Below are 55,484 nucleotides of genomic sequence, written 5' to 3'. Positions count from 1 at the left end.
AGGACGGTGTCGTAGGTGCCGTCGGTGGATCCGTTCGCGTAGACGTCGGGGATGCGCAGCAGGCGTTCCTGGAGGTCGGACACCTCGGGGCCGCTGTCGCCCTGCCGGAGGGTGCCGGCGCCGTCGGGGTCGGGGTCCGGGGCGGGAGCGGCCGGTGCGGTCGACGGGGTCGAGGGCGTGGGGGAAGGCGCGGGCGCGGCGGTGCCGTCGGCCCGGCCCGGGAGCAGCAGCGCGCAGCCGAAGCCGACCAGGGCCGCCGCGCCCACGGCGACCACGACGGCGGCACGACGCAGACCGGAGCCGGGGCCGGGGCGGGCCGCGCCGACCGGTGGCAGCTCCTGGGTCGCGTCCTCGACGCCGAAGTCCTCGTGACCGGACAGCCGTTGCGGCATCACCACGGACTCGAAGCCCGTGGTGCGTCGGGGCATGTCCTTCATCAGTTCGGCGAGGGCGTCGGTGCGGCGCGGGCGCAGGACGCGGATCGGTTCGAGGACCGGGCGGTCGTCCGGTTGCCCGGGCTCGGGCGATGTCGACACGTCGTTCTCCTTCCGTCCCGTGCTTCGGGTAGGGATACGGGGCGGACGGCCAGAGAGTTCATCCTCACCTCCTTGACTGAAACGATCGATACGTTCAAAATGGCGTGATCTATTGAGCGTTTGAGCGATACCGTGCTAGAAACCGCCGTCATGACGACTCGTTGGTCACGTCGCGGCCTGCTGGCCGCAGCCGCAAGCACCGGCACCGCCCTCGCGCTGGGCGTCCCCACGCGGGCGAACGCCGCTTCCACGTCGGACGAGTTCACGACCCTGCGGGCGAAGTGGCGCACGCTGATCCTCGGCGAGGGCTTCAGCCCCACCGCCGAGCCCTTCAAGAGCCGGCTCACCGAACTGGGCACCACCGCGTCCCAGTGGCAGTCCTCCCTGGCGCCGGCGTCCGGCTCGCTGTGGCCTGACCTGGTGTACGCCGACCCGGAACCCGACACCGACCAGGAGTCGTACGGCTACTCCGGCAACCTCAACACCAGTTACAACCGGCTCAGCACGCTCGCCCAGGCCTACTGCCAGCAGGGCACGGGTCTGACCGGCGACGCGGCCCTCAGGACCGCGATCCTCACCGGCCTCGACCATCTGCACACCGAGGTCTACAACGCCGGGCAGACCCGGTACGGCAACTGGTACAGCTGGCAGATCGGCGCCCCGCAGGCCCTGCTGGACGTGTGCGTGCTGATGTACGACGCCTTGTCGGCGGCCCAACTCGCGAACCACCTCGCCGCGGTGGACCACTTCGTCCCCGACTCCGCCGTCGCGAGCTACAGCGGCACCAGCACCGGGGCCAACCGGGTCGACCTGTGCCGGGTGCTGGCGCTGCGGGGGATCGTCGGCGCGAGTTCCGCGAAGGTCGCGCTGGCCCGGGACGCCCTGTCCCCCGTCTTCCCGTACGTCACCAGCGGTGACGGTCTCTACGCCGACGGGTCCTTCGTCCAGCACACGACCGTGCCGTACACGGGCTCGTACGGTTCCGTCCTGCTCGGCGGCCTGGGGATGCTGTTCGCGCTGCTCTCCGGGTCGACGTGGCAGGTCACCGACGCGAACCGGCAGATCGTGTTCGACGCCGTGGAGAACGCCTGGGCACCCTTCCTCTACAACGGACTGGTGATGGACGGTGTCTCGGGGCGGGCGGTCAGCCGGGGCCTCTCGGCCGCCGACACCAAGCAGATCCAGCAGAACGACCATCTGCGCGGTCACCCGATCCTCGCGTCGATCGTCCTGCTGGGCCAGAGCGCGAGCGCCGGCGAGAACGCGCGCTGGCGCGGTCTGGTGAAGGGGTGGATCCAGCGTGACTACTACAGCCCGCCGTTGAGCGACCCCTCTCTCGGGCTGACGGGGCTCGCCCGTCTCCAGAGCGTCGCGGACGACACGACGGTCACCGCGATCGCCGAGCCGACCGGCCACCGGCTGTTCACCGGCATGGCGCGGGCCACCCACCGCCGACCCGGCTGGGCCGCGTCGCTCAGCATGGCCGACCGCAGGATCACCTACTACGAGACCGGCAACGGCGAGAATCTGCGCGGCTGGCACACCGGCTCCGGAATGCTCTACTGGTGGGGCGACACCTACGCCAACGGCCAGTACAGCGACGCCTTCTGGCCCACCGTCGACCCCTACCGCCTGCCCGGCACCACGGCCTCCCGCACGGTCCTGGCGGACGCGGCCGGCGGCGACTGGGGCGCCTCGCTGCCGGACGTGAACTGGGTGGGCGGGGCCACGGACGGACAGCGGGCCGCGATCGGCCAGTACCTCAAGGGACTCCAGTCCACGCTCCTGGCGAAGAAGTCGTGGTTCTGCCTGGACGACTCGATCATCTGCCTGGGCGCCGGCATCAGGTGCACCGACGGCACGACGGTCGAGTCGACGATCGAGAACCGCAACCTCGGCCCCACCGGAAGCCACGCGTTCACCGTCGACGGCACCACCCAGTCCACCGCCTACCCGTGGTCGCAGACGTTCACCGGGGCCGGCTGGGCACACATCGGCGGCATGGGTGGCTATGTCTTCCCCGGTGGCGCGAGCTTCACCGCGCTCAGGGACGCGCGTGACGGGAGGTGGAGCGACATCAACAAGGGCGGCTCCACGACGGTCCTCAACCGCAGGTACCTGACCCTGTACGTCGACCACGGCACGAACCCGACCGACGGAACCTACGCCTATGTGCTCATGCCGGGTGCAACCGCCGCCCAGACCCAGGCGCGTGCCGCCGCCACCGGCTGGCTGAGCGTCCTCGCCAACACCGACGACCAGCAGGGCGTGACCGTGCCCTCGTCGGGGTTCACCGGTGTCAACTTCTGGTTCGGCGGCACGGTCGGTGCCCTCGTCGCGAGCGACCCGTGCTGCGTGACGGTCAGCGAGAAGGGCGACGGCACGGCGGTGATCTGCGTCAGCGATCCGAAGCGGATGAACACGAGCCTCACGCTCACCTGGAACCGGGCGGTGGCCTCGGTGGTGTCCAAGCCGTCCACGGTCACCTCGGCCACGACGGGATCCGCGCTGCGGCTGACCTTCGGGGACATGACCGGCCTGGCCGGAGCCACCCAGAAGATCACCGTCACCCTCGGCTGAGGAAAGCGCGCAGGGACGTCTTCAGCGCCGCCACGAAGGCGTCCCGCGCCGCGTCGTCGAGCACGTCGAGCGACAGATAGGGGTTCAGGTCCTCCAGCTCGACCAGCAGCAGTTCCCCGCCGGGGGCGCGGCAGGCGTCGACGCGCTGGATGCCGTGGTCGAGGGAGTTCCAGTCGATGAACCGGCGCGCGAAGTCCAGGTCGTCCGCGGTGGGTGCGTACGGCTCCAGCCGCCAGCGACGGTCCGGGTGCGGCGCGTACAGGGCGTACTGGAAGTCGTGGTCGACGAAGTAGAAGGACACCTCGTAGGCGAAGTCGACGCAGGGCTGGACCAGGACGTCGCCGCTCGCGTGGGCGCGCACCTCGGCGGCGGGCACGATCTTCAGACCCATGGAGTCGGCGCCCAGCTTGGGCTTGACGACGTACCGGTCCGTGGCCGGCAGGCGGTGCAGGTCGTCGGCGCGGTCGACGGTGGGGATGACCGGGAATCCCGCGGCATGGAGGTCGAGCAGGTACTGCTTGCCGGCCATGTCGGCCCTGCCGGAGAGGGGGTTGTAGACGCGCGTTCCCGTCGCGAGCGCGCGCTCGCGGAAGGCGTCGTAGGCCTCCTGGTGGGTCAGCACGGGACCGCTGTTGCGGATGACCACCGCGTCGAAGGCGTCCATCAGGGCCGCCGCGTCCCTCGGGTTGCACAGGGCGAGGTCGAAGTCCTCGCGCAGCCGTGCGGTCAGGAAGATGTCCTCGTCGCAGTAGCGCCGCCCGCGTGCCTCGTAGGCGAGGTCGGTGACATACAGGATGCGCGGCATGCGGATCTTCTCCTCGACGGCGGCGGGAGGCGATCGTATGCGGCGGAAGCACGTCGAACAAAATGCCGGATCACCAGGTCACAGCCCCGCCGCCCACAGCTCGCGCCGGCCGATCCCCTTCAGGTCGGCCACCACCGTGCGGCGTGGTGCCGGCGCGATGGGGGCGTACGACGGGACGGCGAGGATCCGGCAGCCTGCGGCCTCGGCGGCCGTGACGCCGGTGGGCGAGTCCTCGACGGCGAGACAGGCCGCGGGGTCGACACCGAGGTTCCGGGCGGCGGCGAGATAGGGGTCCGCGGCGGGTTTGGTGCGGGGCGTCTCGCCGTCGGCGACCGTCGTACGGAACCGGTCGGGGCCGAGGAGGCCGAGGACGGTGTCCACGACGGGTCGTGGGGAGGCCGAGACCAGGGCCGCGGGGACGGCCAACTCCCGGAGGAGGTCGAGGAGTTCGAGCGCGCCGGGCAGCGGGGTGGCTTCCTGCCGGACGGCTGTCAGGAAGCGTTCCTCCAGCTCGGCGGCCAGGTCCCGCGGGTCACCGCCGGTGCGGGCGTGCAGGTGGGCGGCGGTGTCGGAGACCGAGCGGCCGAGGACATGGGCCACCTCGACGTCGGGTGCGCTCGCGCGGACCGTGCGCAGCCACAGCGACTCGGTGTCGACGAGGGTGCCGTCCATGTCGAGGAGCACGGCGTGCGGGGCGGCGGCGAAGGGACGGCCGTCCAGCGTCCAGTGCCGGTCGGGGTGGCGGCCGAGGGCCGCGAACGCCTGGGCGGCGACGTCCACCTGCCGCACTGCCGGCGGTGCGGCGCCGATACCGGGGCCCGCCGCGGCCAGCCACGCCGTGCGCTCCTCTGCGCTGCGGCCGCCATGGCCGCCCGCGTCGACGTGGCCGTGGTCGGTGACGACGAGAACGGTCCAGTCCTCGTCGCCGTGGGAGGGGCGGGAGCGCAGGGCGGCGAGCAGGCGGCCGAGGCGGAGGTCGGCCTGTCGTATCGACGCCTCGTACGGCTCGCCGCAGCCGAGGAAGTGCGCTGTCTCGTCGGGGGCACCGAGGTAGACGAACGCCGCCTCGATCTCGTCCTCGGCCAGGACCCGCACGGCCGCGTCGGTGATCCGGTCGTCGCAGCGTTCCCAGGCTTCCGGGGTGTCCGCGGTCGGCTCGATGAAGACGGTCCTGGACGGGGCGCGGAACAGGGGGCCGCCGTCGCGGACCTGCATCAGCGGGCGCCAGCCGGCCGCGACGAAGGTGCGGCGGCCGTCCTGTTCGGCGAGCCGGGTGGCGAAGTCGGGGAAGACGTCGAGGCGGTGCCCGGTGAGGTCGTTGCTCCACACCCCGTGTCGGGCCGCGGTGACGCCGGTGACGATCGTCGCCCAGCACGGACCCGACATGGTGGGGGTGTCCTGGTCCACCTCGACGGGGGTGAGGAAGCCGTCGGCGGCCAGGGCGTCGAGGTGCGGGGTGGGCAGCCGGCGCAGTACGTCGAGACGTACGCCGTCGATACCGACGACGAGGACACGGTTGCGCACGTTCTTCCTTTCGGTGGTGGGGTGTTCAGGCCGACCGGGACAGTTCCTCGGAGCCGACCGGGTGGGCGAAGGGCAGGCCTTGCGCGTACCGGGAGACCTCGTCGATGGCTCCATCGGTCATCCGGTGCAGCTCGTTGCCGAGGGAGCCCGCGATGTGCGGGGTGAGCAGGACGTTGGGCAGCGTGTACAGGGGCGAGTCGGCGGGCGGCACGTCCGGTTCCGTGACGTCGAGGACGGCGTGGAGGCGGCCGGTCACGAGGTGCGCGGTGAGGGCGTTCGTGTCGACGAGGGAGCCGCGCGCGGTGTTGATCAGGGTGGCACCGTCCCTGAGGAGTGCGATGCGGCGGGCGTCGAACATGTGGTGCGTCTCGGGGAGTTGGGGGGCGTGGATGGAGACCACGTCGCTGCGCCGGGCCAGTTCGTCGAGTCCGACCGGCTCCACTCCGAGGTCGCGGGCCTGCCGGTCGTCGACGTACGGGTCGTGCAGGAGCACGTCGAGGTCGTGCGGGCGCAGCAGGTCGAGGAGTCGGCGACCGATGCGGGAGGCGCCGACGACTCCGACCGTGCGGTGGTAGTTGCCGTGGCCGCTGAAGTACGGGAGCAGGTCGGGCCGGGCGCGGAGGGCGGCGTAGTCGCGGGCGACATCGAGCACGCGCTTGTTCGCGAACAGGATGGCGGCCAGGGTGAATTCGGCGACCGGCAGGGCGTTGGCCGCGGCCGCGGAGGAGACCGCGATGCCGCGTCGCCAGACGGCGTCGGTGACATGGTGCTTGACCGAGCCGGCGGCGTGGACGACCGCCCGCAGCCGGGGCAGACGGCGCAGTGTCTCCTCGGTGAGTTCCGGTGCGCCCCAGTGGGTGAAGAGCACCTCGGCCTCGGCGAGTCCACCGGCGTCCGCGGTGGCGAGGTCGGTGACGACCCTGGCGAGGTCGACTCGCGCGACGGAACGGAGTCGGTCCAGGGAGCCTTCCGCCAGGAGCCGTTGGTGGAGGGGGAAGTCCATGGCGAGCAGGACGGTGGGCGGCCGGCTGGTGTTCAGGAGGGTGCCTTCCTGGACGGAGAGGGTCATTTGACGGCGCCCGCGGTCAGGCCGGAGCGCCAGAAGCGCTGGAGGCACACGAAGGCGACGATCAGCGGGACGACGGCGACGAGGGAGCCGGTGATGACGAGCGAGTAGTACTCGGGCTGCTGCTGGGTGACGCTGTTCCACATGAACAGGCCCAGGTTGACCGGGTAGAGAGAGTCGTCGTTGAGCATGACGAGGGCGCCGAAGAAGTTGTTCCAGCTGGCGGTGAACGAGAACAGGAAGATCGTCATGAAACCGGGCGCCAGCATGGGCAGGGAGATCCGGGAGAACACGCGCAGTTCGCCGGCACCGTCCACGCGGGCCGCCTCCAGCACCTCGCCCGGCACATAGCCCTCCGAGAAGACGCGGGCGAGGTAGACACCGAACGGGTTGACCAGGGCCGGCAGCAGCAGCGCCCAGTAGGTGTCGACGATGCCCGCCTTGCTGGCGAGCAGGTACATCGGGAGCTGGATGACGGTGGTGGGGACGAGGACACCGCCCAATACCAGGCCGAACAGCTTCTCCTTGCCGCGGAAGGCGTACTTGTCGAAGGCGTAGCCCGTGGCCACGCACAGCAGGGTGGAAGCGGCGGAGCCGACGACGGAGTAGAGGATGCTGTTGCCGAACCAGCGCAGGTAAATGCCGTCGTCGAAGGTCAGGACCCGTTCGAGGTTCGCGAAGAGGTTGAAGTCGCCGAAGGCGAAGCCCGAGGTCGCGAACAGGTCGCGGTGGTTCTTGGTGGCGGCGAACAGCAGCCAGCTGACCGGCATGAGCGTGTAGAACGCGGCCACGATCAGGATGCCGTTGACGGCTCCCTTGGAGAGCAGGGCACTGGTCGTGGCGCGGCGGCGGGTGCTGGTGGGGGTGTTCATGACGTGGCCGCCTTCCACCGGTTGCCGAGCCGGGTGACGAGGTGGGAGAGGGCGATGCCGAGCAGGGCGAGTATCAGGGACGCGGCGGCGGCCAGACCGTAGTCGTGCTGCACGAACCCGGCCTTCCAGATGAAGAGCGTGGGCGACCACTCGGTGTCGATGGAGGGCGCGCCCCGCTGGTTGAGGAGTTTCGGCTCGGTGAAGATCTGGATCGCGCCGACACAGGTGAACAGAACGGTCATGACGACCGCGGAGGCGATCATCGGGACCTTGATCCGTAGGGCGGTGCGCAGGGCTCCCGCGCCGTCCACGACGGCCGCCTCGATCACTTCGCGCGGGACGGCCTGCAACGCGGCGTAGAAGATGACCATGTTGTAGCCGGTCCACTGCCAGGCGCACAGGTTGACCATCGAGGCGAGCACATGGTCGTCGCGGTAGAAGTCCCAGGACCCGCCGAGCGCGCCGATCCAGTCGAGCACCGGGCTCAGACCGGGTGTGTAGAGGTAGATCCAGATGATCGAGGCGATCAGTCCGGGGATGGCGTGTGGCAGGAACAGGGCGAGCTGGAAGAAGCGTTTGGCGCGGGCCAGCGCGGAGTCGACGAGGAGCGCGAGGGCGAGCGAGCCGCCGATCATGACCGGGATGTAGAGGGCGCAGTACGCGGCGATGTGTGCGAAGGAGGAGCGGAAGCCGTCGTCGGCCAGGGCGTTGGCGTAGTTGTCGAGGCCCGAGAAGACGCGTTCGGCGCCGCCGAAGCCGAGTCCTGAGGAGCGCTCCTGGAAGAGGCTCATCCAGAGTGCGTAGGCGATGGGGGCGACCATGACCACGGCGAACAGGATGAAGAACGGGGCGATGAGGAGGGCGGCGGTGCGGCGTTGGTCGCGCTGGAGTTGTGAGGTGCCCGGTGACGGGTCTGGGGGCCTGTGCTTGACCTGTCGCTTGGTGGGGCGGGTGGAAGTGAGGGCCACGTGGGCTCCTTGGCGGGCGGGGTGAAGGGCGGAGGTGAGGGGTGGGGGGTGGTTCGGCTTGTCGTGTGGCCGCAGGGGTGTGGGGGCTTGTCGCGCAGTTCCCCGCGCCCCTTGGGTGCGTCGGGCGGGCCTGGATCTGAAGTGAGCCGGGCCCGTCCAATCGGGGAAGGGCCACACCTGTGGCCGGCTCGCGGTGCTGCTACTTCGCGAGCTTCAGGCCCCGGTCCGTTATCCCCGACTCCGCCTTCTGCTGGCCCGCTTCGACTCCTGCCGTGAAGCCGGACTTGGCGGTGGTGTCCTGGACGGCGGTGTAGACGTCCATCTGGTTGGGGCCCCACGTCCAGCCGGGCACGATCGTGTCGACCTGCTCGGAGGCGAGGGCGTAGAGGTCCTGACCGTTCAGGTACGCGGTGTCGAACCTGGCGGCGGCCACCTCGCGCATCTCGGGGTTGGCCGGCAGCGCGCTGCTGGGCGACTCCAGGTCGGCGAGGCGGGCCTCGACACCGGCCTTGTTCGTGGTGAGCCAGGTGATGAACTCGGTCGCGGCCTCGGCCTGGTCGCTGCCCTTGAGGACGCCGTAGGAGGTGCCGCCGTAGTTGCCGCTCGCGGCGGTGCCCCAGTTGGGGATGGGGGCCGCGGCCCACTTGCCGGCGAGGTCGGGCATGGACGTCTTCATGCCGCCCGCCGACCAGGAGGCGCCCAGGTAGGAGAGGGTCTTGCCGTCGGCGCGGGCCTTGGTCTCCTCGGGGCTCCAGCCGGCGAAGGACTGCACGAGGCCGTCGTCGACGAGGCCGTCCCAGTAGGCGGCGACCTTCTTGGTGGCGGCGTCGTTCACCGCGGGCTTCCAGGCGTCGCCCTCGGTCGCGAACCACTTGCCGCCGGCCTGCCAGGACAGCGCGGCCAGCAGCGCCGGGTCACTCTTCGGCATCGAGGCGAGACGGACGTTCTTGTCCTGCTTCTTGACCTTCTCCGCGGCGGCCTTGAACTCGTCCCAGGTCTTGGGGACCTCGATGCCGTACTTCTTGAACAGGTCGGTGCGGTAGTAGTACAGCTGCGGGGCCACGTCGTAGGGCACGGTCCAGGTCTTGCCGCCGAAGGTCACCAGGCTCTGCACGGACTCCGGGAACTTCGACTTGACCGTTTCACCGGCGTACTTGGTCGAATCGATCAGGTTTCCCTGGCTCGCGAACTCGGGGACCATCTGGTACTCGATCGTGGCCACGTCGGGCGCGTTGTCCGCCTTCACCGCGTTGGCGAGCTTGCTGTAGCCCTCGGTGCCGCCGGGTATCTCGGTGAAGTTGACCTTGATGTCCTTGTGCGTCCGGTTGAACTCGTCGACGGTCGACTGGGCGCCGAGGGTCCAGGTCCAGTAGGTCAGGGTGACCGGCTTGCCGTCGGACGCGGCGTCCGAGGAGTCGTCGCCGCCGCACGCGGTGGCGGTGGCCAGCAGCCCCAGCGCGGCGACGGCGGCGAGGGAAGCGGTACGGAACGAACGTGAAGTGCGCGTCATTGCACGTCTCCTACGAGACCTCGTACGGGAAGAGGCGGACGCAGGACATCTTTTGTGCGCGGTCGATCAGAGTCAAGAGCATTCGCGCAAGACAATCAAAACGATCGAACAACGCTCAGGGATCGATCACTTCGCTCCGAGTCGGGCTCAGTTGGCGGAACGGCGGCCTCCGCAGGACGCGCGGATCCTCAACTCCGGGAGCAGATCGAGGTGTTGACGCGGCGCCGGGTCCGCCGCCCCGCTCCCCCGCTCCGCGAGCCGCTGGAGCAGCAGCCCGGCGGCCAGCTCACCGACCGCGCGCTTCGGCGGCGCGACGGCGGTGAGGGGCACGTCGGCGAGGCCGGCCACCTCGTCCTCGTACACGATCAGCGCGAGGTCGTCGGGCACCCGGATGCCGCAGGCCTGGAGGCGGGGCACCAGCACGATGGCGTCGGCGTCGCTGTGCACCAGCGCGGCGGTGACACCGCGCTTCTTCACCGCCTCGACCAGGTAGTCGACGCTCGCCTCGTAGTCGCCGTGCTCCCGCACGGTCGGCGCGCCGGTCGCGACGTCGAGGCCCAGGGACTCCACGGCGGCCCGGTAGCCCGCCGTGATCTGCGCGGCGTGCGGGCCTTCCTGCAACACCGCGGTCACCTTGCGGTGGCCGAGCGCGGCGAAGTGGCTCACCGCCACCGCCGCGCCGTGCGCGCGGTCGGTGCGGACCCGGTCCAGTGCCGCCGCCGGGTTGGTGGGCGGGGCGAGCCGCTCGACGAGGACGGCGGGCACACCGTGCTCCAGCAGCCACTTCTCCTGACCGTCCACGGGGACGCCGTCGAACCAGCTCGGGGCGACGATCAGCCCCTGCGCCCCGCCCGCGACCAGGTGCTCGGCCTGCACCGCCTCCTCGGCCTCGACATAGCCGGTCACCCCGAGGACGAGCCGGGCACCCTGCGCGGCCGCGGCCTCCCGCGCGCCGTGCACGATGTCCGCGAACAGGTTCTGGGTGTTCGGCACGATCATTCCGATCACCGCGCCCTCGGCCGTCGCCGGCCGCACCGGGGCCTCGACCGCGGCGTCCCCCGGCCACACCACCGCGCCGTGCAACCGCTGCACCCTCCCCTGCGCGGCCAGGGCCTCCACATCGCGCCGCAGGGTCACCGCGGACACCCCGAGTTCGGCGGCGAGGTCGGCCACCCGGAGGCTGCCGCGCTGCCGGACTAGTTCGAGCACCCGCTCATGACGCTGGTCGACATGCAGTCGCATGGAATCCCCCTGGTGCGAGGCCTGGACGAACGTTCACCGGGCCGACGCGGAGCGTGATCCCGGGCCGCTCACTCTACGCCTCCAAGCGTATCGATCACTTCCGATCAATACGATCGCGCAGACCTGTAGTGCACTGAGTCCCCCAGTTGGAGAGCACTGAGTGCCATACCGGACGTACCGGTGCTACGTTCCCGTCCATGAGCTCCAGCAGCGCGGCGCCCCGGCGCGGCGAGAAGACGGAAACGGCGGCCGCCAAGCCGCCCATGCGCGACGCCCTGGTCGCGGCGGCGTTCCAGCTGTTCCTGGAGAGGGGGTACGAGCAGACCACGGTCGACGACATCGTGGCGCTCGCCGGGGTGGGCCGGCGGTCGTTCTTCCGCTACTTCCCCTCCAAGGAGGACGTGGTCTTCCCCGACCACGAGCGCTCCCTGGCCGACGTGACCGACTACCTCGCCGCCGGCGACGACGCGGACGACCCGGTGCTGCGGGTCTGCGAGGCGGTCCGGCTGGTGCTGCGCATGTACACCGAGAACCCGACCTTCTCCGTGCAGCGCTACCGGCTCACCAAGAAGGTTCCGGGCCTGCGCGCGTACGAGCTGTCCGTGGTGTGGCGCTACGAGCGCGCGTTCGCCGAGTATCTCCGCCGCCGTCTCGCCGGACGGCGCGACGGGTCCCTGCGGGCCGACGTGATCGCGGCGGCCGTCGCCGCGGCGCACAACAACGCGCTGCGGTCCTGGCTGCGCTCGGACGGCAAGGGCGACGTCGGCACGGAGATGGACCACGCGCTCGGCTACGTCCAGTCGGCCTTCGGCCCGTCGCCCACCCCCACCGGCGCCGGGGACGCCGAGGACTCCGAGGACGTGGTGGTGCTGGTGTCCCGCCGCGGGGCGCCGCTGTGGCGGGTCGTCCAGGAGATCGAGGCCACGCTGGAACGGGATCCGGGACAGCGCTGACGCCCACCGGGCGCCGCAAATTCAGGGTACCGAGTACCTTTACGGATGACACTGAGTGCCATACGCTGCGGATGTGCACGGTGGCACAGAGCGCCGCGCACATCCGTGCCCGGGTGACCCGCGCACGTGGGATTCCGGTCGAGCGCAGGGAGTTGACCAGCGTGTACCACTTCTCAGGAAGCGTTGCTCATCAGGCATCCGGTTCCGCGGCGGCGGTCCTCGAACCCGCGGCCCCCGAACAGAACGCCATGGTCTTCCAGCGCTGCAACTGGTGCGGCACCGCCATGTACCACCGGTTGCTGTGTCCGGTCTGCCAGGGCAGCGACCTGCGCACCGAGCGCAGCGAGGGCACGGGGACGGTCCGGCACTCCACGGTCGTGCACCGCAACACGCCCGCCGCACGCAACGTGTCGATGATCGAGATGGCCGAGGGCTTCGTCGTCCGCGGCCGGGTCATGGGCCCGCCCATCGGCATCCACAGCGGTGACCGGGTCCGCCTCTCCACGGCCAAGGACCCCGTGCGCGGTGAGCCCGTCTTCCAACTGCTCGACGAGCCCTACCGCGCCTGGACCTGACAGCGATGGCCGGTGCCTGCAACGGCGGCGCCGTGAAAGGGAGTTCGGCTCATGGGGACGGCCGTCCCCCGGAACTCCTCCAGGAACTCCACCTGCCCTCCCCCTGTCCCCCGTTCAGTCCGTCAGCGTCACCCGGATCCCCACCGTGCCGCTCGTCCCCCGGCGCAGTCGGCTGCCGAGCAGGGTCAGGCGTCCGAGGACGCCGTACTTGCGGGCGATGAGCTTGCGATAGCGGGCGCTCGTCTGCGCGTCGCAGATCTCCGCGGTGCCGGGGACCGACTCACCGGTGGGGTTGCCGCGCAGGTCGCACGGCCCGACGAGGACATCGGCGCGGGCCCTGATCCGCTTCACCTTCCAGGAGTCCGCCGCGGACCACACCCCGAGCGTGTCCCCGTCCCGGACCACCCATACCGGGGTGGGTACCCCGGTGCCGTTCTTTCGGAAGCTGGTGATCAGCAGATAGCTGCCGGCCGCGAGCCGGTCCAGCGTCGTGTCACTCATGCCCGGAGTCTAGGCAGCGGCCCCTCGGCGCGCCCGCCTCGGGTGGGTGCCCGGGAACAATTCGGTTCACCTCGCGGTGCGCACGAGGGATGCTGGGGGTGGCGGACGGACAGGGAGCTTCGTGTGACAGGGAATCCCGAGGAGGGCGTACGAGGAGCGGTCCCGGGGGCGCTCGTCGAGGTGGCCTGCGACGAGTCGGGGTCGGACGGCGAGAACCTCACCGGCGGCAACACGGACGTGTTCGCGCACGGCAGTGTGGAGGTGCCCGTGGAGACCGCCGCCGCGTACCTCCTGGAGCTGCGGGAGCGGATCCGGTCGCCCGCCGAGGAGTACAAGGCGAACCATCTGCTGCGAGAGAAGCACCGGGCGGCACTGGAGTCCCTGCTCGCGGCCTCGGGGCCGCTGTACGGGCACGCTCATGTGCACCTGACCGAGAAGGCGTACTTCGTCGTGGACCGGGCGGCAGCCCTCCTGCTGGACGACAGCCACGACGGCGCCGACGGCCACGACAGCCACGGTGGCGCCGCGCGGGTCCTCGTCCTGTACCGGCAGGGACCGGCGGACTTCGGCCCGGACCGGTGGCGGACCTTCCTGGAGGCGGCGAACCACCTGCTGCGGGTACGCGGCAACGGCGAACCGGACGAGCCCGTGGCCGCCTTCTTCCGTACGATCGCCGCCCTGCGCCGCGCCGCGCCCCGGCCGGAGGTGGCGCACACCCTGGAGCGGCTGGCCGCGACGCGGACACGGGCCGACGCCTACCGGGCCCGGGTCGGGGAGCACTATCCGCTGATCCCCGCGCTCAATCCGCTGCTGCCCGCGATCGTCCACACCGCCACGCACTGGAGCGCGGGAGGCCGCCGTACGGTCCGGCTGGTCCACGACCGGCAGAACATGCTGACCCCGGACCGTATCGCCTGGATCGAGGAGACGGCCGGTCGGGCGGGCGTCGGCTTCGACGGCATGGAGCTGGTCCAGGCGCGGTGGGATCCCCGGATCCAGCTGGCCGACTTCCTCGCGGGAATCGCCCGCAAGATCGCCTCCGACGTGCTCAACGGGCGTGGCGATCCCGCGCTCGTGGCGCTGCTTCGCCCCTATGTAGGGCCGACGTCCGTGTGGGGCGACGAACGCAGCTGGGCCGTGCTCTCGCCGAACGCGCCGAACGGAGTTGTTTCCGCACCCTCGGCAGACGCCGACCTCGCGGTCTAGATTGCGCGTTGTCGTCGTATCCGAGCAGGCACTCCAGGAGAACAGAGCCCCGTGACGGACCACTCGCCGGCCACCGCCGCGTCCCTGCGCGGCCGGATCAACACGCTGCAACCGCACACGGCCCGGATCTGGAACTACTGGCTGGGCGGCGGGGACTACTACGAGGTGGACCGGGTGGCGGGCGACCGGATCCGGGAAATCCACCCGGCCATCGACGAGTACGCCCGCGCCGACCGCCGCTTCCTGGGCCGTGCGGTGCGTCATCTCGTCGGCGAGGCGGGCGTCCGGCAGTTCCTCGACATAGGGACCGGGCTGCCCACCGCGGAGAACACGCACGAGGTCGCCCAGCGCCTCGCCGCCGACGCGCGGGTCGTCTACGTCGACAACGACCCGCTCGTCCTCACCCACGCCCGCGCCCTGCTCACCAGTACGCCCGAGGGCCGCACCGACCATCTCGACGAGGATCTGCGCAATGTGGACGCCATCCTCCAACGAGCCTCCGCCACTCTGGACTTCAGCCGCCCGGTCGCCCTGATGCTGCTCGGCGTGGTCATCTTCATCGGCGACGACGAGGACCCGTACGGCCTCGTGCGCCGGCTCATGGACGCGTTGCCGGCCGGCAGCCATCTCGTGCTGTCGCACACCGTCGTGCACCCGGGCATGCCGGACGTGGACGAGGCCGTCCGGTTCTGGAACGAGCACGGCACACCCCGGCTGACGCAGCGCGCTCCCGAGGCCGTTGCCCGCTTCTTCGACGGTCTGGACGTGCTGGCCCCGGGAGTCGTGTCCTGCTCACGCTGGCGCGCCGAGTGCGTGGACGGGGCTGAGCCGCCCGAGGTGGCCCTCTACTGCGGGGTCGGTCGCAAGAACTGACGCCGCCCGCTTGAACACGACGGCCCCGGCGCGCGTATGAGGGGAGGGCACTCGACTTCCGCGCGGCCCCGCGGTGTTGTCGCCGCACGTTCGGGGTTCGGGAGCCATGCATGAGGCACGCACGACGACGGATGGTCCGGCGAGCGACACGGCTGGCCGCCGTCGGCGGACTCCTGTTGGGCGGAACGATGGTGACCCGTGCCGTCGCGAGCGAACCCGAGGGAACCCCCGCCCTCCCCCGTACGACCGCCGCGTCCGCGGGGCAGACGGGCACCGATCTGGTGGCCCGGCTGGGCACTTCGCGTACGGCGGGCAGCTGGATCGGTACGGACGGGCGGCCGGTCGTCGCCGTCACCGACCAGAAGTCCGCCGCCGAGGTGCGCCGGGCGGGCGCCACGGCGAAGGTCGTCCCGCACAGCATGGACGAGCTCAAGTCGGCGACGGGCACGCTGCGTTCGGCACCCCGGGTGGCCGGGACGGCGTGGGCCGTCGACTACCGGACCAACGAGGTGGTGGTACGGGCCGACAGCACTGTCTCCGCCGGCGACTGGAAGCGGCTCACCGAGGTCGCCGAGGGCATCGGCGGTTTCGTACGCATGGAGCGCGCCGAGGGCACGTTCACACCGCGCGTCAACGGGGCGCAGCCGATCCTGTCGACCGGTGGGCGCTGTTCGGCCGGCTTCAACGTGACGAACGGAACGCAGGACTTCATCCTCACCGCCGGGCACTGCGGCCCGACCGGTTCGGTCTGGTTCGCGGACAACCGGGGCCGCACGCAGCTCGGCAAGACGACCGTGCAGAACTTCCCGGGCGCCGACTTCTCCCTGGTCCAGTACGACAGCGGCAAGGCGGGCGACGGTGCGGCGGTCGTGGCCGTGGGCGGCGGCAAGGGGGTGCAGATCACGGGGGTGGCCGATCCGTCCGTGGGGCAGCGGGTGTTCCGCAGCGGCAGCACGAGCGGTCTGCGCGACGGGCAGGTGACGGCGCTGAACGCGACGGTCAACTATCCCGAGGGCACGGTGACCGGTCTGATCGAGACGAACGTGTGCGCCGAACCCGGGGACAGCGGGGGGCCGTTGTTCTCCGAGGGGATCGCGCTCGGCATCACGTCGGGCGGCAGCGGTGACTGCACGGCGGGCGGTACGACGTTCTTCCAGCCGGTGACGGCGGCACTGAACCAGCTCGGGGTGCAGCTTCTCGTGGCGGCCCCCGCGGGTGGCGCACAGCAGGGCGCCTCGCCGGCTCCCTCCGCCTCCGCCCCGCAGGGCGCGAGCGCTCCCGGTGCGGCCACGCCGGGGTCGTCGGCACCCGCGACGGGCGGGGGCGCCGAGGGTGAGACGCTGCTGGCCCGGCTCACGGACACCCGGAACGTCGGTCCGGGGCTGCTGGTGGTCGGAGGCAGCATGATCGCGCTGGTGGCGACGCGGTACATCCGGGCGGAGCAGGACCGCAAGGCGTATCAGCGGTACTACTCGGCGACCTGGGGCTGAGGCCCGACGTGCGAAAAGGCACCCGTGAGAACGGGTGCCTCCAGTGGCCTTGCGTGCTTGCGCGGTATTCCGAGGAGGGACGTCAGGCCGGCTGCGGGGCCGCGGCGGCCCACTCCAGGACGAGCCGCCGGTATTCCTCGCGCTGCTCGCCGCTCAGTGTCCCGCCCGACCGGAACCACAGGGCCCGGATCTCCTCGTTGACCTCGTCAGCCGACCTATCGGAAGCCGGTTCAACAGTGGTGGACATGATGTGAAGCATACGGGGCCGCAGGTGAAGGCGCCGTGAGTAAGTACGAGCAATGCGGACATTTCGGACCGTGTTGCTGATCACGTCCATCTGGCCCCCATGTCTCGGGAGTTCACCCAGGTCAACAGTGGTGGAACTCACGATTCCGCCGTCCCGAGGACCAGTACCTGGATCGCCAGGACGGCCGCGCCGCGCGCCCAGTCATGGAAGTCGGACACCTTGGTCTCCAGGTCGATCGGCGCGGCCAGCGGATGCCGGTGGAAGCGGATGGTGTCGTCCACCGCCTTGCCCGCGACGTCCATCAGACCGACGCCCTCACCGGCGAGCAGGATCTTCTGCGGCATCGCGAAGTTGGCGATCTGGGCGATGAGGACGCCCAGCGCCCGCGCGGCCTCGTCGATGACCCGGGCCGGCATGGGCTCGCCCGCGGCGGCGAGGGTGAGGATCTCCTCGTAGGTGTGGTCGCGGCCGGTGGCGGCCCGCACCTGATAGCGGATGTTGGGGATGGTCAGCAGGGAGACGGCGCTGCCGCGTTCACCCTCGGGCGTGAGCGGACCGTACGGATTGACGATCCAGTGCCGCCCGAAGCCGCGGTCCTCCTCGGCGTAGGGGACCCGGCGACCGCCCAGCACCAGTCCGTAGCCGAGGCCGGCGCCGATGGTGAGCACGACGAAGCGGTCGAGGCCGCGCCCGGCGCCGAACCAGGTCTCCGCCTCGACGAGCGCGGCGACGTCGTTCTCTATGACGACCGGCAACCCCGTGCGGTCCTCGACGAGTTCGGCGAGCGGGACGTCCCGCCAGTGCAGGAACGGCGACTCCCCGACGACGGAGCGCTCCTGGACCAGACCGCCCACGCCGATGCCGATGCCCGCGACCCGCGAGGGGTGGGCGCGGGCCAGCTCGTCGGTCATCTCCGCGAGCAGGTCGGCGACTTCGGCGGGGTCGTGGGTGGTGAGGGGCCGGTCGTGGCGGGCGACGATCTCGCTGCGCAGCGTGGTGACGACGCCGTAGGCCATGTCGCCCGTGACCTTGAAGCCGATGAAGGAGCGGGAGTCGGCGACCACGTCGAGCGGCTGCGAGGGGCGGCCTTGGCGTACCTCGGCGGACGCGCCCGCTTCGGGCACCTCGATCAGCAGTCCGGACTCGATGAGCGGCTTGGTCAGCCGGGTGAGGCTGCCCGCGGACAGATCGAGGCGGTGCGCGAGCTCGGTGCGCGACAGGGGTCCGTGGACGAGCACCTCGATCGCCACCGAACGCTCACCGGGGCTCAGGGGGTGCCAGCTGGCGGCTACTGCGGTCATGACGGTCAGTATCCCCCGTCCGTTTCTTTCGCGATGGAAGCAATATGACCACTCTAGGCAGTGAGAGGTGGCTTGGAAAAGATGTTTGCACGCCCCTTGACGCGCTTATTCTTTCGCCACAAAAGTAAGTGCCCGAGGACGAGCCGCCGCAGACGAGGGAGTCTCCCGATGACCATCGCCTCCAGCAGCCCTTCGTCGCGCCTCCCCGTAGGGGGCGCCGAGGGCGTACGGACGACACCGAGGACGGGGAGGGCGAAAGCCCGGGAGGGCGGCGGGGACGGCCGGCTCGCCGCGGTGTTCCTCGCCCCGGCGCTGCTGGGCTTCGTGGTCTTCCTGCTCTGGCCGACGCTGCGGGGCATCTACCTGAGCTTCACCCGTTTCAACCTGCTGACGCCGGCGGAGTGGGTGGGCCTCGACAACTACGACCGGATGGTCCACGACCCGATCTTCTGGGACTCGCTGTGGGTCACCGTCGTCTACGTGGTCATCAACATCGGGGTGCAGACGGTGTCGGCGCTCGCCATCGCCGTACTGCTCCAGCGGCTGACCCAGTCGGCGGTGCTGCGCGGCATCGTGCTCACGCCGTATCTGATGTCGAACGTCGTCGCGGGCATCGTCTGGCTCTGGATCCTGGACACCCAGCTCGGCATAGGCAACGAGATCATCGCGGGCCTCGGCTTCGACCGCATCCCGTTCCTCAACGACGAGACCTGGGCGATCCCCACGATCGCGCTGATCAATGTGTGGCGGCACGTCGGCTACACCGCGCTGCTGCTGTTCGCCGGGCTCCAGGCCATCCCCAACGACATGTACGAGGCCGCGAAGGTGGACGGCGCGAGCGAGGGGCGCATGTTCTGGCGGATCACGCTGCCGTTGCTGCGACCGGTCCTGGCGGTCGTGCTGATCATGACGGTGATCGGATCGTTCCAGGTGTTCGACACGGTCGCCGTGACGACCAACGGCGGTCCCGCGAACGCCACCAACGTCCTGCAGTTCTACATCTACGGCTCCGCGTTCGGCCGCTTCCAGTTCGGCTACGCCTCCGCGATGTCGGTCGCGCTCCTGGTGGTGCTCAGCGCGATCACGGTGCTCCAGTACCGGATCACGCGCGCCGGCCAGACGGATCTGGGCTGAGGAGAGGGGAGACACCGACATGGCCGCTGTGACCGCAACGACGAGTCCTGTGTCCGTACGACCGCTCAGGCGCCGCCCTTCCCCGGGCCGGATCGCGGCCTGGGTGGTGATGGCCGCGATCGTGCTCGTGACGCTGCTGCCGTTCTACTGGATCCTGCGCACCGCGCTGTCCTCCAACACCGCGCTCGCCGCCCATCCCGGCGACCCGCTGCCCGTCGACTTCACCACCGGCGGCTTCGAGCGGGCGCTCGGACTCCAGTCCACCGAGGAGGCGATCGCCCAGGGTGGATCGGGCGGCGGGCTGAAGTTCTGGCGCTATCTGATCAACTCGGTCGTCGTCTCGACCCTGATCACGGTCTGCCAGATCTTCTTCTCCGCGATGGCCGCCTACGCGTTCGCCCGGCTGCGCTGGCGCGGCCGGGACAAGATGTTCGGGCTGTTCCTGGCCGGCCTGATGGTCCCCACCATCTTCACGCTGCTGCCGAACTTCGTGCTCATCAAGCAACTCGGCCTGATCGACAACCTGTTGGGCATCGCGCTGCCGACGATGTTCATGACGCCGTTCGCGGTGTTCTTCCTGCGGCAGTTCTTCATGAACGTGCCCCGCGAGGTCGAGGAGGCGGCGCTGCTGGACGGCGCCGGGAAGATCAGGATCTTCTTCCGGGTGATGCTGCCGATGGCGTCCACACCGATCCTCACGCTCGGCGTGCTGACGTACATCACCTCCTGGAACGACTACTTCTGGCCGCTGATGGTGTCGTACAGCGACAGTTCGCGGGTGCTGACCGTGGCGCTAGCCATCTTCCGGGCGCAGACCCCGCAGACCGGTTACGACTGGTCCGGCCTGATGGCCGCCACGCTCATCGCGGCCCTTCCCATGCTGCTGCTGTTCGGCGTCTTCGCGCGCCGCATCGTCAGCACCATCAGCTTCACCGGCGTCAAGTAAGGGGCCAGGCATGCGAATTCGAACCGTGATGGCGCTCACCGGAGCGCTGACGCTGTCCCTGGTCTCCGGGTGCGCGCAGGGCGGCGCCGCCGGCTCGGGCGCGAACTCCGTGACGTACTGGCTGTGGGACGCCAACCAGCTGCCCGCCTACCAGGCCTGCGCCAAGGGCTTCGAGAAGGAGAACCCGGGCCTGAACGTCAAGATCACCCAGATGGGCTGGGCCGACTACTGGACCAAGCTCACCGCGAGCTTCATCGCGGGCACCGAGCCGGACGTCTTCACCGACCACATCCAGAAGTTCGGCCAGTTCGCCGACCTCGACGTGCTCGAACCGCTGGACGACCTGGGCATCGACGACTCCGCCTACCAGACCGGGCTCGGCGCGAACTGGGTCGGCCAGGACGGGCACCGCTACGGCGCTCCCAAGGACTGGGACACGGTCGCGCTCTTCTACAACAAGAAGCTGACCGGGGCCGCCGGTCTCACCGCCGACCAGCTCAACTCCCTGTCCTGGAACCCGAAGGACGGCGGCACCTTCGAGAAGGCGATCGCGCATCTGACCGTCGACCGCGACGGCAAGCGCGGCGACGAACCTGGCTTCGACAAGCACCACGTCAAGGTGTACGGCCTCGCCACGGCCGGCGCGGGCGACGCCGACGGGCAGACCACCTGGAGCCCGTTCACCGGCTCGGCGGGCTGGAACTACACGGACAAGGCCCGCTGGGGCGACGCCTACGAGTACGACAGCAAGACCTTCCAGTCGGTGATCTCCTGGTACTTCGGCCTGGCGAAGAAGGGCTATCTCGCGCCCTTCACCGACTACACCGACGGCGCGAACCCGTCCAACGCCCAGGTGGCCTCAGGCCGGGCGGCGACCGCCTTCGACGGTGCCTGGATGATCTCGACGTACTACGGCACCAAGGGCCTCGACGTCGGCACCGCCGTCACCCCCACCGGCCCGAGCGGCAAGCGGGCCACCATGATGAACGGCCTCGCCGACTCGGTCACCAAGAACGCCCGCAACAAGGAGGGCGCGAAGAAATGGGTGAAGTACCTGGCCTCGAACGAGTGCCAGAAGACCGTCGGCGGCTACGGCATCGTCTTCCCGGCCACCCCTGACGGCACCGCCGCGGCCGTGGCGGCGTACCGGAAGAAGGGCATCGACGTGTCCGCCTTCACCGAACCGGTCACCGACGAGCGGCACGCCAGGACGTTCGCCTTCCCGGTCACCGACTACGCGGCGGACGTGTACGCGCTGATGCGCCCGGCGATGCAGGACGTCTTCGCCAACGACGCCCCGGTGAGCGGCCTGACCAAGACCAACGACCAGATCAACTTCATCCTCGGCCAGTAGCGAGCCCAGTAATGAAAGGCATTTCCTCCATGACGTTCTCCCTCGGCATCGTCGGCGCCGGGCAGTTCTCGGGCCAGTTCGCCAAGCTGTTCCTGGCTCACCCCGGTGTCCGCGACGTCTACGTCACCGACCTCCTCCCCGAGCGCGCGCGGCAACTCGCCGCCGCCGAGGGCCTGTCCGGCACCTTCCCTTCGTACCAGGCCATGCTGGAGTCGGAGGCGGTCGACGCGGTCGCGATCTTCACCCAGCGCTGGACGCACGGCCCGCTGGTCCTCCAGGGCCTGAACGCCGGCAAGCACGTCTACTCGGCGGTCCCCATGGCGATCACCACCGAGGAGATCGCGGCGATCATCGACGCGGTCAAGGCGACCGGGCTGACGTACATGATGGGCGAGACCAGCCAGTACAACCCGGCGACCGTGCACGCCCGCAACCAGATCGCCGAGGGCGCCTTCGGGCGGCTCTTCTACGCCGAGGGCGACTACGTCCACGACATGGATCTCGGCTTCTACGAGGCGTACCAGTACAGCGGCGGCGACAACTGGAAGGCGACGGCCAGCTATCCCCCGCTGCTGTACCCGACGCACGCGGTGGGCGGGGTGCTCGGGGCCTGGCAGACGCACGCGGTGAGCGTGTCGGCGATCGGTGTCGTGGACGACCGCGGGGACGGCGTCTTCGACAAGGAGGTCAGTCAGTTCGGCAACGACTTCTCCAACGCCACCGCGCTGTTCGAGGTCGCGGGCGGCGGTTCGTTCCGTACGAACGAGTTCCGGCGGGTGGGCTACCCGTCCCACATCCGTGAGTCCCGCTTCCGGTTCTTCGGCACGGAGGCGAGCATGGAGCAGCTCGCCACGTTCGCGCTGTGGCAGGACAAGAAGGGCGTGCAGGACATCAGCGAACTTCTGGAGCCCAAGACCACCATGGCCCCTGACGACCCGTCACTCCAGCACATCGCGCCGGACCTTCGGGCCGCCTTCACCTCCGGTTCGGCCCCGGTGCACGACCGCTCCCGGCTGCCGCGGGAGTTCGACCACCTGCACAACGGCCATGAGGGCAGCCACCACTTCCTGGTGGACGACTTCGTCACCGCGGTCAACTCCCGCACCCTGCCGTCCGTGAACGCCTGGGTGGCGGCCCGCTACACCCTGCCGGGGATCGTCGCGCACGAGTCCGCGCGGCAGGGCGGGGTACGGCTGGAGATCCCGGACTTCGGGGACGCGCCGCGGTAACACGCTTGTGCCGTGGGCCGGGTGGCCGATCAGGTGCCCGGCTTGCGGCCGTACACGAAGACGTCGTCGCCCGTCTTCAGCAGCGACCAGTACTTCTTGGCGGTCGTCTTCGTCATGTTGACGCAGCCGTGCGAGCCCGGCGGGTTCCACATGCTGAGGTTCACCGAGTGGAAGGCCTGGCCGCCGTCGAAGAACTGGCTGTAGGGCATGGGCACGTTGTAGATGTTCGACACGTGGTCGATGTCCCGCCAGTAGATCTTCTTCAGGCCGGTGCGGGTCTCGTAGCCGTTGCGGCCGGTGCGCACCGGGACGGGCCCGTAGACGAGCCTGTTGCCGTCCTGGATCCAGCTCAGCTGGAGGGTGAGGTTGACGCAGGCGATACGGCCCTTGTTGGTCGGGCACTTGCCTTCCTTGTTGGGGTTGTTCCCCACCGCCTTCTGCTTCTTCATCAGGTCCATCACCCCCCAGGTGACGGGACCCGCGTAGCCGGCGTTCGGCGTGATGCCGTGCTTGTTCTGGAAGGCCTGGATGGCCTTGCAGTCGGTCGTCGACTGCTTGCCGTCCACCGGCAGCCCGAGGAACTTCTCGACCTGCTTCTGGTACGGGCCGGTCTGGGTGGTGCAGCTCGTGGCCGCCTGCGCGGGAGCGGTGCCCAGCGCGAGGGTGAGCGGTGCGGCCAGTCCGGTGAGAGCGAGGGCGACGGCCCCTCGTCTGCGTATGTCCCCCATGGTGGGCCTTGCCTTTCCTGTACGACGCGGTGCGTGTCCGGTGCGATCTCCCTGTTTGACCGGTGTACGGGCGCGGCGGTTGTATGCCGGTTCAGGCTGTGACGAAACGGTGAACTTCCTGCTCGTGACTGCGCCGCAGCAGCCCCACCGCGCGGGTGAGGACGTCCGGTGTCGCCGTGAACGGCAGGCGCAGATGGTGGGTGAGCGTGGTGCGGTCGGCGGCGAAGTGCGGCCCGGGCGTCACCGCGAGTCCCTGCCGGGCGGCGCGGGCGGCGAGCGCCGGCGCGGGTGTGGTGCCGAGATGCAGCCACAGCGACAGCCCGCCGTCCGGGACCGTGTACGTCCATCCCGTCCCGTCGAGGAGTTCGGCCAGGTGGTCGCGCTGGGCGCGCAGCCGGGACCGGCGGTCCGCGAGGACCGCGGGCAGCCCCTCGCCCAGCAGCTCGGCCGCGATGAGCTGCTCCAGGGGCGGTGGCGACAGCTGCGGCTGGAGCGGGTTGCGCCGCAGCTGTCGTACGAGATCGGCGGTGCCCCGGATCCAGCCGATCCGCAGGCCGGTCCACAAGGTCTTGCTGGCCGAGCCGATCTGGATCACGCGCGGTCCGGCCAGGTGGGGCTCGGTGCCGGGCGGGGTCCTGAGGTCGAGGTCGCGCATGGTCTCGTCGGCGATGACGGTCAGGGGCAGACGGGCGATCTCCGCGCGGGTCGCGGCGTCCATGTGGGCGCCGGTGGGGTTCTGGAAGTCGGGGACGAGGTAGGCGAGCCGGGGGGTCTGGGTGCGTACGGCGGCGGTGAGGTGGCCGGTGTCCCAGCCGCCCTGCGAGGTCACCGGCACGGGCAGCAGACGCGCCCGACGGCCGCGGAGGACCGCCAGGGCACCCGGGTACGAAGGGCTCTCCACGGCGACGGGGCGACGGCGGTCGGTGTGCAGGTGGTCGAGGAGCAGGGTGAGCGCGGCCTGGGCGCCGGAGGTGACGAGGATCTGCTCCGGGCGGGTCGCGAGGCCGTCCCGGGTGTACCGGTCGGCCAGCAGTTCCCGCAGCCGCGGCAGGCCCGCCGTGGCGGCGCCCGAGTCGACGAGCAGGGCGGCACTGCGCTCGGCGGCCCGGCCCAGGGCGGCGAGATAGGCCTCGTGGGGTGCGGACGTCAGGGCGAGGGTGAGGTCGAGGTCCGCGTCGCCCGCTCCCCCGCGGTCCAGGGACCAGGGGGTGGTGCGCTCGGTGAGCCGGGCCGGGAGACGGACCTGGCTGCCGCTGCCGTGCCGGGTGTGCAGCCAGCCGTCGTCACGGAGCAGGGTGAGGGCGGCGACGACCGTGCCGCGGCTGACACTCAGGACCCGCGAGAGCTCCCGCTCGGAGGGCAGCCGGGTACCGGCGGGCAACCGCCCGTCGACGACCGCCTCGCGGACGGCGGTCGAGAGGGAGCGCGCGAGGGGTCCGGGGCGCTCACGCCAGGTTCCGAGGGCGGCGGCGAAACCGGGGGTCACGGGCATGGCCCGGTCGTCAACGGGTGGGCTGCTCTGCCGTGGGGCCGGTCCGGTCGTCATCGGTCCAGTTTCCCCCAAGTGGACCAGACTTCCGGCACCGCCCTCCCCTACGCTCCCCTCCATGCACCGCACTCTCGCCGACGACCTCTCCCGGCTCCCCGAACTCCTCGCCTTTGCCCGCGACCTGGCCGTCCAGGAGCTGGCCGGACTGGCCGACCGGCCGGTGGTACGGCTCGACAAGGCGCCCGTGCCGGAGGCGCTGCCCGGCGCCGGAGCCGGGGGCGAGGCGGCTCTGGCGCGGTTCGCCGAGCGGTGGGCGCCGGGGTTCTCCGGTTCCGCCGGCCCCCGCTATCTCGGCTTCGTCACGGGTGGCGCGACGCCCGCCTCGGTCGCCGGGGACTGGCTGACCGGCGCCTACGACCAGAACGGCTCGGGGGCGGCCGGTTCCTGGGCGACGGCGCTGGAGCGCGAGACGGTCGGCTGGCTGCGGGAGCTGTTCGGGCTGGGCGAGGCGCACAGCGGGGCCTTCGTCACCGGCGCGACCACGTCCAACACCGTGGGCCTGGCGATCGCCCGTGAGTGGCTGGGCGAGCGGCTCGGCGTGTCCGTGTCCCGGGACGGCGTGGCCGCCCTCGGCCCGGTCGAGGTGCTGTCCGGCAGCCCGCACTCCAGCATCGGCAAGGCCCTGTCCGTGCTCGGCATCGGCCGCGACCGGCTGCGGTCGGTGCCCGTGCTGCCCGGCAACCGGGAGGCCGTGGACGTCGCCGCCCTCGACCGGGCGCTGTCCGAGCTGGACGGCCGTCCGGCGATCGTGGTGGCGAACGCCGGCACGGTGAACACCGTCGACTTCGACGATCTGCGGGCCATCGCCGCGCTCAAGGAACGGCACGACTTCTGGCTGCACGTGGACGCCGCGTTCGGCGGCTTCGCCGCGCTCTCCCCCTCGCATGCCGCTCTCGTCGACGGTCTCGACGCCGCCGACTCCGTCTGCGTCGACCTGCACAAGTGGCTGAACGTGCCGTACGACGCGGCCGTGCAGTTCACCCGGCGCCGGGACCTTCAGGTGGCGGTGTTCCACAACGCGTCGCCGTATCTCGGACTGCCGGTCGGCGAGCCCGACTTCGTGCATCTGACGCCGGAGAACTCCCGGCGACTGCGCGCTCTGCCGGCCTGGTTCTCCCTGGTCGCCTACGGCCGTGAGGGGCACCGCGAGATCGTCGAGCGGAACGTGGCACTGGCCCGGGAACTCGGAGAGCGGATCGCCGGACTCGACGGGCTGCGACTGCTCGCGCCGGTCCGGCTCAACGTCGTCTGCTTCACCCTGGCCGAGGAGCCGACGCCTGCGACGCCGGAACGGGTCGCCGCGCTGGCGCACGCGCTCGCCGAGACGGGCGAGGTCTTCGTGACCCCGACCGTCTACGACGGCACTCCCGGGCTGCGGGCGGCGTTCAGCAACTGGCGGACGTCGGCGCAGGACGTGGAGCGGATCGTCGGAGCGCTGCGGCGGGTCCTTCGGCCCAGCTAGGGTCTGCCGGGCGGATCACGTCGCGGGAAAGTCGCGGCGCCTCATCGACGCAGGTGAGCGGGGGCTGGCGCGTCGGCAACCGACGACAACGCCGCAGGCCGGCGTGCCGGCCCCCGCGTCCGCGTCCGCGGCATGATCTGTCGGACAGGCCCTAGTCGACCGGTTGGCGCCGTGCCCGGCGAAAGCCGGTGTCGCCCAGGGTGAGCCCGCCGTCCACGACGAGGGTCGTCCCGGTGATCCAGGCGGCGTCGCGGGAGGCGAGGAAGGTGATGGCGGCGGCGATGTCCTCCGGCTCGCCGACCCGGCCGAGGGGGTACAGCTCGCGGAAGAGGGCGAGTGCGTCGTCCCGGCCTTCCCAGGCGGTGGTGCGTACGGTGCCGGGGGCGACGAGGTTGACGCGGACGCCCCGCTCGGCGGCGTGCCCGGCGAGGGTCCGGGTCAGGGAGCCGAGGCCCGCCTTGGCGGCGCTGTAGGCGTGGTTGCCGAAGTCCGCGAGGCCGTTCACGGAGCCGACGTTGACGATCGCGCCGCGCCCTGAGGCGGCCAGGTGGGGCAGGGCCGCGCGGGCGCAGCGGTAGGCGCCGGTGAGGGTGACGTCGAGGTCCGCCGTCCACGCGTCGTCGGCTTCGTCCTCGAACAGCGGGGCGTCCCGCGTGCAGTGGAAGGCGTTGTTGACCAGGACGTCGAGCGTGCCGAAGGCGTCGGCCGCGTGGGCGACGGCCGCCTCGACCGCCGCCCGGTCGCCCACGTCACAGCCGTACGCCTGCGCCGCCAGGCCTCCTTCCCGCAGGCGCGCCGCGGTCTTCTCCGCCTTCGCGGTGTCCTTGTCGGTCACCAGCACGCGGGCGCCTTCCGCGGCGAACCGCCGGGCGGTGGCGGCGCCGATGCCGCGGGCGGCACCGGTGACGAGCACTCCGTACCCCTCGAAACGTGTCATGCGGCCGAACCGTAGGCGGCGTCGCGCGTCAGCGGTACCCGGTGACGTCGGCCGGCTTGTCCGCGTCCTGGACCTCGACGAGGTAGCGCCAGGCGTCGGGGCGGCTGCCGTCGAGGTCGGTGAAGCCGTAGACCTGGGCGAGGCCGCCGCTGGAGAGGGACTGACCGTTGAAGCGGGACACGTCCGGGTCGGCGGCGAGGGCCGCGACCGCTCGGCCGACATAGCGCGGGGTCTCGGAGATGGCGAAGTGCGGGACCTGGGTGAGGGCCTCGCGCCAGTTGTCCTCGCGCACTCCGAAGCCGTCGAGCATCATCTCCGAGCGCAGCCAGCCAGGCGTGAGGGCGACGGCGGTGGCCCCGCGCGGGCCCAGTTCGTGGCCGAGCGCGAAGGCCATCCGCAGGACGGAGGACTTGGCCAGGTCGTAGAAGAAGGTGGCGCGGTAGTGCGTGCCGTTGTACTCGGCGGTGCCGTCGGTCATCTCGACGACCAGGCCGCCGGGGTGCCTCAGGAGGAGGGGAAGGGCGTGGTGGCTGGTGATCGCGTGGGTCTCGACGCCGAGCCTGAGCAGCCGCAGCCCGTTGGCGAGGTCGTGCTCCCACACCGGGCTCTCCCACTCGAAGAGCCGCTCGCCGCCCCAGACGTCGTTGACGAGGACGTCCAGGCGGCCCTGTTCGTCGGCGATGCGGTCGACCAGCGCGCGGACCTGCGCCGGTTCGAGGTGATCGGTGGGGACGGCGATCCCGTTGCCGCCCGCCTCGGTGACCAGGTCCGCGGTGTCCTCGATGGTCTCGGGGCGGTCGTACTCCGAGCGGCGTTCGCGCGTGCTGCGTCCCGTGACGTACACGGTGGCGCCGGCCGCCCCGAGTTCCACGGCGATGCCCCGTCCGGCTCCCCGTGTCGCCCCGGCGACCAGCGCGACCTTGCCCTTCAGTGGCTGTGCTGCCATGTCCGAACCTCCCGTACGACCGTTGCTGTCCACTCAACGGTGCCGGGTGAGCCGGACATCTTCTGTCGCCTTTTCGAGCTTTCCGTGCCGGGTCACCCGGCCGCGCGCAGCCTCTCACCCAGCTCGTCGTCGTCCGCGACGATCCAGACGTGCCCGCCCTGATTGGTCTCGCGGACGAAGTCGCGCAGGGCCGCGCTCTCGCCCAGCCGGCGGGAGACGTCCCCCACGACGGCGAGGCGCACCCGGTAGTTCACGAACTTCAGCATGACCGCCCCGGCGACGCCGGACCGCAGCCGGAAGAACTCCTCCGCGACGCGCTCCACGGGCACGGCGACCACGTCGGCGCCCCGCCCCATGGCGTCACCGATCAGATCCAGCGCGGCACGCTCGCCGTCGAGCGGAGGGCCGTCAGGGGTGCAGCGCAGGACGGTGACGCCATGGAGGTGTGTGAGCTCATCGGTGGTCATGACAGGCGAGCCTAGTCATGACCTGCCCTGGGTCCCGGGGAATATCAGTGGCCGCGGGCGATCCACTCCTCAAGGTGCGGGGCCTCCGCGCCGATGGTCGTGGAGTCGCCGTGACCGGTCAGGACCTTCGTCTCCGGCGGCAGCTCAAGGAGCCGGTCGCGGATCGAGTCGATGATCGTCGGGAAGTGGCTGTACGACCGCCCCGTGGCCCCCGGTCCGCCGGCGAACAGCGTGTCGCCGGTGAAGACGGTGGCGAGCCCGGGGTCGTAGAGGCAGACCGCGCCGGGAGCGTGGCCGGGTGTGTGCAGGACCCGCAGATCCGCGCCCGCCGCCTCGATGACCTGGCCGTCCAGGAGGTGGGCGTCGGGGTCGCGGTCGGGGTGGGTCTGCTTCCACAGGGGCAGGTCGTCGGGGTGCAGCCAGATCGTGGCGCCGGTGAGGTCCGCCAGGGCGGGCGCGGCGTCGATGTGGTCGTTGTGGGCGTGGGTGCACACGATCGCCGTCAGGTGCCGGTCGCCGACGGCTTCGGCGATCGCCTGTGCGTCGTGCGCGGCGTCGATGACGATGACCTCGTGGTCGTCGCCGACGATCCACACGTTGTTGTCGACGTCCCAGGTGCCGCCGTCCAGGCTGAACTGGCCGGAGGTGACGAGGCGTTCGATGCGGGCGGCCATCAGAGCACCACCACCGAGCGCAGGACGTCGCCGTGGTGCATGCGCTCGAACGCCTTCTCCACGTCGGTGAGTTCGATGGTCTCGGTCACGAACGCCTCCAGGTCCAGGCGGCCTTGCAGATGCAGGTCGATCAGCATGGGGAAGTCGCGGCTGGGCAGGCAGTCGCCGTACCAGGAGGACTTCAGGGCGCCGCCCCGGCCGAAGACGTCGAGCAGCGGCAGTTCCAGCTTCATGTCCGGGGTGGGTACGCCGACGAGGACGACGGTGCCGGCGAGGTCACGGGCGTAGAAGGCCTGCTTGTAGGTCTCCGGGCGGCCCACCGCCTCGATGACGACGTCGGCGCCGAAGCCGCCGGTCAGCTCGCGGATCGCCTCGACCGCGTCGGTCTCGCGCGAGTTGACCGTGTGGGTGGCGCCCATGGTGCGGGCCTTCTCCAGCTTGCGGTCGTCGATGTCCACCGCGATGATCCGCGCGGCGCCCGCGAGGTTCGATCCGGCGATCGCCGCGTCGCCGACGCCGCCGCAGCCGATGACGGCGACCGTGTCGCCGCGGCCGACGTTGCCGGTGTTGATCGCGGCGCCGATCCCGGCCATCACCCCGCACCCGAGCAGTCCGGCGACCTGCGGGGAGACGGAGGGGTCGACCTTGGTGCACTGGCCGGCCGCGACCAGCGTCTTCTCGGCGAACGCGCCGATGCCGAGGGCGGGCGACAGCTCGGTGCCGTCGGTCAACGTCATCCTCTGCTGGGCGTTGTGCGTGTTGAAGCAGTACTGCGGCCGACCGCGCAGACACGCCCGACACTGCCCGCACACCGCACGCCAGTTGAGGATCACGAAGTCACCGGGGGCCACGTCGGTGACGCCCTGGCCCACCGACTCCACCACGCCCGCGGCCTCGTGGCCCAGCAGGAAGGGGAAGTCGTCGCTGATGCCGCCCTGCTTGTAGTGCAGGTCGGTGTGGCAGACCCCGCAGGCCTGGATCCGCACCACGGCCTCGCCGGGGCCCGGGTCGGGTACCACGATGGTCTCCACCCGGACCGGCTCGTCCTTGCCCGGTGCGATCACGCCGCGTACTTCCTGCGCCATGGTGGTGAAACCCTTCCGTCGGCCCTGTCCGTTCTCCCCTCGACCCTACGTGTAACCGATCAGTAACGGGACGGGAGCACTGCTCTGCGGGCTCATCCGAGGAAGTCCCGTACGGCCCTCCCGAGTGCCGGCTCGTCCCGCGTGTCCGTCCCGCCCAGGGCGAGCAGCCGGTGCGGTACGTGGACCAGGGTCTCGGCGACGTGCCGGGCCGAGGTCCCCGCCACGCCTGGTTCGACCAGGACGACGTCCGCGCGGTCGGCGGCCAGGGCGGCGGTCCGCAGACCGATCTCGTCGAAGGGACGGACGGCGGTCGTGTAGAGCACGGCCACGTCGAGCCCGGCGGTGGCGCGGAGCACCGGGTCGAGCGTGGCCCCGACGGCGAGGACCACGCCGTCGAGTCCTTCCCGTACCCGTTCGAAACCGTCCCCGGCGCAGCGCGGCTCGGCGTTGGACTCGGCGGAGACATGCACGTACGCCCGCTGTCCGCACCGCACCGCGGCCGGCACGATCCTGCGCACCTCGGCGGGGTGCCCGGGCGCGTACACGGTCCAGCCGGGGGTGGCGGCGAACCGGGTCAGCTCCTCCACGGCGCCGTATCCCACGAGCAGGGTGCTGCCTCCCGGCCCCTGCTCCGGGAGGGACTCGGTGGCGGCGAGAAGCATGTCGGACTGCACGGGCGGACCTCCTGGTGAGAATTTCCTGTCGGCACGTCAAGAATTCGTTAGGAAACAACTCGACGGTCTCTCATATGGCTCTGGATTCCCCATTCTTGGGCCCTTCCACCCCGCGAAATTCAACCTTTAACAACCTCACAGGAAGGTGGATGTCTCTTTGCCCGGTCCAGATGTCCTCCTGGTTCTGCGCCGCGTTCATTCGCGCTGTGCTGGAGCCGCCCCTCCTCGTCCCCGGAGTGAAAGGGAACATCCGCCATGGTCCCGAGCGACACGCGTCCCACGGCACGTCCGTTCGTTCATCTCATCGCCGGGCCGACCGGAGTCGGCAAGAGCGCGGCGGCCACCGCGCTGGCCCGGCAGAGCGGCGCCCCGGTGGTGGTCGCCGACCGCTTGCAGTGCTTCACCGACCTGACCACCACCAGCGCCCGCGCGGGTGCCGACGTCCCGGGAGTGCGCCGCTACTGGCTCGGGGACCGCACCTTCGCCGACGGTGACCTGTGCGCGACGGCGGCGGCGGACGCGCTGGTCACGCTGGTGGAGCGGCTCGGTGGCCGGCATCGGCCGGTGATCGTCGAGGGCGGTTCCATCTCGCTCTTGCGGGAGCTGGCCGCGCGGCGGGCCGCGCTGGACTGGCGGCTGACGGTCCGCCTCCTCGCCCCGCCCGACCGGGCCGAGTACCTCGCGGCCCTGACCCGCCGGGCCCATGAGATGCTCACTCCCCAGGCACCCGGCCGCAGTCTCCTCGACGAACTCGCCGCCCTGTGGCGCGAGCCACGGCAGCGGTGGCTCGCGGCGTCCGTCAACGGCTTCGAAGCGGTCCTCGAATGCTGCGCCAAGTACGGCATCAATGTCTCGGACATCGGCGAACGGCCGCCTTCCCCGCACGTTCTGGACCGGATGGCCGCACTGATCGCCGAACGGCACGCCGAGCACGGATTTCTCCAGCACCGCGTGTTCTCCGAAATCTTCGAAAGCCGAGCACCGGATTCCGCATCAGGGATCGCAGCGGCGGCCGCGACAGCAGCGGTGGAGCGTGCGGCATGAATACGATCCGCGCCGACGAGGCGTTCGCCGTGCACGATTTCGGCCACATCGTCGCGTCACGACCGCTCGACGTCCTTGCGCCGCGTTCCGGTGCCGAGGTCCGGGACCTCGTCTCCTTCGCCGACCGGCACCGGCTGCCGGTCTCGGCGCGCGGCTGCGGACTCGCCCCGTACGGGCAGGGCCGGGCCGACGGTGGATACGTCGTCGACATGGGCGCCCTCGACCAGGTGCGCTGCGTGCCGGGCGAGCGGACGCTGGTCGCCGGGGCGGGCGCGACATGGGACCAGGTCGTGCGCGCCGCGCTCGCCGTGGGGCTCGCCCCTCCGGTCCTCCCCGACCATCTCGGCGCCAGCGTCGGCGGGGTGCTCAGCACCGGCGGTCTCGGCGCCGCCAGCCATCGGTGCGGGCTCGTCGCCGACTGGGTCACGGAGGTGGAGGTCGTCACCGGCGGCGGTGAGCGGCTGGTCTGCTCGCCGGGCGAGCGCCCGGACCTGTTCCGGGCGGTCCTCGCCGGGCTCGGCCAGTGCGCGCTGATCCTGCGGGCCACCCTCCGGCTGGAGCCCGCGCCCGGACTGGTCCGCCGCTACCGCCTCTACCACGACGATCCCGGCACCTACTTCACCGACCAGCGGCGCCTGGCCCGCGACAGCCGGTTCACCCATGTCGTCGGCCAGGCCCGCCCGGCCCTCGGCGGCGGCTGGCACTACATGATCGAGGCCGTGGCCCCGCACGGCGGCGAACTCCCCTGCGTCGACGACCTGTTGATCGGCGACCTCGGCCACGACCGGGACTGCGAGGAGATCGAGGACCTGTCGTACGCGGAGTATCTGCACCGCCCGGACCGCGACGAACGGCTCCTGCGCGCCACCGGCGAATGGGACCGCCCGCACCCGTGGCTCGCACTGCTGCTCCCCGAGGAGGTGGCCGAGGCGTTCGTCCCGGGCGTCCTCGCCGAGCCCGAGCAGCGGGGCCTGCGCGCCTGCGGAGTGGTGCAGCTGCGCCCGCTCACCGCCCGGGCGCTCCGCACGCCGCTGCTGCGCAGGCCCGCCGGTGAGCTCCTGTGCCTGCTCACCCTGATGCGCACCGCTCCGCCCGCCGACCCGGACGCGGTCCACCGCATGGTCGCCGCCAACCGCGACCTCTACGAGCGGGCCCGTGCCGTCGGCGGCGTCCTGCACCCCGTGAGCGCGCTGACGATGACGCCCGAGGACTGGCGGACCCACTTCGGCCCGGTCTGGGCCGACCTCGCCCACGCCAAGGGGCGCTACGACCCCAACTCACTTCTGACCAGGGGGTACGGGCTGTGGACGTGACCACAGTGACCGTCTTCTGCGGTGCCTCCCCGGGCCGTCGGCCCGGTCATCTGCGCACCGCCGCCCGCCTCGGCCGGATCCTCGCCGGGGCGGGCACACGGATCGTCTACGGCGGGGCCCGCACCGGCCTCATGGGCGCCCTCGCGGACGCGGCCCTGGCCGCCGGGGGCGCGGTGACCGGTGTGGTGCCGCAGGCCATGCTGCCGTACGAGATCACGCACACGGGGCTCACCGAGCTGGAGGTGGTCGCGGACCTGCACGCGTGCAAGGCGCGGATGGCCGAGTCGGGGGACGCCTTCGTGGCGCTGCCGGGCGGGCTGGGCACCGCGGAGGAACTTCTCGAGGTGCTGTCGTGGGGCCAGCTGGGCCTGCACCGCAAACCGTGTGTGCTGCTCGACCCGGACGGCTTCTACCGCCCACTGCTGGCGTTTTTGGAGCACGCCCGGGACGAGGGCTTCGTTCATCCCGGGGACCTGGACCGGATCGTGGTGTGCGCCTCGGCCGAGGAGGTGCCGGCGCGGCTCGCCGAGGCACGGGCGCAGCACGCGCCGGTGTGGGTGCCGCAGGGCCGGACCGCGTTCCTGTTCTCGGCGGCCGGGTCCCAGCAGCCGGGCATGGGGCGCGAACTCCACGCCACCTCCGCGGTGTTCGCCGAGGCCCTCGACGCGGTCTGCGGGCGGCTCGACCCGTACCTCGACATGCCGCTGCGGGACGTGATGTTCGCGCCCGCCGGGACGCCTCGGGCGGCGCTCCTGGACCGGGTGGCCTTCGGACTGCCCGCGATCTTCGCGCTACAGGTCGCCCAGTACCGGCTCCTGGAGAGCCAGGGAGTGCGCCCGGACATGCTGTTCGGCTACTCGGCCGGGCATCTCGCGGCGGCCCACGCCGCCGGGGTGTTCTCCCTGCCGGACGCCTGCCGTGCGGTCGGCGCGCTGTCGCAGCTGGTACGCACGCTGCCGCCGGGCGGCTGCATGGCCGCGGTGGAGGCCTCTCCGCAGGAACTGCGCCCGGGGCCGGGGGCGGTGCTCGCCGCGGTCAACGGGCCCCGGTCCGTCGTCGTCTCCGGGGACCGCGACACGGTGATCGCCGAGTGCGAGAAATGGACGGCCCGGGGCCGCCGCACCCACGTCCTGCGCGTCGACGCGGCTCCCCACTCACCCCGCTTCGACCCGATCCTCGCCGGCTACCACCGCACCCTGCGCACGATGGAGCTGCACGTCCCGCGCGTCCCCCTGCTGTCGGACACGACGGCCCGGCCCCTCACCCGCGAGGCCATCGAACCGGGCTACTGGGTCAGGGCGTTGAGTCGTCCGGTGCGGTTCGCGGACGCGGTGGCCCGGCTGCGCGCCGACGGCACGACCACGTATCTCGAACTCGGTCCCGGCGAGGTCCTCACCGGCATGCTCGACGCGTGTCTGCCCCGCGGCGCCGACCGGCCGCTGATGCTCTCCATGACCCGGAACTGGCGCGCTCTGCACACGGCGGTCGACGTAGCCTGAATGCTCCGACCGACTCCTGGGGAGCGCCGTGAGCATCGCAGAGCCCGAGCAGGCCACTCCCACCTGGCGGCTGCTGCTGGGATACGTACGGCCGCATCGGTGGACGCTGCTGCTGGGCGCCGTGCTCTCGCTGGTCACCGGCGCCACCGGGCTGCTGCTGCCGCTGGTCGCACGGGAGTTGATCGACGACCTGTCCCACGACCGCACCGTCACCGCCGCGTTGCTCGTCATGTCGGCGCTGGTGGTGGCCAACGCGGCGCTGGGAGCGCTGGGTTCCTACGTGCTGCGCCGCACCGCGGAGTCGGTGGTGCTCGGCGCGCGGCGCGCGCTGTCGTCGTATCTGCTGCGGCTGCGCATCACGGCCGTGGACCGCACCGAACCCGGCGACCTGATGGCCCGTGTCACCTCCGACACCACGCTGCTGCGCGAGGTCACCACCGACTCCCTGGTCGGCCTCGGCACGGGTGGCCTCACGCTCGTCGCCACCATCGTCATGATGGGCCTGGTCGACCCGGTGCTGCTGGGCGTCACCCTGGTCGTCATCGCCGCCGCGGGCACCGTGCTCGGCGTGATCGTGCCGCGCATCAACAGGGCCAGCCGGCAGGCGCAGGACGCGATCGGTGTGATGGGGGCCTCGCTGGAGCGGATCCTGGGCGCGCTGCGGACGGTGAAGGCGTCCGGCGCGGAGCACCGCGAGGAGCGCACACTGCACGAGGCCGCCGAGGAGTCCTGGCGGCAGAGCGTGCGCGCCGCCAAGTGGTCGGCGGCGGCGGGCAACACGGCGGGCCTGGCGATGCAGATCGCCTTCATCACGGTGCTCGCGGTCGGCGGGGCGCGGGTGGCGACCGAGGCGATCGACGTGGGCACGCTGGTGGCGTTCCTGCTGTACGTCTTCTATCTGATGTCCCCGATCCAGCAGGTCGTCGGCGCGATCACGCAGTACCAGACGGGCGCCGCGGCCCTCGCCCGGATCCAGGAGGCGTTGCGACTGCCCGCCGAACCGGCCGACCTGCCCGCCCCGTTGCCCACCCCCGGCGCCGAACCCGCCACGGTCTCCTTCACCGACGTCCGCTTCCGCTACGCCGACGACCTGCCGTACGTCCACCACGGGGTGACGTTCACGGTGCCGGCCCAGGGCATGACGGCGTTCGTCGGCCCGTCCGGCGCCGGCAAGACCACCGTCTTCTCACTGATCGAGCGCTTCTACGACCCCGGATCCGGAACGATCACCCTGGACGGCCGCGACCTCGCCGACTGGCCGCTGCCGCAGCTGCGTTCGGCGATCGGGTACGTCGAACAGGACGCGCCCGTCCTGTCCGGCTCCCTGCGGGACAACCTGCTGCTGGGCAACCCCGAGGCGCCCGACGACGCGCTGACACGCGTGGTGAAGACGACCCGCCTCGACGGGCTGGTGGCCCGGTTGCCCGGCGGACTGGACACACTCGTGGGACATCGAGGCACCAAGCTCTCCGGCGGCGAGCGTCAACGCGTCGCCATCGCCCGCGCGTTGCTGCGCCGCCCGCGCCTGCTGCTCCTGGACGAGGCGACCTCGCAGCTGGACGCGGTCAACGAGGCGGCGCTGCGGGACACGGTCGCGGACGTGGCCCGTACGACCACCGTCCTCGTCGTCGCGCACCGGCTGTCCACGGTCACCATGGCCGACCGGATCGTGGTGATGGACGCGGGCCGGGTGCGCGCGGTGGGCACGCACGGGGAGCTGGTGGCGTCGGATCCGCTGTACGCGGAGCTGGCGGCGACACAGTTCCTCGCCACGGCGGAGTGAACTCCCCTCGCGGTGCGGGCGGTTGCGGCGGAGTGCCGCTGCGGGCTCAGTGCCGGCGGTTGCGCCTCCGCGCCAGGGCGCGCGCCGACTTCGACCCGACGATGCCGACCACCATCGCCGCGAGCGGAAGCGCGATGTCGACCCACGGGTCCCGGATGGGTTTGTAGACGGCCGTCCCGTTCCTGATCTCGATGTATCCCAGGGGCCTGGCGTCGACGCCGCCTCCCCCACCGCCGCCGTCCGCGCTCCGTGCGGCGCCGCTCTCGTGGCCCGCGCCGCCGCCGAATCCGAAGCTGACGCGGGCGACGGGGACGACCGTGACGCCGTCCCGGGTGATCGGTTCGCCGTACACGGCGCCGACGGTGGCCTTGCCGCCGAGCTTCTCGGCGAGGCGTTCGAGGAGGGTGGTGGAGGCCCGGGCCGCGTCGAGTTCGGTCAACGGCACCTGGGCGGAGGGCTCTTGATCGATGGTCATCGCCTCACCGTAGGCCGGAGGCCCACGCTCCGACAGGGCCCGAGGAGACCTAGCCCGCCAGTCGGCGCAACCGTTCCGCGTCCTTGGTGCGGGGGCAGGTGGAGCAGGCCTCGGCGGGGCGGATCGCGTAGAACATGCAGCAGCCGGTGCGGGTACGGGTGGCGTGACGGCGGCCGTCGGCGCTGGTGAGGTAGCGGAAGTCGGCGCCGCTGGGGTAGGGCGGCACGGCGATCGGCAGCACCTCGGTGGCGGCCGTGATCGCGGCGCTTTCCTGGCCGAGCATGCGACCCAGGTACCACAGGGCGGAGACGAGGTCGTCGGAGACCATGCCCCACAGGGCGCGGGAGCGGCGGCGCGCGACGGGGGCGATCGCGGCGAGCAGGGGACGCATGTGATCGGCGAGGCTCATCCGCAACCGGGCGCGCAGCTGTTCCTCCTGAGGCAGTGTCAGGACACCGGAGTGCGCGGCCATCGGATCACCGGCGAGGCAGGCGAGTTCGGTGCCGGGGGTGATGGTGTACGTCCCTGAGGTCAGGTCGAGACGGAGGTCCTCGGGGCGGATGCGGGGGACCCGGCGTTCGAGGTACCAGGCGCCGCCCATGAGCATGCCGACGGTCCAGGCGTAGTCGTGCAGGGCGCGGGAGGCGGCGACGTCCGGACGCGGACGTGCACCGTAGCGTTCGTGAACGCGTGTGGCCTCCGCGTCGACGAAGGCCTGGAGGAGCGCCGTGCGGTCGGCCGCCAACTCGGCCGCCGTCACGCCCGCTTGCCCGGCTTTCGCCACCCGCACGTCCAGCGCCTCGCAGATGTCGGCGAGCCGTCGGTAGACATCGCCGAGGGCTTGGGCGACGGCGCCGTCCGGCGCGGTCTTCAGGGCCACGGACATGGGCGTGCTCCAGCGAGACAGAGGGGCTTAATAGGCAAGCCTTACCTTAGCTTGATCAAGGGAGTGCCACGTCAAGGACCACCAAAGCGTTCTCACAGCCAGTTGAAAACTAAAGCAAGCCTCACCTAAGCTCACCGCTCGTGACTGCGACCCCACAGGGCGCACCCCCCACAGGTGTGCCCTTTCGCGCCCTCCGGCACATACCGCTCCTCCTCACCGGCCTCGCCGCCCTGACCCTGTGCACCGCGCTCAGCCTCGCGCTCGGAGCCCGCTCCGTGCCCCTGCCCACGGTGCTCGACGCCCTGGTGGGCGACGGACACGGACGCGACGCGCTCGTGGTGACGGGACTGCGCCTGCCGCGGACCGTCATCGGCCTCGTGGTCGGCGCCGCCCTCGGTGCCGCCGGTGCCGTTGCGCAGGCAATCACCCGCAACCCGCTCGCCTCGCCGACGACCCTCGGCATCAACGCCGGCGCGTCGTTCGCGGTCGTCGTCGCGATCTTCGCGCTGAAGCTCAACGACCCCGTCGAGTATGTGTGGTTCGCCTTCGCCGGAGCCGCCGGAGCGGCCCTGTTCGCCCAGGCGCTGGCCCGCCGCGCCGGAGACATCGATCCCGTACGGCTCGCACTCGGCGGCACCGTGCTCCAACTCGTCCTGCTCTCCTGGACGTCCGCGGTGATGCTGCTGAACCAGCGCACGCTCGACGAGGCCCGCTTCTGGCTCGCCGGCTCCCTGTCCGGCCGCCCCCTGGACACCCTGTGGCCGGTGCTGCCGACGCTGTTGCTCGGGATCGTCGTCGCCCTCGCCGTCTCCCCCGCCCTCAACGCCCTTGCGCTGGGCGACGATTCGGCCCAGTCCCTCGGTGTGCCGGTGGCCCGGATCCGGCTCGCGGGCGGCCTCGCGGTCGTCCTGCTCGCCGGGTCGGCGGTCGCGGTGGCGGGGCCGGTCGCCTTCATCGGCCTGGCCGCACCGCATCTCGTACGGCCGCTGCTCGGCGGCGACCACCGACTGCTGCTGCCCGGTTGTCTCATCGCGGGTCCGCTGCTCCTGCTGTCGGCCGATGTGCTCGGCCGGATGGTGCTGCGCCCCTCGGAGCTGGAGGTCGGCATCGTGACCGCGTTCCTGGGCGCGCCGCTGCTGGCACTGCTGGCCCGGAAGGTGGCCCGATGAACGGCATCCGTACCCGGGTCGCGCTCTTCGCGGGAGGCGCCCTGGTCACCCTGGTCGCGCTGCTCGTCCTCTCCCTGACGACCGGTGAGATGCGCATCCCCGTCGGCACGGCGCTGCGCGCCCTGGTCGGGCTCGGCGACGGCGGCGACGTCCTGGTGGTGCAGCAGTTCCGGGCGCCCCGGTCCGTGGCGGCGATCGTCGGAGGTGCCGGGCTCGGCGTGGCGGGCTGTGTGCTGCAACGGCTGTTCCGCAATCCGCTGGCCTCACCGGACGTCATGGGCGTCACCGGCGGAGCCTCGCTCGGCGCGGTCGCGCTGATCGCGGCCGGAGCCTCGCAGACCCTCATCCCCCTGGGCGCGCTGGCCGGCGGACTCCTGTCGGCCCTGCTGCTCGGCGTGTTCGCCTGGGGTTCCGGGCTCTCCGTCACCCGGCTCGTCCTCACCGGCCTCGCGGTCCAGGCGGGCCTCGCCGCGGCCGTGAACCTGATGATCGTGCGTTTCCCAGCCGAGCTCGCCGGGTCGGCCCTTCAGTGGACCACGGGTTCGGTGTACGGGCGGACCTGGACGGAGGTGTGGGGAGCGGGCGGCGCCATGCTCCTCGCGCTCGCCGCCGCCCTCGTCCTGCACCGCCGTCTCGCCGTGCTGGACCTGGGCGACGACTCCGCGGGCGCCCTCGGCCTCGACACGGCGACGGCACGCCTCCAGCTCCTCGTCCTCGCCGTCGTACTGGCCTCCCTGGCCGCCTCGCTCGCCGGTCCGGTGACGTTCGTCGCGCTCGCCGTACCGCACATCGTCCGCTTCCTCACCGGGCCGCCGACGGTCGTGTCCCTCGCGCTGGCCGGTCTCACGGGGGCGGTGCTGCTGCTCGCCTCCGACCTGGTGGTCCAGCATCTGCTCCCGATCGAGGGGCTGCCGGTCGGCGCGGTCACGGCCACGCTCGGCGCGCCCTGGCTGCTGGTGCTGATGTTCCGCCAGAGCTCGCCCGTACGAAGGACCCACGCATGACCGCGGAGACGCCCGTGAACACGCCCAACCAGCTCGCCACCGAGTCCCTCGACCTCCGCTACGGCGACCGTCTCGTCGTGGGTGGACTCGACCTCACCCTCCCCGGCGGGGCGGTCACGGCGATCGTCGGCCCCAACGCCTGCGGCAAGTCCACGCTGCTGCGCGGGCTGAGCCGCCTGCTCGCACCGGCCGCCGGGACCGTCACTCTCGACGGCTCCGACATCCACCGCATGTCGGCGCGGAGCCTGGCCCTGCGCATGGGGCTGCTGCCGCAGCAGCCGGTCACGCCGGAGGCGATCACCGTCGAGGCGCTCGTGCGCCTGGGCCGCTATCCGCACCAGCGGCTGCTGAGCCCCTGGTCGGCGGCCGACCAGAAGGCGGTGGACGAGGCGCTGGAGCGCACCGGCACCGCGTCGCTGCGCGGGCAGCCCGTGGACCGGCTCTCCGGCGGCCAGCGCCAACGCGCTTGGATCGCGCTGGCGTTGGCGCAGGACACCGAGCTGCTCCTGCTCGACGAGCCCACCACCTTCCTCGACCTCAGGCACCAGCTCGACGTACTCGACCTGGTCGCCGAACTGCACGCCGAGGCGGGCCGCACCGTGGTGATGGTGCTGCACGACCTCGGACAGGCCGCCCGTTACGCGGACCACATGGTGGTCCTCAAGGACGGCCGGCTCGCCGCCGCCGGAGCCCCGGCGGACGTCCTCGACGCGGAACTGGTCAGGTCCGTGTTCGACGTGGACTGCCGGGTCGTCCCCGACCCGGAGACCGGCACCCCGCTGGTCGTCCCGAGAAGCAGCGCGGCACGGCGATCAGCCGCCACCGCCTGACCATCACCTACGAAGAAAGAACCAACCCCCCATGTTCCAGCGCTTCGCCCTGCCCGGAATCAGAAGGATTCCGGCCACCCTGCTCGCCGTGATACTCGGAACGGCCGCCCTGGCGGCCTGCGGCAGCGACTCGGACTCCGACGATTCCACCGCCGCCAGGCCCGCCGCGGACTCGGGTGCCTTCCCGCGCACCCTCAGGACCGCCATGGGCGAGGTGAAGATCCCCTCCCGGCCCGAGCGGGTGGTCGTCCTCGACACCGGTGAGCTGGACGACGTGACCCTGCTCGGCATCGACCCGGTCGGCGCGGTCGCCCCGCACTTCAAGACCGAGGGCGGCTTCCCGGCCTATCTGAAGGGCGAGTTGAAGGACACCGCAGACGTCGGCCCGCTCCTGGAGCCCAACCTGGAGAAGATCGCCTCGCTCAAGCCCGATCTGATCCTGTCCTCGAAGGTCCGCCACGAGAAGGTCTACGACAAGCTCAGCGCGATCGCCCCGACCGTCTTCACCGAGACCACCGGCGGTGTCTGGAAGGAGAACCTCAAGGTCCACGCCGAGGCCCTGGGCCTGGAGAAGGAGGCCGCGGCCAAGCTCAAGGAGTACGAGACCCAGGCCAAGGCGCTCGGTGAGGCCATCAGGAAGAAGGACGGCGGCACCATGCCGACCGCGTCCGTGGTCCGCTTCATCGCCGGTCCGACCCGTCTCTACCAGTCCAACTCCTACAGCGGCGTCGTCCTGAACGACATCGGCTTCGAGCGGCCCGCCTCGCAGGTCTCGAACGACCCCGAGGTCACGATGAAGGACGTCAGCCCCGAGGAGATCGACCAGGCAGACGCCGACCTGATCTTCGTCACCTCCGCGGACGTCGACGACAAGACCCAGAAGAAGCAGGTCACTTCCAACCCTGTGTGGAAGGACCTCACGGCCGTCAAGGACGGCAAGGTCTTCGAGGTGCCGGACGAGACCTGGATGTCCGGCATCGGTGTGCAGGCCGCGGAGCAGATGCTCGCGGACGTCGCGAAGGCCACCGGCGTCGAGCTCCCCGCCGAGTAACTCCCGCTGAACCGGGGCGGGCCACGACCCCAGAGCCGGGCCCGCCCCCGCAACCCCCCACCCACTAGCGGAAGTTCCCTGTCACCCATGCGCCTGTACCTGCTCGCCCTCAATCCGACCGACTCGGTCACCGAGGGCTTCCTGCCCGCCGCCGACCGGCTGGGCCTGGACGTCACCGTCCTCACCGACCAGCCCGGAGCCCACCGCGCCACGTATCCGAACGTCGAGGTCCTGGCGTGCGACGTCCGTGACTTCCGGGCCGTGGTCACCCGTATCTCCACCCACCACCGCCCCGACGCGGTCTTCACCAACAGCGACCACCTCCAGACCCAGGCCGCCCTGGCCGCCACCTACCTCGGGCTGCCCGGCAAGGACTGGCGGGCCACCTTGCGCTGCAAGGACAAGGCGGAGATGCGGCGCAGGCTCGCCGCCGCGGGCGTGGACACGGTCTGGTCGACCGAGATCACCGCACCGACCACCGCCCTCACCGACGCGCCCTATCCCTGTGTGGTGAAGCCGCGCGAGGGCGTGGCCAGCGAGGACGTCGTCCTCGTCGCCGGCCCCGAGGAGCTGGCCGTCCACTCCAAGGCCGTCTTCGACCGCCGCCCGGGCACCGTCCTGGTCGTGGAGGAGTACCTGCCCGGTGAGCTCCACACCCTGGAGACCCTCGGCGACGGGCGGGTCCGACACGTCCTGGGCGGCTTCCACACCGAGCTGTCGCCCCCGCCGTACTTCGTCGAGGAGCGGCTCACCTTCGTCCCGACCCACCCCACGCCCGTCGTCACCCAGGTTCTCGCCCAACTGGACGCCCTGGGCGTCGGGTTCGGCGCCTGCCATACCGAGTTCGTGGTGCACGAGGGGCGAGCGCGGATCATCGAGGTCAACTACCGCGCCATCGGCGACCAGTGCGACCTGCTGCTGGCAGGGCTCCTGGAGATCCCGCTCTTCGAGCACGTCCTCCGCACCCACCTCGGCGAACCGCTTCCCGCGGACCTCGGTGCCCGACCCGTCGGGGCAGCCCGCCTGGAGTACCCGTGCGCCGACCGCGCGGGTCTCCTCGCCGAAGCCCCGTCCGCCGCGGAACTCACCGTGGAGGGCGTGCATCTGACGTACCGTCCGCTGCGGGCGCCGGGCGAGCGGCACGAGCTGTACCGCACCAACCGCGACTACCTCGGCGTCCTGCGCGCGACCGGTACCGACCAGCCGACGGTGGACCGGGTGGCAGCCGACTTCCTGGCGGGCCTGCGCTGGGAGATCCGGCCATGACGGCGACCTGTGAAGCAGAGCTGCTGACCCGCGTCCTCAGCGCCCTCCTCCGCGAGGACGTCGCGGGCCTGCGCACCCTGAGCACCCTCGCCGACCGTCCGGACGGCCGCTGGCTGCGACTGCCCACCGACGACGACGCACTCCTCCTGCCCGTCACCGAGGACGGCTTCCAGTGCGAGTACGCCGCCCGGCTGCCGTTGCTCGTCCGCGAGTCGGACGGCGCCGAGCTGACCTCGTACGACGCCGCCCTCACCGCACTGCGCGCACTCGCCGACCCCGTCGACCGCGCGGGCTACGACGCCTTCGCCGAGGAGTGCCGGCAGACGCTGGAGACGATGCGACTGCACGCGGCCACTCCGGTCGGCTTCGGCGCGGACTCCGCCCAGTGGCCGCCGCTCGCGTACGACGCGCTCGCGGCCCGACTCGACCACCCCGTGTACCCGACGGGGCGCGGACGCTCCGGCCTCTCCGCATCCCACCTGCTCGCGTACGCACCTGAGTTCCACCCCCGGTTCGCCCTGCGCTGGCTGGCCCTGCCCCGCGAGTCCGTCACCCTCACCGGCACGCTGCCGAAGTTCTGGCCCAGTTGCGCCGAACTCGCGCTGCCCGCAGCCGAGGGAACCCATCTCCCGCTGCCGGTGCACCCGTTGACCGTGGGCGCCCTGCGCGAGGGCGGCCTCCCCGAGGGTGCCGTGTTCGCCGACCGCGCCCACCTCGACGTCGTACCGACCCTGTCGATGCGCACGGTGGCCGTGGACGCGACCTGCCACCTCAAACTCCCCCTGGCCACGGCCACGTTGGGCCTGCGCAACAAGCGGTCCATCAAGCCCGGCACCCTCGTCGACGGCGCGGCGGGCCAGCGGCTGTTCGAGGCCGTGCTCGCCCGTGAACCCCGGTTCCGGGACAGGATCCTGCACGCCGACGAGAGCACGTACGCCCACGCCGGGCACGAACTGCTGGCCGTCCTGTGCCGTCGCCTCCCGGTCTTCGCGGAGGGCGACGAGGTCGTACCGCTGGCCGCCCTGCTCGCCGACGCCCCGGACGGGCGGCCGGTCCTGGACCACCTCGCCGACCGCTTCTACGGCGGCGACCCGCTCGCACTGCTGGACGCCTTCCTGACGCTGCTCTTCGACTGGCAGACCACGCTGTTCGGGTACGGCATCGCCTTGGAGTCGCACCAGCAGAACGTCTCGCTGGTGCTGCGGCCCGGCGGTCTGCGGCTGCTGTTCAAGGACGACGACGGGCCGCGGATCAACCCGAGACGGCTGGGTGCGGTCCTGCCCGGCCCGTGGGGATTCGACGACGCCCGGACCTATGTCACGGGTGACGGGCCGGTGGCCGACGTGTTCACCACCATCACCGTCCATCTGTGTGCGGGCGCCTACGCGTTCGGGCTGCCACGGCGGCGCCGGGCCGTGCTGGATCTCGTACGGGACCGGTTGACGGAGGCGGTGGACCGGCTCGGCGGTGACGCCGGGGACGAGCTGCGGGCCCGGGTGCTGCTGGCTGCGCGACTGCCGGTGAAGGCGATGGTCACGGCCGGGACCCTGCTGTCCAAGGAGCGTTCGGGCGCGGCCGACATCAACAAGCACTACACGACCGGCCCCAACTACCTGCTGCCGAACCGACCGGGCGAGGGCCCGTCATGAGCGCCGCCCAGGCCGTCCGGGTGCCCGGCTCGACGTTCGGGCGCGGCCAGGTGCACGCGGTGGCGGGCTGCTACTTCGTGGCGTCCTTCGCCGCCCTCGGTCTGCCGCCGTATCTCACCGCGATCCTCCCGGAGTTGGGCGACCGCCAGGCCCGCTGGGCAGGGGTGCTGTACGTCGTGCCGACGGTGTTCGGAGCGCTGGCGGCCCCACTGTGGGGGTGGCTCGCCGACCGCTACGGCCGCAAACGGCTCCTGCTGCGGGCCCAGTTGGGGCTCACGGTCGCGTTCCTGCTCGCGGGCTGGGCCGACTCGCTGGCGACCTTCACCGTGGCGCTCGTCCTCCAGGGCGTGCTGGGCGGTACGTTCGCCGCCTCCAACGGCTATCTGGGCGCGGCCCTGGAGGGCCCGGCCCTGTCCAAGGCGCTCACCCTGATGCAGGGCAGCGCCCGGGCGGCGCTGGTGGTGGCGCCGATCGTGGTCGGCACGCTGTCCGGCTGGCTGTCCCCGCACCGCCAGTACGCGCTGCTCGCCGTACTGCCGCTGACGGCCGCGCTGCTGCTCGCGGCCCTGCCGGAACCTGGTCCGGTCGAACAGCGGAAGAGCGACACCCTCGCTCCTCCGGCGACGGCGCCCGTGATCTCGCTCCGGGCCCTGTACACACTGGAGTTCGCGTTCGTGTTCTCCACCGTCATCTCCTTCCCCTACCTCATCGCCCTGGTCGACGACCGGCTCCCGGGCACGTCGCCCACCCTGTCCGGGGTGCTCTTCGCCCTTCCCCACCTGTGCTACCTGGTGGCCGCGTTGCCCGTGCACTCGGCCCTGCGGAGCCGCCCCCGGTCCGGGATCGTGCTGGGCTTCGTCCTCATCGCCCTCGGCCTCGCCGGGCACGGCGTGGCCACCGACCTGGCCGCGTTGATCGCCGTACGGCTGGTCCTGGGCGCCGGTCTCACCCTCGGCCTGGTGTGTCTTCAGGTGCTGGCCGCCGCATGCGTCCAAGGGCGGGCGCCCGGCGGCATGTTCGGGGCGCTGGAGTTCTTCTCCAAGGCCGGCGCGGTCGGCGCGGGCCTCGTCGCCGCGGCCGGCAGCGCCCGCTTCGGTCCCGCCGCGCCCGTGCTGACCGGCGCCGCCGCTGCCGCCGTCACCGCCGTGGCGACCCTCCTCCCCTCCATGACCCCTCGCTGGAGCCGCTGATGCCCTCGCTCACCCCCACACCCGCGCGCGCCGTCCTGCCCTCGGCCGACGAGGTGGTGGCCCACACCCTCCTCAACTGTCTACTGCGCGAGGTGTCCGGGCCGGAACGCCAGAGTGTCGTCGCCGACGGCACGCTCCTGCTGCGGCTCCCGCGCCGCGGGGTCCTGTTGCGCGTCGCCCTGCGCCGCACCTCGCTGCTCGGCGCGCACCGCTTCGCCGGGCCGGTGCACGAACAGCGCGACGGCGACTGGGCGGAGGTGGACTGGCAGCGCCTCGCCGCGTACACACAGGACGAACTGTCGCTGCGGACCGGTGTGCGCAACGAGGAGTTCCTGGAGCAGGTCGCCTCCAGCCACGAGTCCGTGACCAGCGCGCTCGCCGCCCCGGGCGCCTCGACGACGGCCGACGCCTACCTCGTCTCCGAACAGTCCCTGCTGTTCGGGCACCGCTTCCACCCCACCCCCAAGGCCCGCACCGGCGACCCGCGGGCCTGGTCCGCGTACGCCCCCGAGGCCGGGGCCGTCTTCCCGCTGCGGCACCTCGCCGTACGCGACGAGCTGATCGCCGAGGAGGCCGCCGAGCCGTCGGCCGTCGCACCGTTGGACCGGCCGCGCGCCGGCCTCCCGGACGGCTACCGGCTGCTGCCCGCCCACCCCTGGCAGTACGAGACCCTCCGCGACCATCCGGCCCTGCGCGCGGCCCTCGCGCGCGGTGACGTCCTCGATCTCGGCCCGGGCGGGCGGCCGTTCGCGGCCACGGCGTCGGTGCGCACGCTGTACGACGGGGAGACCTTTCTCAAGTTCAGCCTGAACGTGCGGATCACCAACTGCCTGCGCAAGAACAGCAGTTACGAGCTCTCCGGGGCCGTGGCGCTGACCCGCGCCCTCGCCCCGGCCCTGGCCGACCTCGCCCACCGCTTCCCGGGCAGTGCGGTGCTCCGCGAACCCGCCTATCGCACCCTCGCCCTGCCCGGCCCCGACGGCACGCCGGACCGGGCACTGTTCGAGGGTTTCGGTGTCATCGTCCGTGAGGGCCTGCCCGCACGGCTCGCGCCGGGCACCACGCCCCTGCTGGCGGCCGCGGTGGCCGACGAGTACCCGACCAGCGACGCGCAGATCTCCCGCCTCCTCGGCACCCCGGACGCCCGAGCGGCCCTCGACTGGTGGGCGGCCTATCTCGACCTGCTGATCCCGCCGGTCCTGGCCGCCTACTTCGACCACGGACTGGTCCTGGAACCCCATCTGCAGAACGTCCTGGTCTGCGTGGACCGCGACGGCATGCCCGCCCAGGTCCTCTTCCGCGACCTGGAGGGCACCAAACTTCTCCCCGAGCACCATGCCACCACCCTGGCCGCGCTGCCGCCCGAGGTGGCGGGCCCGATGACGTACGACGCGCGACGCGGCTGGGACCGGGTCGTCTACTGCCTGCTGGTCAACCATGTCGCCGAACTGCTCGCCGCCCTCGCCGACCTGCACCCGCCGGCGGAGGCCGCGTTGTGGGGCCGGGTGCGGGCGACGCTCCGGCGGTACGCCGACCGCCACGGCTGCCCGCCGCGGCTCGCCGCCCTCCTCGCCGGTGTGCCGTTGCCCGCGAAGGCCAATCTGCTCACCCGCTGGGAACGCAAGGCCGACCGCGAGGCCGGCTATGTCCGCCTGCCCTCCCCGCTCGCCGAGGACATCCTGACCGGGAGCACTCGATGATCAACCCGACCGTCCATGACCACGTCCGATCCCTGCCCGCCGACGAACTACCGGCCTACGTCTATGACTTGGCGTCCCTTCGCGCTCACGCCGCCGTCGTCAGAAGCGCCCTCCCCGAGCGCGTCGAGCTCTACTACGCCGCCAAGGCCAACCCCGAACCGGAGATCCTCGCCGCACTCGGTCCGTACGTCGACGGCTACGAGGTCTCCTCGGGCGGTGAACTCGCCCATGTCGCCCGGGCCGTGCCGGGCCGCCCGCTGGCCTTCGGCGGTCCCGGCAAGACCCCGGACGAGGTGACGGCCGCACTGGAAGGCGGAGTTGAGCGCTTCCACGTCGAGAGCGTGTACGAGCTGCGCATGCTGGGCGAGCTGGCGCGACGGACCGGGCGCCGCGTAGCGGTGCTGCCGCGCGTCAACCTGCCGCTCGACGACGGCTCACTGGCGGGTGGTGCCCTCGCCATGGGCGGCCGGCCGACCCCGTTCGGCATGGACCCGGACCAGGCCACCGAGGTCGTCCGCGCCCTCGCCGACGGCACCTACCCGCATCTCGAACTCCGAGGCGTCCACGCCCACTTGGCGAGCGGCCTGGAGGCACCCGGGCTTCTCGCGGCGGCGGAGGCCGTGGTGCGGTGGGCCGTCGGCCTCGGTGCCCCGCTCGCCGAGGTCAACGTCGGCGGCGGCATGCACGTCGACTACACCGCACCCGAGCGCCGCTTCGACTGGCCCGCCTACGGCAGCGGACTCGCCCGACTCACCGAGCGGCACCCGGACTTGACGCTGCGGATCGAACCGGGGCGGGCGCTGACGGCGTACTGCGGCTGGTACGCCACCGAGGTGCTGGACGTGAAGCGCAGCCACGGCGAGGAGTTCGCGATCGTCCGGGGCGGCACCCACCATCTGCGGACCCCGGCGACGAAGGGACACGACCAGCCCTGCTCGGTCCTCCCCGTCGACGGATGGCCGCACCCCTGGCCGCGGCCCGGCGCCGAGGGGGAACACATCACCCTCGCCGGGCAGTTGTGCACGCCGAAGGACACGCTCGCCCGCCGGGTGCCCGCCGCCGGGCTACGGGCCGGCGACCGGGTGCTGTTCTCGCTGGCGGGAGCCTACGCGTGGAACATCTCCCACCACGACTTCCTGATGCACCCGCGGCCCGGCTTCCACTTCCTGGACGCCGGGCCGGAACACGGCGTCTAGAAGGGGTAGTGCGCCTGCTGGGTGGCGATGGTCACCCAGCGGGTGTTGGAGAAGGCCTCGATGCCCCAGCGGCCACCGAAGCGGCCGTACCCGGAGGACTTGAAGCCTCCGAACGGGGCCTGCGGTTCGTCGGCCACCGACTGGTCGTTGATGTGGACGATGCCAGTGCGTATGCGGCGCGCGACAGCCAGGCCGTGGGTGGCGTTCTCGGTGATGATGCCGCAGGTCAGTCCGTTGTCGGTGTCGTTGGCGACGGCCACGGCGGTGTCGTCGTCGGCGAACGTCTCCACCACGCACACCGGCCCGAACGCCTCCGCGTGATAGATCTCGGCGTCCTTCGGCACCTCGGTGAGCACGGTCGCCGGGTGGACCGCGCCGTCGGGCTGTCCGCCGCCGGTGAGGACCTTCGCGCCCTTGGCGACCGCGTCCTCGACCAGTCGGGCCACGCGCTGCGCGGCGGAGGCGGCGACCAGCGGGCCGACCACGGTGTGCGGGTCGGCGGGGTCGCCGGACGGGAGCGCGGCGGCCTTGGCGGCGAACTTGCGGGTGAACTCCTCGGCGAGGGACTCGTGGACGAGGATGCGATCGCCGGACATGCAGATCTGCCCGGCGTTCATGAACACGCTGAAGGTGACGGCGTCGACGGCGTAGTCCACGTCCGCGTCGGCCAGCACGATCACCGCGTTCTTGCCGCCCAGCTCAAGGACGGCGGGCTTGAGATGGCGTGCCGCGTGCTCGCCGATGATGCGGCCCACAGTGGTGGACCCGGTGAAGTTCACGGCCCGTACCCGCTCGTCGGCTATCAGCACCTCGGCGATCTCGGCGGCGTCCGCCCGGTCGTTGGTGATGACGTTGAGCACACCGTCCGGCAGTCCGGCCTCGCGCAGCACGTCGGCCACGAACAGGCCGCAGGCCAGCGGCGCGTCCTCGCTCGCCTTGACGACGACCGTGTTGCCCGCGGCCAGCGGCGCCGCGACCGCCCGGACGCCGAGGATCACCGGCGCGTTCCAGGGCGCGAACGCGGCGACCACGCCGACGGGTTCGCGCACCGCGAGGCCGAGCGCGCCCTGTTCCTGGGCGGCGAGCACCTCACCGCGCGGGGCGGTCACGGCGGCCGCCGCCTCGCGCAGCATGTTGGAGGCGAGCGCCACGTTGAAGTACGCCCACGGCCGGGTGCCGCCCGCCTCGCCCGCCATCAGCTCGGCGACCTGGTCGCCCCTGCCCTCCAGCAGGTCGGCGGCCTTGAGCAGGATCGCGCGCCGGGCGAAGGGGGCCAGCGCCGCCCACTCCTCGAACGCCGCGTCGGCCGCGTCCACGGCCCGCCGCACGTCCTCGGGGCCCGCCGCAGCGACGGTCGCGTACACCTCCCCGGTGTACGGGTTGAGGTCCTCGGCCGTCCGGCCGGAGGCGGCGGGCACGTCCTTGCCGCCGATGAGGAGTTCGCGGGTGATGGGCATGATGCGGACCTCTTCGTTCGCCACGTGAATGTGTTCGCCGAGTGAAGCTGTTCACCAAGGGAATTTGTTCGCTATGTGAACCAAGATTCACTCACTCAACGCATGCTCCGTGGGGCCGCGGGCAATGTCAAGGGCCGCCCGGTTGCCCGGACGGCCCTTGATGTGTACGTACGCGTACGGGTCCATACGCGGATCGGACGACTACTGGATGGCCGGCAGCAGCCCGGTGACGGGGGCGGCCAGGTCGGTGATCTGAGTGAGCTGGTTGAGGTCGTTGACCCGGTTGAGGCCGGCCAGCTGCTCGGACGGGCGCGGGATCTCGGCCTGGCGCTCCGCGGGGATGTCGCTCAAGGCCAGCGAGTCGAGCATGGCGATCGGGCTCAGCTGGGCTGCGTCGGCGTCCGCGGGGGCCGCGCTTGCCATCGGGGCGGCCAGGCCGGTGACACCGGCGGCGAGGCCGACGACGGCGACGATACGTCGAGTGGAGATCATGTTGTCAGCAACGTCGGCGCACCGGGCGGGGACACGGGTGCGGGGCGGCTCTCACCCGTCAGGCGCAGTACCCCCGTTGCGCTTGCCGAGACCGGCGGGGCGGAGGAGCCTCGAAGGTGAGACCCGGGCGACCCCTCCCCCTCGGGCCGCGGGCCTCACAGGAGGTCATCATGGGTGCTTTCAACACGGAGACCCTGCGTCAGGGCATCGAGGGCGACAAGGCGGCGAACCTTCTGTCGCTCTACGCGGACGACGCGGAGCTGCGCATCGTGGACCGCAACACCCAGCCCAGCAATCCGAGGATCCTGCACGGCCGGGGCGAGATCGGCGAGCTCCTGGAGGACGTCTACAGCCGTGACATCAAGACGCACAAGCTGGAGAAGTGCATCGTCGAGGGCGACCAGGTCGCGTACACCGAGTCCTGCGAGTACTCGGACGGGATGCGGGTCTTCGCCGAGTCCATGATCACGCTGCGTGACGGCAAGATCGCCGAACAGATCATGCTCCAGGCATGGGACGAGTAGGGAGAAGTCTGCCGAAGGTCCAGATCACGTCCCGGTTGACCTGGACCTTCTCGGCGCGTGCGGGCCTCGGTCGGTCGTACCCGGTCCGGTCTCGACCGCTACGACCGGTTTCCGCAGCAGGTCGGCTGGCGTCCGCTGCTCTGCTGCGCTCAGTGCTGCGACGAACGCGACCTCGTCCGCTTCCTCCGGCCCGGCACGCCCTTCGAAGGCGCCGCGCCCGGCCGCGCTGAGCCGGACCGTCACCGGGCGCCGGTCGCCCTTCCCATGGACGAAGATCCCGGCGCGCTCGCGGTGCTTCGCCGCACCGCGCACGCGCTGCACCATGACGTCCCCGACGAGGTGCGCGCCGACTGGGCCGCCCTTTACACCGGCCTGCTCGCCGTGCCGGACCGCGACACCGGCGACGAGGGGAGCGCGGGCCCTGACCACGGACACCACCCGCTGGGCCGAGGCGATCGGCGCAGCCCATCTCCACACCCGGGCGGTCGGCTTCCTCGCCGGGGCCGGCCCCGAAGCCCCGTCGGCGCGGGCGTTAGGCTGGGGGCGGGCCGTGACTGGCGCTGAGGTGGAGCACCACCGGGGAGCGGCCCGTACGACATGAAGCCGTGCGCCTGGGCGAAACCGACTACCAGCCCAGGAGTGGATCATGTCTCAGGCCCGGCTCATGGACGGCACCGCGCTCGCCCGGCGCATCGTCGAGGACACCGCCGCGCGCGCCGCCGATCTCACCGGACGCACCGGCACGACGCCGTGTCTCGCGACCGTACTGGTCGGCGCCGACCCCGCCTCCGTGACGTACGTCCGGATGAAGCAGAACCGCTGCCGCAAGGCCGGGATCGACTCCCGGCACGTGGAGCTGCCCGCGGCGACCACCACCGAGGAGCTGGTGGACACGCTCCGGACGCTCTCCGCCGACCCCGCCGTGCACGGCATCCTGCTCCAGCACCCCATGGGCGCCCACATCGACGAGCGGGCCGCGTTCGAGGCGATCGCGCCCGAGAAGGACGTCGACGGCGTCACGTTCGCCTCCTTCGCGACGATGAGCTTCGCGCTGCCGGGCTTCGTGTCCTGCACCCCCGGCGGGATCATGCGGCTGCTCGACGCGTACGACGTCGACCCCTCCGGCAAGCGGGCGGTGGTCGTCGGCCGCAGCGCGATCCTCGGCAAGCCGGCCGGCATGCTGCTGCTCGCCCGGGACGCGACGGTGACGTACTGCCACTCGCGGACGACGGACCTGTCGGCGGCCGTCCGGGAGGCGGACATCGTGGTCGCCGCCGTGGGCCGGCCGAAGCTCATCAAGGGCCAGGACATCAAGCCCGGCGCGGTCGTGATCGACGCCGGGTACAACGAGGGGAACATCGGCGACGTCGACTTCGACTCGGCCGTGGAGCGCGCCTCCCTGATCACCCCGGTGCCGGGCGGCGTCGGTCCGATGACGATCGCCACGCTGCTGGAGCAGACGGTGGACGCCGCCACCCGGCAGCTCGGGGCGTGAGTCAGCGCGTCCAGGCGCTGTAGTCCATGACGTCCCCGGCCTTCACGCCGTACTCGGGCTCCGCCTCGGTGAAGGTGGTCTCCAGGCCGAGTACGGCACCCGTGGCCGGGTCCATGATCAGCATCTCCCGGGTCCCGGAATGCTCGTACACATACGCCTGCCCCCGCCGCCCCAGCCGGTCCGTCACCTGCCCTACGGGCTTCAACGCGTCGGTTTCCGCGAGTAGTTGGGCGAGCGCCGCCGACTCGCGGGCGCCGAACTGCCAGGTGTCGAGCACGTAGTCGACGGCGTCGAGGAGCTCGCCGGTGTCCAGCGGGGTCCTGCTGTACGCGGCCTCCTGAAGATAGGCGCGCAGCCGGGCGACATCGGCCGGCGGAGGCGACTGCGGCGGGGCGTCGCTCCAACTGGGCGGGTACGTCTGCTCGGTGCGCTCGTGGCCGTCGTCGACGGTCTCCGTGTGACTGTCGTCGGCGTTCCAGCGCACGACGCGCTCCTCCGGGTAGGTGATCGGCGGCTTGTCCTCGCTCATGCCCAGGCTCCAGGTCCGCACGTGCGTGCCCTTGCGGAGCGCGGGCCCGTCGACCGCCCGCGCCCGCTCGGCCAGGGTCTTCAGGGGTACGGGGGTGGAGTCGGCCAGCACGACCAGCGGGCGGGGTGCGGCGACCGCCGGCGCGGTGGTCTGGCCGGTGAAGAGGAGCGCCGACACGAGCGCGGCGACGATTGCCGTGGCCGCGAGGCCCCAGTACAGCCGGGGGCGGTGTGAGGTCCGTTGCCGCAGCAGCCGGTCGAGCTGCCGCTCGGCGCGGTGGTCGAGGGGGCCGTCGCCGAAGTGGGGACCGTCGGTGGGCACCGGGTTGGCACGGCGCAGGAGGTCGAGTTCGTCAGCCATGGCCGTTCTCCTTCAAGGCGACGGTGGTCGTGGGGCGCATCCGGTCGATCTCGGCTCTCAGCCGACGCCGGGCCCGGTGCAGCCGCATCGACGCCGCGCGCCGGCCGCAGCCGAGGACGACGGCGACCTCCTCGATGCCGAGCTCCTCCCACGCCGTCAGCCGCAGCACCTCCTGGTCGGCCGGGGAGAGCCGGCCGAGCGCGTCGTGCACCCATCCACCCGGGGTCTCCGCGTCGGGCCCCGCCTCGATGTGCCGCCCGTGTGCCGTGTCGTCGTTGCCCATCCGGTCCACGAGGCGTCGCCGCCGCCCCTGGCCGCGTACCGCGTTGGCCAGGCAGTTGCGGGCCACGCCGTACAGCCAGGGCAGCGGGACCGGCGGGAGGTCGGCGCGGCGGCGCCAGGCGACCGTGAAGACCTCCGCCACCACTTCCTCCACCTCACCGGTCCGCCCGTCCAGTCGCCGCGCGACATAGCGGCTGACCGCCCAGTAGTGCTCGCGATAGGCAGCGGCGAAGTCGTCGTCGTTGCTCATGTTCCGTTCGTGTCCGGCACCCTCGGGATCGTCACAGCCGTCTCTCGTGATTCTCGTCGCGTCCCCGCAGTGTGACGTCCGGGCGGGGCACGGACACAGGCGGGGCATGAGGCATCTGAAGTGGCTGACGACCACGGATCACAAGACGATCGGAACGCTCTATCTGATCACGTCCTTCGCGTTCTTCTGCATCGGTGGCGTGATGGCGCTGCTCATGCGCGCCGAGCTCGCCCGGCCTGGTCTGCAGATCATGTCGAACGAGCAGTTCAACCAGGCGTTCACGATGCACGGCACGATCATGCTGCTGATGTTCGCGACGCCGCTGTTCGCCGGTTTCGCGAACTGGATCATGCCGCTCCAGATCGGCGCCCCCGACGTCGCCTTCCCGCGGCTGAACATGTTCGCCTACTGGCTCTACCTGTTCGGCTCGCTGATCGCGGTCGGCGGCTTCCTCACCCCGCAGGGCGCGGCCGACTTCGGCTGGTTCGCCTACAGCCCGCTCTCGGACGCGGTCCGCTCCCCGGGCATCGGCGCCGACATGTGGATCATGGGTCTGGCCTTCTCCGGCTTCGGCACCATCCTCGGCTCGGTCAACTTCATCACCAC

General features: G+C 71.6%; 53 protein-coding genes and 1 riboswitch (1 of these 54 running past the window's edge). Of the genes, 27 read left to right on the top strand and 26 right to left on the bottom strand.

Going from position 1 to position 55,484, the window contains the following annotated elements:
* Positions 1-536 carry the 5' portion of a peptidoglycan-binding protein gene (locus ACIHIX_RS31510; RefSeq protein ID WP_399962100.1) on the bottom strand. Its footprint begins 115 nt before the window's first position, so only the first 536 of its 651 coding nucleotides appear in the window; it begins with the start codon at positions 534-536; its stop codon lies beyond the left edge, outside the window.
* 150 nt (positions 537-686) lie between these two features.
* Here ACIHIX_RS31510 and ACIHIX_RS31505 point away from each other — a divergent pair, with 150 nt between their 5' ends.
* On the top strand, positions 687-3,116 hold the full coding sequence (locus ACIHIX_RS31505) for a polysaccharide lyase 8 family protein (RefSeq protein WP_399962098.1): 2,430 nt from the start codon (positions 687-689) through the stop codon (positions 3,114-3,116).
* Here the strand turns inward: ACIHIX_RS31505 and ACIHIX_RS31500 are convergent.
* The 7 genes from ACIHIX_RS31500 to ACIHIX_RS31470 all read right to left on the bottom strand — a co-directional run bounded on the left by ACIHIX_RS31500 (position 3,103) and on the right by ACIHIX_RS31470 (position 11,103).
* A complete protein-coding gene (locus ACIHIX_RS31500) occupies positions 3,103-3,921 on the bottom strand; it encodes a hypothetical protein (protein WP_399962096.1) in 819 nt (272 codons plus the stop codon). The two genes, ACIHIX_RS31505 and ACIHIX_RS31500, sit on opposite strands and share 14 nt — an antisense overlap.
* Positions 3,922-3,999: 78 nt before the next feature.
* Entirely contained in the window at positions 4,000-5,445 is a 1,446-nt protein-coding gene (locus ACIHIX_RS31495) for an HAD-IA family hydrolase (protein ID WP_399962094.1), read from the bottom strand.
* A 25-nt stretch (positions 5,446-5,470) separates the two neighbouring features.
* Positions 5,471-6,514: a hydroxyacid dehydrogenase gene (locus ACIHIX_RS31490; RefSeq protein WP_399962092.1), complete on the bottom strand. Its 1,044-nt coding sequence runs from the start codon at positions 6,512-6,514 to the stop codon at positions 5,471-5,473.
* Complete coding sequence (locus ACIHIX_RS31485) at positions 6,511-7,383, bottom strand: carbohydrate ABC transporter permease (RefSeq protein ID WP_399962090.1); 873 nt, start codon at positions 7,381-7,383, stop codon at positions 6,511-6,513. The genes ACIHIX_RS31490 and ACIHIX_RS31485 overlap by 4 nt, the downstream gene beginning before the upstream one ends.
* Positions 7,380-8,237 (bottom strand): carbohydrate ABC transporter permease, encoded by an 858-nt coding sequence (locus tag ACIHIX_RS31480; RefSeq protein ID WP_399962535.1) that lies wholly within the window; start codon positions 8,235-8,237, stop codon positions 7,380-7,382. The genes ACIHIX_RS31485 and ACIHIX_RS31480 overlap by 4 nt, the downstream gene beginning before the upstream one ends.
* Positions 8,238-8,550: 313 nt before the next feature.
* On the bottom strand, positions 8,551-9,861 hold the full coding sequence (locus ACIHIX_RS31475; RefSeq protein ID WP_399962087.1) for an ABC transporter substrate-binding protein: 1,311 nt from the start codon (positions 9,859-9,861) through the stop codon (positions 8,551-8,553).
* 147 nt (positions 9,862-10,008) lie between these two features.
* Entirely contained in the window at positions 10,009-11,103 is a 1,095-nt protein-coding gene (locus ACIHIX_RS31470; protein WP_399962084.1) for a substrate-binding domain-containing protein, read from the bottom strand.
* A gap of 197 nt (positions 11,104-11,300) precedes the next feature.
* On the opposite strand from ACIHIX_RS31470, the gene ACIHIX_RS31465 reads away from it, so the two are divergent.
* Entirely contained in the window at positions 11,301-12,056 is a 756-nt protein-coding gene (locus ACIHIX_RS31465; protein WP_399962082.1) for a TetR family transcriptional regulator, read from the top strand.
* A gap of 161 nt (positions 12,057-12,217) precedes the next feature.
* Positions 12,218-12,631, top strand: a complete 414-nt coding sequence (locus ACIHIX_RS31460) for a Zn-ribbon domain-containing OB-fold protein (RefSeq protein ID WP_399962533.1) — start codon at positions 12,218-12,220, stop codon at positions 12,629-12,631.
* 114 nt (positions 12,632-12,745) lie between these two features.
* On the opposite strand, the gene ACIHIX_RS31455 is transcribed toward ACIHIX_RS31460, so the two are convergent.
* Positions 12,746-13,132 (bottom strand): PPOX class F420-dependent oxidoreductase, encoded by a 387-nt coding sequence (locus ACIHIX_RS31455; protein ID WP_399962080.1) that lies wholly within the window; start codon positions 13,130-13,132, stop codon positions 12,746-12,748.
* 123 nt (positions 13,133-13,255) lie between these two features.
* On the opposite strand from ACIHIX_RS31455, the gene ACIHIX_RS31450 reads away from it, so the two are divergent.
* From ACIHIX_RS31450 to ACIHIX_RS31440, 3 genes are all read left to right on the top strand, one after another.
* The gene (locus tag ACIHIX_RS31450; RefSeq protein ID WP_399962078.1) at positions 13,256-14,338 is read left to right on the top strand and encodes a hypothetical protein; all 1,083 of its coding nucleotides are present in this window, start codon (positions 13,256-13,258) and stop codon (positions 14,336-14,338) included.
* A 51-nt stretch (positions 14,339-14,389) separates the two neighbouring features.
* Entirely contained in the window at positions 14,390-15,211 is an 822-nt protein-coding gene (locus ACIHIX_RS31445; RefSeq protein ID WP_399962076.1) for an SAM-dependent methyltransferase, read from the top strand.
* A 110-nt stretch (positions 15,212-15,321) separates the two neighbouring features.
* Positions 15,322-16,701, top strand: coding sequence for a S1 family peptidase (locus tag ACIHIX_RS31440; RefSeq protein ID WP_399962074.1), 1,380 nt, complete (start codon positions 15,322-15,324; stop codon positions 16,699-16,701).
* 82 nt (positions 16,702-16,783) lie between these two features.
* On the opposite strand, the gene ACIHIX_RS31435 is transcribed toward ACIHIX_RS31440, so the two are convergent.
* Positions 16,784-16,948 carry a hypothetical protein gene (locus ACIHIX_RS31435; protein WP_194082231.1) on the bottom strand — a complete coding sequence of 55 codons (165 nt, stop codon included), beginning with the start codon at positions 16,946-16,948 and terminating at the stop codon, positions 16,784-16,786.
* 137 nt (positions 16,949-17,085) lie between these two features.
* The gene (locus ACIHIX_RS31430) at positions 17,086-18,249 is read right to left on the bottom strand and encodes an ROK family protein (protein WP_399962073.1); all 1,164 of its coding nucleotides are present in this window, start codon (positions 18,247-18,249) and stop codon (positions 17,086-17,088) included.
* 168 nt (positions 18,250-18,417) lie between these two features.
* On the opposite strand from ACIHIX_RS31430, the gene ACIHIX_RS31425 reads away from it, so the two are divergent.
* The 4 genes from ACIHIX_RS31425 to ACIHIX_RS31410 are packed head-to-tail and all read left to right on the top strand — an operon-like array spanning position 18,418 to position 22,912.
* The gene (locus ACIHIX_RS31425; protein WP_399962071.1) at positions 18,418-19,383 is read left to right on the top strand and encodes a carbohydrate ABC transporter permease; all 966 of its coding nucleotides are present in this window, start codon (positions 18,418-18,420) and stop codon (positions 19,381-19,383) included.
* A gap of 19 nt (positions 19,384-19,402) precedes the next feature.
* Positions 19,403-20,329 carry a carbohydrate ABC transporter permease gene (locus ACIHIX_RS31420; protein ID WP_399962068.1) on the top strand — a complete coding sequence of 309 codons (927 nt, stop codon included), beginning with the start codon at positions 19,403-19,405 and terminating at the stop codon, positions 20,327-20,329.
* Positions 20,330-20,339: 10 nt separating this feature from the next.
* Positions 20,340-21,683, top strand: coding sequence for an ABC transporter substrate-binding protein (locus tag ACIHIX_RS31415; RefSeq protein WP_399962066.1), 1,344 nt, complete (start codon positions 20,340-20,342; stop codon positions 21,681-21,683).
* Positions 21,684-21,712: 29 nt separating this feature from the next.
* Complete coding sequence (locus ACIHIX_RS31410) at positions 21,713-22,912, top strand: Gfo/Idh/MocA family protein (protein ID WP_399962064.1); 1,200 nt, start codon at positions 21,713-21,715, stop codon at positions 22,910-22,912.
* Positions 22,913-22,941: 29 nt separating this feature from the next.
* Here ACIHIX_RS31410 and ACIHIX_RS31405 read toward each other — a convergent pair whose 3' ends face one another.
* Together ACIHIX_RS31405 and ACIHIX_RS31400 are read right to left on the bottom strand one after the other, a co-directional pair.
* Entirely contained in the window at positions 22,942-23,640 is a 699-nt protein-coding gene (locus tag ACIHIX_RS31405; RefSeq protein WP_399962062.1) for a L,D-transpeptidase family protein, read from the bottom strand.
* 91 nt (positions 23,641-23,731) lie between these two features.
* Positions 23,732-25,186, bottom strand: coding sequence for a PLP-dependent aminotransferase family protein (locus ACIHIX_RS31400; protein ID WP_399962060.1), 1,455 nt, complete (start codon positions 25,184-25,186; stop codon positions 23,732-23,734).
* 61 nt (positions 25,187-25,247) lie between these two features.
* Here ACIHIX_RS31400 and ACIHIX_RS31395 point away from each other — a divergent pair, with 61 nt between their 5' ends.
* Positions 25,248-26,651: a pyridoxal phosphate-dependent decarboxylase family protein gene (locus tag ACIHIX_RS31395; protein ID WP_399962058.1), complete on the top strand. Its 1,404-nt coding sequence runs from the start codon at positions 25,248-25,250 to the stop codon at positions 26,649-26,651.
* A 151-nt stretch (positions 26,652-26,802) separates the two neighbouring features.
* On the opposite strand, the gene ACIHIX_RS31390 is transcribed toward ACIHIX_RS31395, so the two are convergent.
* The 6 genes from ACIHIX_RS31390 to ACIHIX_RS31365 form a co-directional block, all read right to left on the bottom strand.
* Positions 26,803-27,588, bottom strand: a complete 786-nt coding sequence (locus ACIHIX_RS31390; RefSeq protein WP_399962056.1) for an SDR family NAD(P)-dependent oxidoreductase — start codon at positions 27,586-27,588, stop codon at positions 26,803-26,805.
* Positions 27,589-27,616: 28 nt separating this feature from the next.
* Positions 27,617-28,534 carry an SDR family oxidoreductase gene (locus tag ACIHIX_RS31385; RefSeq protein WP_399962054.1) on the bottom strand — a complete coding sequence of 306 codons (918 nt, stop codon included), beginning with the start codon at positions 28,532-28,534 and terminating at the stop codon, positions 27,617-27,619.
* Positions 28,535-28,626: 92 nt separating this feature from the next.
* A complete protein-coding gene (locus tag ACIHIX_RS31380; protein ID WP_399962051.1) occupies positions 28,627-29,001 on the bottom strand; it encodes a DUF4180 domain-containing protein in 375 nt (124 codons plus the stop codon).
* A 44-nt stretch (positions 29,002-29,045) separates the two neighbouring features.
* The gene (locus ACIHIX_RS31375; RefSeq protein ID WP_399962049.1) at positions 29,046-29,675 is read right to left on the bottom strand and encodes an MBL fold metallo-hydrolase; all 630 of its coding nucleotides are present in this window, start codon (positions 29,673-29,675) and stop codon (positions 29,046-29,048) included.
* Positions 29,675-30,760: an S-(hydroxymethyl)mycothiol dehydrogenase gene (locus tag ACIHIX_RS31370; RefSeq protein ID WP_399962047.1), complete on the bottom strand. Its 1,086-nt coding sequence runs from the start codon at positions 30,758-30,760 to the stop codon at positions 29,675-29,677. The genes ACIHIX_RS31375 and ACIHIX_RS31370 overlap by 1 nt, the downstream gene beginning before the upstream one ends.
* A 92-nt stretch (positions 30,761-30,852) precedes the next feature.
* Positions 30,853-31,434 (bottom strand): transketolase, encoded by a 582-nt coding sequence (locus ACIHIX_RS31365; protein WP_399962045.1) that lies wholly within the window; start codon positions 31,432-31,434, stop codon positions 30,853-30,855.
* Between the two features lie 255 nt (positions 31,435-31,689).
* On the opposite strand from ACIHIX_RS31365, the gene ACIHIX_RS31360 reads away from it, so the two are divergent.
* The 4 genes from ACIHIX_RS31360 to ACIHIX_RS31345 are packed head-to-tail and all read left to right on the top strand — an operon-like array spanning position 31,690 to position 37,073.
* A complete protein-coding gene (locus tag ACIHIX_RS31360; RefSeq protein WP_399962043.1) occupies positions 31,690-32,478 on the top strand; it encodes an isopentenyl transferase family protein in 789 nt (262 codons plus the stop codon).
* Positions 32,475-33,791, top strand: coding sequence for an FAD-binding protein (locus tag ACIHIX_RS31355; protein ID WP_399962041.1), 1,317 nt, complete (start codon positions 32,475-32,477; stop codon positions 33,789-33,791). Before ACIHIX_RS31360 ends, ACIHIX_RS31355 begins: the two co-directional genes overlap by 4 nt.
* Positions 33,788-35,290, top strand: coding sequence for a TIGR00730 family Rossman fold protein (locus ACIHIX_RS31350; protein WP_399962039.1), 1,503 nt, complete (start codon positions 33,788-33,790; stop codon positions 35,288-35,290). The genes ACIHIX_RS31355 and ACIHIX_RS31350 overlap by 4 nt, the downstream gene beginning before the upstream one ends.
* A 28-nt stretch (positions 35,291-35,318) precedes the next feature.
* Positions 35,319-37,073 (top strand): ABC transporter ATP-binding protein, encoded by a 1,755-nt coding sequence (locus ACIHIX_RS31345; RefSeq protein WP_399962037.1) that lies wholly within the window; start codon positions 35,319-35,321, stop codon positions 37,071-37,073.
* A gap of 46 nt (positions 37,074-37,119) precedes the next feature.
* On the opposite strand, the gene ACIHIX_RS31340 is transcribed toward ACIHIX_RS31345, so the two are convergent.
* Both ACIHIX_RS31340 and ACIHIX_RS31335 read right to left on the bottom strand, forming a co-directional pair.
* Positions 37,120-37,548 (bottom strand): GerW family sporulation protein, encoded by a 429-nt coding sequence (locus ACIHIX_RS31340; RefSeq protein ID WP_399962035.1) that lies wholly within the window; start codon positions 37,546-37,548, stop codon positions 37,120-37,122.
* 49 nt (positions 37,549-37,597) lie between these two features.
* Positions 37,598-38,434 carry a (2Fe-2S)-binding protein gene (locus ACIHIX_RS31335; protein ID WP_399962033.1) on the bottom strand — a complete coding sequence of 279 codons (837 nt, stop codon included), beginning with the start codon at positions 38,432-38,434 and terminating at the stop codon, positions 37,598-37,600.
* Between the two features lie 140 nt (positions 38,435-38,574).
* Between ACIHIX_RS31335 and ACIHIX_RS31330 the strand changes: the two genes are divergently transcribed.
* From ACIHIX_RS31330 to ACIHIX_RS31290, 9 genes are all read left to right on the top strand, one after another.
* Positions 38,575-39,603, top strand: a complete 1,029-nt coding sequence (locus ACIHIX_RS31330) for a FecCD family ABC transporter permease (protein WP_399962032.1) — start codon at positions 38,575-38,577, stop codon at positions 39,601-39,603.
* Positions 39,600-40,607, top strand: coding sequence for a FecCD family ABC transporter permease (locus ACIHIX_RS31325; RefSeq protein WP_399962030.1), 1,008 nt, complete (start codon positions 39,600-39,602; stop codon positions 40,605-40,607). Before ACIHIX_RS31330 ends, ACIHIX_RS31325 begins: the two co-directional genes overlap by 4 nt.
* The gene (locus tag ACIHIX_RS31320; RefSeq protein WP_399962028.1) at positions 40,604-41,437 is read left to right on the top strand and encodes an ABC transporter ATP-binding protein; all 834 of its coding nucleotides are present in this window, start codon (positions 40,604-40,606) and stop codon (positions 41,435-41,437) included. Before ACIHIX_RS31325 ends, ACIHIX_RS31320 begins: the two co-directional genes overlap by 4 nt.
* A gap of 31 nt (positions 41,438-41,468) precedes the next feature.
* Positions 41,469-42,488 carry an ABC transporter substrate-binding protein gene (locus ACIHIX_RS31315; protein ID WP_399962026.1) on the top strand — a complete coding sequence of 340 codons (1,020 nt, stop codon included), beginning with the start codon at positions 41,469-41,471 and terminating at the stop codon, positions 42,486-42,488.
* An 87-nt stretch (positions 42,489-42,575) separates the two neighbouring features.
* Positions 42,576-43,754, top strand: a complete 1,179-nt coding sequence (locus ACIHIX_RS31310) for an acetyl-CoA carboxylase biotin carboxylase subunit family protein (RefSeq protein ID WP_399962024.1) — start codon at positions 42,576-42,578, stop codon at positions 43,752-43,754.
* A complete protein-coding gene (locus ACIHIX_RS31305) occupies positions 43,751-45,403 on the top strand; it encodes an IucA/IucC family protein (protein ID WP_399962022.1) in 1,653 nt (550 codons plus the stop codon). Before ACIHIX_RS31310 ends, ACIHIX_RS31305 begins: the two co-directional genes overlap by 4 nt.
* Complete coding sequence (locus ACIHIX_RS31300) at positions 45,400-46,593, top strand: MFS transporter (RefSeq protein ID WP_399962020.1); 1,194 nt, start codon at positions 45,400-45,402, stop codon at positions 46,591-46,593. The genes ACIHIX_RS31305 and ACIHIX_RS31300 overlap by 4 nt, the downstream gene beginning before the upstream one ends.
* Positions 46,593-48,293 (top strand): IucA/IucC family protein, encoded by a 1,701-nt coding sequence (locus ACIHIX_RS31295; RefSeq protein ID WP_399962018.1) that lies wholly within the window; start codon positions 46,593-46,595, stop codon positions 48,291-48,293. The genes ACIHIX_RS31300 and ACIHIX_RS31295 overlap by 1 nt, the downstream gene beginning before the upstream one ends.
* Entirely contained in the window at positions 48,290-49,489 is a 1,200-nt protein-coding gene (locus ACIHIX_RS31290) for a type III PLP-dependent enzyme (protein WP_399962017.1), read from the top strand. The genes ACIHIX_RS31295 and ACIHIX_RS31290 overlap by 4 nt, the downstream gene beginning before the upstream one ends.
* On the opposite strand, the gene ACIHIX_RS31285 is transcribed toward ACIHIX_RS31290, so the two are convergent.
* The gene (locus tag ACIHIX_RS31285) at positions 49,486-50,946 is read right to left on the bottom strand and encodes an aldehyde dehydrogenase family protein (RefSeq protein ID WP_399962015.1); all 1,461 of its coding nucleotides are present in this window, start codon (positions 50,944-50,946) and stop codon (positions 49,486-49,488) included. The genes ACIHIX_RS31290 and ACIHIX_RS31285 overlap by 4 nt on opposite strands.
* Before the next feature lie 201 nt (positions 50,947-51,147).
* A complete protein-coding gene (locus tag ACIHIX_RS31280; protein ID WP_399962013.1) occupies positions 51,148-51,438 on the bottom strand; it encodes a hypothetical protein in 291 nt (96 codons plus the stop codon).
* Between the two features lie 170 nt (positions 51,439-51,608).
* Between ACIHIX_RS31280 and ACIHIX_RS31275 the strand changes: the two genes are divergently transcribed.
* On the top strand, positions 51,609-51,962 hold the full coding sequence (locus ACIHIX_RS31275; RefSeq protein WP_399962011.1) for a nuclear transport factor 2 family protein: 354 nt from the start codon (positions 51,609-51,611) through the stop codon (positions 51,960-51,962).
* A 24-nt stretch (positions 51,963-51,986) separates the two neighbouring features.
* Here the strand turns inward: ACIHIX_RS31275 and ACIHIX_RS31270 are convergent, their stop codons facing one another.
* Positions 51,987-52,439, bottom strand: a complete 453-nt coding sequence (locus tag ACIHIX_RS31270) for a hypothetical protein (protein ID WP_399962009.1) — start codon at positions 52,437-52,439, stop codon at positions 51,987-51,989.
* Positions 52,440-52,502: 63 nt separating this feature from the next.
* Positions 52,503-52,586: riboswitch (ZMP/ZTP riboswitch) on the top strand.
* Positions 52,587-52,608: 22 nt separating this feature from the next.
* On the opposite strand from ACIHIX_RS31270, the gene ACIHIX_RS31265 reads away from it, so the two are divergent.
* A complete protein-coding gene (locus tag ACIHIX_RS31265) occupies positions 52,609-53,457 on the top strand; it encodes a bifunctional 5,10-methylenetetrahydrofolate dehydrogenase/5,10-methenyltetrahydrofolate cyclohydrolase (protein ID WP_399962007.1) in 849 nt (282 codons plus the stop codon).
* 1 nt (position 53,458) lies between these two features.
* Here ACIHIX_RS31265 and ACIHIX_RS31260 read toward each other — a convergent pair whose 3' ends face one another.
* On the bottom strand, positions 53,459-54,346 hold the full coding sequence (locus ACIHIX_RS31260) for a CU044_5270 family protein (RefSeq protein WP_399962005.1): 888 nt from the start codon (positions 54,344-54,346) through the stop codon (positions 53,459-53,461).
* A complete protein-coding gene (locus tag ACIHIX_RS31255; protein WP_399962003.1) occupies positions 54,339-54,878 on the bottom strand; it encodes an RNA polymerase sigma factor in 540 nt (179 codons plus the stop codon). Before ACIHIX_RS31255 ends, ACIHIX_RS31260 begins: the two co-directional genes overlap by 8 nt.
* Before the next feature lie 106 nt (positions 54,879-54,984).
* Between ACIHIX_RS31255 and ACIHIX_RS31250 the strand changes: the two genes are divergently transcribed.
* Positions 54,985-55,484, top strand: a 500-nt coding sequence (locus ACIHIX_RS31250; RefSeq protein ID WP_399962001.1) for a cbb3-type cytochrome c oxidase subunit I, incomplete at its 3' end; no start/stop codon positions are given.

It is taken from the genome of Streptomyces sp. NPDC051913 (genome assembly GCF_044593635.1).
GTDB lineage: Bacteria > Actinomycetota > Actinomycetes > Streptomycetales > Streptomycetaceae > Streptomyces.
This window is presented reverse-complemented; position numbering and strand designations above follow the sequence as displayed.

Excerpts from the sequence above, each read along its gene's own strand:
- ACIHIX_RS31505 (WP_399962098.1), top strand. The coding sequence starts at position 687 with ATGACGACTCGTTGGTCACGTCGCGGCCTGCTGGCCGCAGCCGCAAGC.
- ACIHIX_RS31500 (WP_399962096.1), bottom strand. The coding sequence starts at position 3,921 with ATGCCGCGCATCCTGTATGTCACCGACCTCGCCTACGAGGCACGCGGG.
- ACIHIX_RS31490 (WP_399962092.1), bottom strand. The coding sequence starts at position 6,514 with ATGACCCTCTCCGTCCAGGAAGGCACCCTCCTGAACACCAGCCGGCCG.
- ACIHIX_RS31485 (WP_399962090.1), bottom strand. The coding sequence starts at position 7,383 with ATGAACACCCCCACCAGCACCCGCCGCCGCGCCACGACCAGTGCCCTG.
- ACIHIX_RS31475 (WP_399962087.1), bottom strand. The coding sequence starts at position 9,861 with ATGACGCGCACTTCACGTTCGTTCCGTACCGCTTCCCTCGCCGCCGTC.
- ACIHIX_RS31470 (WP_399962084.1), bottom strand. The coding sequence starts at position 11,103 with ATGCGACTGCATGTCGACCAGCGTCATGAGCGGGTGCTCGAACTAGTC.
- ACIHIX_RS31465 (WP_399962082.1), top strand. The coding sequence starts at position 11,301 with ATGAGCTCCAGCAGCGCGGCGCCCCGGCGCGGCGAGAAGACGGAAACG.
- ACIHIX_RS31455 (WP_399962080.1), bottom strand. The coding sequence starts at position 13,132 with ATGAGTGACACGACGCTGGACCGGCTCGCGGCCGGCAGCTATCTGCTG.
- ACIHIX_RS31440 (WP_399962074.1), top strand. The coding sequence starts at position 15,322 with ATGAGGCACGCACGACGACGGATGGTCCGGCGAGCGACACGGCTGGCC.
- ACIHIX_RS31435 (WP_194082231.1), bottom strand. The coding sequence starts at position 16,948 with ATGTCCACCACTGTTGAACCGGCTTCCGATAGGTCGGCTGACGAGGTC.
- ACIHIX_RS31430 (WP_399962073.1), bottom strand. The coding sequence starts at position 18,249 with ATGACCGCAGTAGCCGCCAGCTGGCACCCCCTGAGCCCCGGTGAGCGT.
- ACIHIX_RS31425 (WP_399962071.1), top strand. The coding sequence starts at position 18,418 with ATGACCATCGCCTCCAGCAGCCCTTCGTCGCGCCTCCCCGTAGGGGGC.
- ACIHIX_RS31420 (WP_399962068.1), top strand. The coding sequence starts at position 19,403 with ATGGCCGCTGTGACCGCAACGACGAGTCCTGTGTCCGTACGACCGCTC.
- ACIHIX_RS31415 (WP_399962066.1), top strand. The coding sequence starts at position 20,340 with ATGCGAATTCGAACCGTGATGGCGCTCACCGGAGCGCTGACGCTGTCC.
- ACIHIX_RS31410 (WP_399962064.1), top strand. The coding sequence starts at position 21,713 with ATGACGTTCTCCCTCGGCATCGTCGGCGCCGGGCAGTTCTCGGGCCAG.
- ACIHIX_RS31405 (WP_399962062.1), bottom strand. The coding sequence starts at position 23,640 with ATGGGGGACATACGCAGACGAGGGGCCGTCGCCCTCGCTCTCACCGGA.
- ACIHIX_RS31400 (WP_399962060.1), bottom strand. The coding sequence starts at position 25,186 with ATGACGACCGGACCGGCCCCACGGCAGAGCAGCCCACCCGTTGACGAC.
- ACIHIX_RS31395 (WP_399962058.1), top strand. The coding sequence starts at position 25,248 with ATGCACCGCACTCTCGCCGACGACCTCTCCCGGCTCCCCGAACTCCTC.
- ACIHIX_RS31390 (WP_399962056.1), bottom strand. The coding sequence starts at position 27,588 with ATGACACGTTTCGAGGGGTACGGAGTGCTCGTCACCGGTGCCGCCCGC.
- ACIHIX_RS31385 (WP_399962054.1), bottom strand. The coding sequence starts at position 28,534 with ATGGCAGCACAGCCACTGAAGGGCAAGGTCGCGCTGGTCGCCGGGGCG.
- ACIHIX_RS31380 (WP_399962051.1), bottom strand. The coding sequence starts at position 29,001 with ATGACCACCGATGAGCTCACACACCTCCATGGCGTCACCGTCCTGCGC.
- ACIHIX_RS31375 (WP_399962049.1), bottom strand. The coding sequence starts at position 29,675 with ATGGCCGCCCGCATCGAACGCCTCGTCACCTCCGGCCAGTTCAGCCTG.
- ACIHIX_RS31370 (WP_399962047.1), bottom strand. The coding sequence starts at position 30,760 with ATGGCGCAGGAAGTACGCGGCGTGATCGCACCGGGCAAGGACGAGCCG.
- ACIHIX_RS31360 (WP_399962043.1), top strand. The coding sequence starts at position 31,690 with ATGGTCCCGAGCGACACGCGTCCCACGGCACGTCCGTTCGTTCATCTC.
- ACIHIX_RS31355 (WP_399962041.1), top strand. The coding sequence starts at position 32,475 with ATGAATACGATCCGCGCCGACGAGGCGTTCGCCGTGCACGATTTCGGC.
- ACIHIX_RS31340 (WP_399962035.1), bottom strand. The coding sequence starts at position 37,548 with ATGACCATCGATCAAGAGCCCTCCGCCCAGGTGCCGTTGACCGAACTC.
- ACIHIX_RS31335 (WP_399962033.1), bottom strand. The coding sequence starts at position 38,434 with ATGTCCGTGGCCCTGAAGACCGCGCCGGACGGCGCCGTCGCCCAAGCC.
- ACIHIX_RS31325 (WP_399962030.1), top strand. The coding sequence starts at position 39,600 with ATGAACGGCATCCGTACCCGGGTCGCGCTCTTCGCGGGAGGCGCCCTG.
- ACIHIX_RS31320 (WP_399962028.1), top strand. The coding sequence starts at position 40,604 with ATGACCGCGGAGACGCCCGTGAACACGCCCAACCAGCTCGCCACCGAG.
- ACIHIX_RS31315 (WP_399962026.1), top strand. The coding sequence starts at position 41,469 with ATGTTCCAGCGCTTCGCCCTGCCCGGAATCAGAAGGATTCCGGCCACC.
- ACIHIX_RS31310 (WP_399962024.1), top strand. The coding sequence starts at position 42,576 with ATGCGCCTGTACCTGCTCGCCCTCAATCCGACCGACTCGGTCACCGAG.
- ACIHIX_RS31305 (WP_399962022.1), top strand. The coding sequence starts at position 43,751 with ATGACGGCGACCTGTGAAGCAGAGCTGCTGACCCGCGTCCTCAGCGCC.
- ACIHIX_RS31300 (WP_399962020.1), top strand. The coding sequence starts at position 45,400 with ATGAGCGCCGCCCAGGCCGTCCGGGTGCCCGGCTCGACGTTCGGGCGC.
- ACIHIX_RS31295 (WP_399962018.1), top strand. The coding sequence starts at position 46,593 with ATGCCCTCGCTCACCCCCACACCCGCGCGCGCCGTCCTGCCCTCGGCC.
- ACIHIX_RS31290 (WP_399962017.1), top strand. The coding sequence starts at position 48,290 with ATGATCAACCCGACCGTCCATGACCACGTCCGATCCCTGCCCGCCGAC.
- ACIHIX_RS31285 (WP_399962015.1), bottom strand. The coding sequence starts at position 50,946 with ATGCCCATCACCCGCGAACTCCTCATCGGCGGCAAGGACGTGCCCGCC.
- ACIHIX_RS31280 (WP_399962013.1), bottom strand. The coding sequence starts at position 51,438 with ATGATCTCCACTCGACGTATCGTCGCCGTCGTCGGCCTCGCCGCCGGT.
- ACIHIX_RS31275 (WP_399962011.1), top strand. The coding sequence starts at position 51,609 with ATGGGTGCTTTCAACACGGAGACCCTGCGTCAGGGCATCGAGGGCGAC.
- ACIHIX_RS31265 (WP_399962007.1), top strand. The coding sequence starts at position 52,609 with ATGTCTCAGGCCCGGCTCATGGACGGCACCGCGCTCGCCCGGCGCATC.
- ACIHIX_RS31260 (WP_399962005.1), bottom strand. The coding sequence starts at position 54,346 with ATGGCTGACGAACTCGACCTCCTGCGCCGTGCCAACCCGGTGCCCACC.
- ACIHIX_RS31255 (WP_399962003.1), bottom strand. The coding sequence starts at position 54,878 with ATGAGCAACGACGACGACTTCGCCGCTGCCTATCGCGAGCACTACTGG.